Below are 55,631 nucleotides of genomic sequence, written 5' to 3'. Positions count from 1 at the left end.
TGCAGCGGCAGATCGAAGGGCCGGACATCGTCGGCAAGCGGGTTCTCGTGGTCGAGGACACCACCACCACTGGCAACTCACCGCTCACCGCTGTCGCCGCGCTCCGTGAAGCCGGGGCCACAGTCGTTGGCGTGGCGACGGTTGTCGACCGAGCCACCGGCGCCGACGACGTCATCGGCGCCGAAGGCCTCGAGTACCGCTCACTTCTCGGCCTGACCGACCTGGGGCTCTAGGCGACTTCGCATGTGCGCGGAAATACATAGAGGGCGGGCTGTTTCAAAATGACAATCGGGCCGAAAGATCGCGATTGTTGGCCGATCGGCGGAGAGTGATTTGAACCCTCAGACCGTCTCCGTCGATCTGAGACCGTTAGTTAGCGGTCCTCAGAACCGGATCGCTGCAAAACGGAACAGCCCGAGGGCTATGTATTTCCGCGCACATGCGCGAAGCGCCTACTGCAATTGCGCGACGACGATGAAGTTGTTCTCGGTCGGCTCGCCGTCCCGGACGTCGCAGTTGGCGAGAATGAGCCTGCCGGGCACCGCTCGTCGTAGCTCGTTCTCGCCCAGTAGCGACCCCTTGGGGAGCGGGCCGACGGACTCGACTATGTAGGTGAGAATTCCGTTGGCGGTGTCGAGTACGACCACGTCGCCGGGCTGAGTGACACCGAGGGCGCGAAAAGGGGCTTCCCGCTGCGAGTAGTTGTGTCCCACGACCACCACAGTCTGCTGCGCATCGGTTCCGGGGAGACCGCTCTCGGCCCACCATGCGGGCCGCTCGTCGACCGGATCGAGCACCTGGCCGCTCGCACCGCCGCGGAAGAGACCGTTGGGGTTGATCGTGCTGCTCATGTACGTCACTCCGTCCGCGGCCCGGAGCTCTATCCAGTTCGGTTGCGCCGCAGTGACGACGACGTCCGGCGGTGGGGCCACGGAGATCCGTGATTCCACCGCCGAGCGGTCCGGTGGTGCCGGTGTAGGTTCCTCGCTCGCACAACCCGATACCAGCAGGACCGTCGTCAGAGCAACGGCAAACCTATGCCGATGCATCTGTCGAGTTGCGACGGCGCAGGTACACCGTGGTGCCCACGGCGGCAGCGCCGACGACCCCAACGCCCAGCAGGATCACGGGCAGGTTGCTCGACCCGCTGTCGGCCGCTGCCGATGTCGCCGAGTCTCCCAGCGCGAGATCGACGGCCGGTAGCTCACCTGCATTGACGGTGACTCCGTCGTCGTTCTGGGTGAAGTAGTCCACCACGGTGAACGAACCGTCCTCGTTGGAAACGCCCACCAACTGCACGCCGGTCTCGTCCACGACGACGTTGTTGGCGTCGACCTCGGTGACGTCGACGTCCTCGCGAACGGCCTCACCGAGATTGATGGTGAGCGAGAACTTCGGTCCGCTCGCGGCCAGCTCGGCCGCGTTGTCCTTCAGTTCTTGCTCGGCTCCAGCTGCTGCGTCGGCGTCGGCCTGTGCGGCGTCGGCGCTGGCTTTGGCTCCGTCGGCAGTCACTGTTGCGGCGTCGGCCTCGGTCCGAGCCACGTCCGCAGCCGCGGTCAGTTCCTCGGCTCGTGCTGCTGCTGAGTCGGCGGCAGTCTGGGCGTCGACGGCTGCTGTTGCCGCGGCGTCCGCATCCGCTTGTGCCTGTGTCGCTTCCGCTCCGGCTGCCGTCGCAGCAGCAGTGGATTCGGTTGCTGCCGTTGCCTTCTCGGCTGCCTCGGTGGCGGCAGCATCTGCTGCGGTACGAGCCTCCTCGGCAGCGGCGGTCGCGGCTATTGCCGCTTCGGTGGACGAGGCTGCGGCAGCCTCGAGCTCGCCGGCCGTGGCCTCGGCGGTTGCGGCGATCCGCGCGGAGGTCTGTGCCTCGACGAAGGCCGACAGTGCACGTGCTGCAGTTGCAGCGGCGGCGCGAACCGCCTTGTTGATCTTCGCGGCGTTGAGTGTTTCGAATGCAGCGGGCAGTGCGTCGGCGGCTTCCCTCGCTGCCTGTGCCGCGGCGTCGGAATCAGCCTGGGCTGTTGCCGCTATCTCGGCCTTCGCTGTAGCGTCGGCGCGCGCTTGCGTGGCTGCCGTGACGGCCTCGGGGGAACCGCTGGCCTGAGCCTCGGCTTCGAGCTGGGTTGCGTTCTCGTCGGCGGTGGCCGCTGCCGCTGCGGCAGCCTCGGCTTCAGCCTGGGCTGCGGTGGCTGCCTCGTCGGCGGCGGCAGCCACCGCCTTTGCTTCGGTAGCCAGCCCGGCAGCGGCGAGGCTGTCGACCTTCGCCGTCTCCGCGGCCTGCTTCGCCTTGCTTGCCTCGAGCGTTGCCGCTGCCGCTTCGACCTCGGCGGCGTCCGCAGCGTCGTCGGATTCGGCGGCCTTGGCTACCGCTTCGTCGTAGCGTGCCTGCGCTGCCGACGCTTCCTCTGCAGCCGCCTTCGTTGCCGACTCGGCGTCGACGAGTTCCTGCTTCTCAGCGTCGGAGAGCTGCGGGACGATGTCGAGGTTGACCGTCACACTGCCGTCGGCGTTGACGACGACCCCGCCGGTCACCTGGGGGAGAGCTGCCTCTTATACACCTCTGACGCTGCCGACGATAAGGCCCGGGCCGGAATGGCAGCTTCGCCGCCCTCGGTCACCATCGGGTTGGGTGCGGTTATCTCGCCCTCGGCGCCGATCGCGCCACCGGCCTCGACGCCTGCGCCGTCGCCGGTGGGTCCTTCACCGTTCTCGGCGGGGCCGTCGCTCGGGGCGGTGGACTCGGTCGCCGGTTGTTGCTCGACAGAGGTACCGGACGGTGCTTCGTTGTCTTGCGCCAGAGCGGTACCGGGTCCTGCGACCGCGACGGAGAGCGCGATCGCGGCACCGGCTGCAGCCAGACGAGTCCGGCGAGATCTGGCTATCGACTTCTGTGACATGGAACTTTTGGCCCTTCGGTCGGTGGCGGCCGAAGCCGCCGACACCTCCGTCCCGATCCGGAAATGCACTTAGTGAGGCACACGTACTTGTGCTTCCAGGACCATAACGGACCGATAGGTCTCTCATGTTTTGCACAGCAAACATTTATGCAACTGTTACTGATGTTGCATATGTGGCATCTGTGACAAGTGGGACAACCCCACGGACGTCAGCTCAGGCTGTTCTCGTCCAAGAAGTTCTTGATCGCCCGGTCCCACTCGGCTTCGCGTTCGGCATCGAGTCGGAATCTCACGGCTGCGTACGTTCCCATCAAGAGGGTGCCGACGGCGAAAAAGCTGCCGAAACCGATGAAGGTCGTGGCGACGAGCACGTCGGTGCTCGTGATCGGCGGTAGTGAACGCTCACCGCTGTCGTCGACCCAGATCGCGATTTCGGTCCCGGCGGGCGTGCCGACTTCGGCGGTGACCTGCCCGTCGTGGTCACCTCGGAAGGTCCAGGTGGCGTCGACCGACGCGACGGTCTGCGCCCCGAACTCGGTCGGCGCGGCTGCGGCATCGGCCCGCGCCTCGGTGGTTGTGACTGCGGTGACAGAGTGTCGCGAGAGTTGCTGTTCCGCGACGCGATCCTGTTGGGCGGACATGGTGGACGCCGCGAGCCACACCGACAGCGGAAGCATGAGCGCCAGGAGCGTGAAGGTCATCGCGCGCACCCTCGACTGGATCCTGTCCGACCGACGAAGCAGAGGATTGCGGCTACGTTGGGCATCGACGTCGGACGACCCGGAGTGGTCTGTGTGCTTCCGGCGCATGGCGGTCCCAACCTGTCGTCTCCAGTGTCTATCCTTCCACGATGACAAGGTGCGGGGTCCACTTCAAGGAGAACGGGCGAGCATCACACTCGCTCGCCAGGTTCACCCCGAGGAGATGTGAATGAAGCGTTCGAACTGGTCCCGCCTGACGTTCACTGCCGCTGTCGCCGTCACCGTCGTTGGCGCCGTGACCGGAGCCGACAGAATGCACCGTCTGGCCAAGCCGCTGATGGTCCCCGCCCTCGCCGCAGGTGTGCCGCGGATGACACCTACCCTCGGTACCGCGCTCGCCGCGGCGACGATCGGCGATGTGCTGCTGATCGATCCGGACGACGACCGTCGGATCCTGCGCGGGGCCGCCGCGTTCGCCATCATGCAGGGTTGCTACAGCTCGATGCTGATCTCGCGTGGCGCGAGACCGACCGTTATCGAGGCGGTCCCCCGGTATGGGGGATGGGCGGTGGCCGCGACGCTGCTGGCGCGTCGTTCCGCGGCTGTTGCCCCCGGCCTGGCGGGATACGGGCTCACGCTTGCCACGATGGCCACGCTCGCGGCGGCTCCGGCTGCGGCACCTGATCGCGGAACTCGACGCAGGTTGGCGCTGGGCGGGATTCTCTTCACCGTCTCCGATGGGTTGATCGTGTGGCGAAGACTGTTCCTGCACGCGGATGCACCCCGGCGCTATGCGGAGGGAGCGATATTGGCGACCTACGCCGGAGCGCAGCTACTTCTCGTCGAAGGTCTGTCTCGGGAGCAGTAGGACGCGGTGGTGGTCCGCGGGGTCGACCAGAACCGGAACGATGGAGCCGGTGGCGAACCGCGCGGACTCCGATGGGGGAATCGTGTAGACGATGCGACCCGCAAAGGATTCCGCACCCGGAATGGTGAACTGCAGATGCAGCTCGGTCGAGTTCGCATCGATCCGCCGGGCATCCTCGATCGTCGCCCATCCTTCGACACCGTGGGCCTCGAGTCGGCGTTGCTCGGCGGTGCCCCGACCGGCGAACATCATCGCCAAGCCCAGCGCGCAACCGAAGCCGGCCACAAGCGCCGCAAGCTGATAGGGCAGTGTGCCTGGCGGCGTGCGGTCGCGGAGCCAGCCGATCCAGATCGCCAACACGACGATGTAGGCGACCGTGACGACAGCAACTGCACGAACAGTTCGATTGTGGTTCACCCGGTATCTCCTCGATGCGTGTCCAGAGTAGACCCAAATGTGATGCGGGTACTTACCGATATCCGCCGTAACGCCTATCCTGTCGTGGTGTCCTCACCTACTGTGTTCATCACCGGCGCCGCAGCCGGGATCGGACGATCAACTGCCCTGAAATTTGCTCGGTCGGGTTACCTCGTCGGTGCATACGATATCGACGAGACCGGACTCGCATCGTTGAGCAAGGCGATCACCGCCGCCGGTGGACGTGTCGTCACCGGAGTCCTCGACGTCACCGATCCGCAACAGTGGAAGCAACGTCTCGAGGAGTTCGACGCCGAGGCCGGCGGTCGACTCGACGTACTGGTCAATAACGCCGGAATCCTACGTGCGGGTCGTTTCGAAGAGATGCCGCTCGAGGTGCACAAGCTTCAGATCGACATCAACTTCAACGGCGTCGTCTACGGCACTCTGGCCGCGTTCCCCTACCTCAAGGCCACCAGCGGAGCCCAGGTGATCAATCTGTGTTCGGCGTCGGCGATCTACGGCCAACCCGAGCTCGTCACCTACGGCGCGACCAAGTTCGCAGTGCGCGGAGTCACCGAGGCCCTCGACCTCGAGTGGGCCGAGCACGACATCTCGGTCAAGGCCATGTGGCCGCTCTTCGTGCAAACCGCGATGACCGAGGGCGTGTCCACGGGCACCACCAACTCCCTCGGCATCCGGCTCACCGCTGACGACGTTTCCGAGGCCATCTTCAAAGCCACCAGGCCGTCGAAGCGGGTGCTGCACAAGGTGCACTTCCCGGTCGGTCTGCAGTCGAAGGCGCTGTCGTTGGGATCGAGATTCTCCCCCGCATGGCTCACCCGCGAGGTCAACCGGCGCCTCAGCCACAACTAGAAGCCCGCCCGACGCCGGATGCGGTGGATCGCCGGTAGGGTCGCTCGGTGATACGCGTCATCGGAAGTGGGGGTCGGGTTCGTGAATGTGAAGTCGAACAATGTTGTGCTGGTGGCGTCGGCGGTGGCGGCGGTGGCTCTCCTCGCGGGCTGCGGGGGTGAGTCGGGGGCGAATGTCTCCGCCGCCGCTGCCGCGCCGCAGTCGACCACCAGCATGACGACGACTACCCTTGCGCCGCCGCCGTCGATACCGGCGCCAGTTCTCACCACCGAGGACGTGCCGCCGCCCCTGCCGCAGGCGACCGAACCCGAGGTCGTCCCGGCGCCGCAGACCACATATGCCGCGCTGGACGCCGCGCACTACTTCAGTTCGCCCGACGGACGATTCCAATGTGGGATCGTGACGCTGGCCAGCCGAACCGAGGCTGGGTGCCAGGGAGTCACGACGCCGGTGCCGCCGCGCCCAGAGGAGTGCATGATCAACTGGGGCAACGGCATCCGCGTCACCAACAACGATGCCGCGCAGTTCATGTGCGCCGGAGGTGCGGTGTACACCTCCGGCGGCGACACCATCGATCCTCCGCTCGGGGTGGGCCAGCAGATTCAGGCCGACGGTTACACGTGCAAATCGACACCCGACGGAATAGCCTGCGCCAACGACTCGACCGGCCACGGTTTCCGGATCGCCCCGGACAGCAACGAGACATTTTGAGCGACGAGGCCGATAGCGCTGCGGGTCCGACGGAGTGGGGTGAGAATCCAAACGGCGTCGGCCCGTGGAGTGAGATGTTCGACGCGCCACGACCGACCGGACCGCAGTACGATCCCGAGCTGCTCGACGGCGGAGACCGTCGCAATGTGGTGGACGCCTATCGGTACTGGACCAGGGAAGCGATCGTTGCAGACATCGATACCCGCCGCCATCCGTTGCACGTGGCGATCGAGAACTTCGCCAACGACGCCAACATCGGCACCGTTGTCCGCACGGCCAACGCCTTTGCCGCGCAGGCAGTTCACATCGTCGGGCGAAAGAGATGGAACCGCCGAGGCGCGATGGTGACCGATCGGTACCAGCACATTCACCATCACGAATCCGTCGCCGACCTCCTCGACTACGCGAGCAGCGAGAACTTGACGGTCGTCGCCGTCGACAACACGCCCGGGTCGGTCCCCATCGAGACCGCCGTGCTGCCGCGGCGCTGCCTGCTGCTGTTCGGGCAGGAGGGACCGGGAGTCACCGAGGCCGCGCGGGCGGGCGCGTCGATGACTGTGTCCATCGCGCAATTCGGCTCGACCCGGAGCATCAATGCGGGGGTGGCCGCGGGAATCGCCATGCACTCGTGGGTTCGTCGCCATGCAGACATCTCCCAGGCCTGGAACTGACGGCAAGAGGTGTCGGAGCGAGATGGCAGTATCTGAAGACATGTCTCAGGTGTGGGCGCAGCGAGCGGATGCTGCGGAGGGAGCTGTCATGGCCCGTCATGTGCGCCGCTTGGTTGGCCTTCCCGGCACCGCCCTCGGCGTTGTGGCGTGGCCGCCGGTGCGTCGTGAACGGTTGTTTTTCCGGTGGCACTACTGGTGGCAAGCCCATCTCCTCGACTGCGCCGTCGACGCCGCCGAACGTGAACCGACCGCGAAGCGGCGACGGAGACTGGCCAAGATTTCACGCTCGCATCGCATTCGGAACATCACTGGGTGGACCAACAACTATTACGACGACATGGCCTGGCTCGGACTGGCGCTCGAACGTGCGCAACGCCTCCATTCACTCGATCACCGAAACGCTCTCCAAAGCATCGAGACCGAGCTGGTCGATGCCTGGGTGCCCAAGGCGGGCGGCGGAATTCCATGGCGCAAGGGCGATGACTTCTTCAATGCTCCCGCCAACGGTCCGGCTGCGATCCTGCTCGCCCGCACCGGACGTCTCTGGCGTGCGCAGGCCATGGCCGACTGGATCGACTCGACACTCGCGGATCCTGGAAGCGGGTTGATTCTCGACGGCATCCGGGGACGCTCAGGGGTGCTCGATCGCGCCGTGTACACCTACTGCCAGGGTGTCGTTCTGGGCCTCGAGACCGAACTCGCGGTGCACCTCGGCGACGTGCGGCACAACAAACGGGTCCACGCGCTCGTCGCCACCGTCGAGGCACGCTTGACCCGCGACCTCGTCGTCGTCGGGGGAGGCGGCGGTGACGGTGGTCTGTTCAATGGCATTCTTGCCCGCTATCTGGCGTTGGTGGCAACGACTCTCCCCGGCGACTCCGACGAGGACCGCGAGGCGCGCGAGATGGCTGCGTCGATCGTTCTCGCGTCCGCCGGAGCAGCTTGGCACAACCGCCTCGAAGTGGAGGATCATCCACTATTCGGTGCAGCGTGGGAGTCGCAGGCACGTCTACCCGGTCCGAGCCACAGTGTCGCCGCCTTCAGCGGTGGCACCGTTCGGTCCTCGGCAGTACCCGAGCGGGACCTATCGGTGCAGCTCGGTGGCTGGATGCTGATGGAGGCTGCCTGGTCCGTATCGAACGCGAGATCGAGGTAGGGCTATTCGAGGACTTCCTCGACCTCGATGACCTCGACAGGTCTGGCCATTTCTTTGCGGTACTGCCAGATTCCGGCGCCCGTACCGCCGACGAGGAGCACCACCATCGCGACGAGGACTGCCGGTAGCAGCCACGGCACCCTCTCGAGGAAGCTGCCGAAGTAAAACCCGGCCAGCAGCAGCACCGGCGCCCAGATGACGGCACCGAGTGTGCTGGCGATGGTGTAGCGGCGGTGGTTCATCTTCGCGGCGCCCGCAACGAGTGGGCACAGCGTGCGTACCCACGGAATCCAGCGCGCCACCAACACGGCCCAGAAACCGTACTTCTCGAGCAGCACATTCACCTTGTGCAGATTCGCGGTGTTGAGATACTTGCCGTTCTTGCGCGCAATGAGGGTCGACCCTGTGCGTTGCCCGATGACGTAGCCGACCTGATTGCCCGCAATTGCCGCAACCATTGCCCCTACCGACAGCGCCCAGATGTGGCCGGTGCCCGACGAGTGCGTGGCCATGACGATCCCCGCGGTGAGCAGCATGGAGTCGCCTGGCAGGAAAAGACCGATGATGACGGCGCATTCGATGAAGACGAACGTGACCACCACGAGCCACACAACCAATGGTCCAGCGGTCTGAAAGGGCCCGAATTGGCCCATCGAATGAATCACTGTTGCCGACTCTCGGGAATCAGGGGGTTTGATCCTGCTGTGCGTCGATGGCGTCAGTCGCCTCCGACAGCGGAGTCGTGCGGGCTTTGATCATGCGTTTTCCCACCTCGACGGCGATAGGAAGCACCGACAGCAGAACGATGCCGATGAAGATGTAGTCGACGTTGTCGCGGATGAATTGAATCTGGCCGAGCATGTAGCCCAGCATCGTCACGCCCGCTCCCCAGAGGACTCCACCGACGACATTGTAGGTGAGGAAGATCGAGTACTTCATCTTCGATGCGCCAGCGACGACGGGTGCGAAGGTACGAACTATGGGCACGAATCTCGCCAGCACGATCGTGATCGGGCCGTGCTTTTCGAAGAAGGCGTGGGATTCGTCTATGTATTTCTTCTTGAAGAAGCGTGCATCGTTCGACTTGAAGAGGGCGGCGCCGCCCTTGGTGCCGATGAAATACCCGACCTGATCACCGAGGATCGCCGCTATCGGAATCGTGATCAGTAGCACGCCGATGGGCGCGAACGGCGGAATCTCTTCAGACTTGGAGGCTGCGATGAGGCCGGCCGTGAACAGTAGTGAGTCGCCCGGGAGAAGTGGAAAGAGCAGCCCCGACTCGATGAAGACAACCAGCAGCAGCCCGACCAGCACCCAGGTGCCGAACGAGTTGAGCAAGTTCACCGGATCGAGAAACCCGGGCAGCAAAGCCAGGTTTGTCGTCACGGGGTCGGATGCGGCAAGGAGACTCACGGCGCCCACACTACCGCCCAATCCTGGGACAACCCGAACAGGAGACGTCCAAACTGGGGCGAGCGAATGGCCGATTTGTCACAGTCTGTCGCAATTGGGGGACGGGGAACCCCACGGGTACCGGCGACACGTAGCGCGATGGCTTGCCATACTGCTCTGGACAAACAAACGCTTCAGATGGAGGAATGCCGCCGTGCCGATCGCAACTCCCGAGGTCTACGCCGAGATGCTTGGCCGGGCCAAGGAACACAAATTCGCGTTCCCTGCTATCAACTGCGTTGGCTCGGAGTCCATCAACGCCGCCATCAAGGGCTTCGCCGACGCGAAGAGTGACGGCATCATTCAGTTCTCGACCGGCGGTGCCGAGTTCGGCTCCGGTCTGGGCATCAAGAGCATGGTGACGGGTGCGGTGGCGCTGGCCGAGTTCGCACACGTCGTCGCCGCCGAGTACGACGTCACGATCGCCCTGCACACCGACCATTGCCCCAAGGACAAGCTGGACACCTATGTACGTCCGCTTCTCGCGATCTCGCAGGCCCGCGTCGATGCAGGCCAGAATCCGCTTTTCCAGTCGCACATGTGGGACGGCTCTGCGGTACCGATCGACGAGAACCTCGAGATCGCCAAGGACCTGCTGGCCAAGGCTGCAGCGGCTCGGATCATCCTCGAGATCGAGATCGGTGTCGTCGGCGGCGAGGAGGACGGTGTCGAGGCGGAGATCAACGACAAGCTCTACACCTCCAACGAGGACTTCCTCAAGACCGTCGAGGCCCTGGGTGCAGGCGATGCCGGGTCGCGTTACCTGCTCGCGGCCACGTTCGGCAATGTGCACGGCGTCTACAAGCCGGGCAACGTCAAGCTCAAGCCGTCCGTGCTCGCCGACGGCCAGAAGGTCGCCAGCGAGAAGCTCGGGCTTGCTGCCGGATCCAAGCCGTTCGACTTCGTCTTCCACGGCGGATCGGGCTCGGCGAAGAGCGAGATCGAAGAAGCGCTCGAGTACGGCACTGTGAAGATGAATGTCGACACCGACACCCAGTACGCATTCAGTCGGCCGATCGCCGGGCACTTCTTCAGCAACTACGACGGCGTGCTCAAGATCGACGGCGAGGTGGGCAACAAGAAGGCCTACGACCCCCGCAGCTACCTCAAGAAGGCCGAGGCCGGGATGACGGCGCGTGTCATCGAGGCATGCAACGACCTGAAGTCGGCTGGACGCAGCGTTTCCGCAGGTTAGGCGCTACGCGCATGTGAGTGGAAATACATAGCGGGCTATGTATTTTCACTCACATGCGGCGGAGCCGCCTCAACAGACCTTCCACTCCTCATCGACCAACCGCAGGTCGAAGGTGCGCGGCGACTTCTCGCCTGGATTCGCCTCGGTATACGCCTCAACCTGGGCGATTGCGCTCTCGCCATTGATCTGCACGGCTTCCACTGCCTCGACGATCGGGATGTTTCCCTGCTCAACCGCAGCGCGATGGACCTCCGCGAAATCGGCGTCGGAAATTTCCCGGTAATAGGTTTGGAGATCCCCGCACGAAGACGTACGCAACGTCTCCAGATCCCCTGAGCTCAGCGCCTCGGTGAAGGACTCTATCGACGTCCTGATCTGATCCTGCGTCGTGTCCTCGGCGCGGTCGCCGGAAAGATAGACCAAGCCTGCGACACCCACGGCAGCGAAAACCATCAGAGCGGCGAGAACCCCGCCGAGCCAACGACGGCTGACCTTCCCCTGCTCGGGAGCGCCGACCCGCTGCGGTGACGCTGCTGAGGAGGCAGACTGCGAACGAGCTGCCTCGCCTCGCGCCGGAATGCGCTGGGGGCCGACGGGCTGCTTCGGCTTCGCCCCGCTGACAGGCTGTTTCGACGCCGAGTCCGGCTTGTCCTGCTTATCCGACACCCTTGTGCTCCCAACTGGACGAGACGTCCTGGTACAGCTCTGCGAAGCACCGAGCCTAACGGCAGGACCGAGGTCTCTCGTCGCACCCGTGCGTCGGTGTCGCGGCGCGCGGGCGACGGGGCACAATGGTCGACATGACATCTTTCGGAGACCTGCTCGGACCACAGCCGACGCTGCTGCCCGGTGACGAGGAAGCGGAGTCCGCGCTGCTGGATCACAAGGATCCAGCAGCGGTGGCTGCGGACTACCCGACTGCGTCCATTGCCTGGGCGTACTTGGCAGAGGCGGCGCTCGAGGCCGGTCGGACAATCACGGCGTACGCGTACGCCCGGACCGGATACCACCGGGGACTCGATCAGCTGCGTCGCAATGGATGGAAGGGATTCGGGCCGGTCCCGTACAGCCATGAGCCCAACCGAGGATTCCTCCGCTGCGTCGCCGTCCTCGCCAAAGCCGCGCGGGACATCGGGGAGAACGACGAGTACGCCCGATGCCTCGACCTCCTGGAAGACAGCGATCCCAAGGCTGCGGAAGCGCTCGGCCTCGGCTGATCGGTCTCTCGCGGAGGGGCTTCGCCCGACCGCCCGGCGTGGACGAGCACGTATGCGCGCCGGCCGCGCCCGTCTGCAACTGTCGTTGTTGCCGATCATTCAGTGTGCGCTCGCGGCCGGTGTCGCATGGTTCGTCGCCACCGATCTCGTCGGTCACGAGCGGCCGTTCTTCGCTCCGATTGCAGCGGTTGTCTCGCTCGGGGTGTCTCTGGGTGCCCGGACGCGTCGCTCGGCGGAGTTGGTGGCGGGCGTCACCGTGGGAATCGGCGTCGGCGACCTGATCATCTCCGCCATCGGCAGTGGGCCGTGGCAGATCGCGCTGGTCGTCGTGCTGGCGATGGCGACGGCGGTCTTTCTCGATGGTGGTCCGATCATCGCGATGCAGGCAGGTTCATCTGCTGTGCTCGTGGCAACGCTGATACCGCCGGGGGATTCGGGTGGCTTCGACCGCATGGTCGACGCTCTGATCGGCGGTCTCGTCGGGATCGCGATCGTCGCTCTGATCCCGACGCATCCGGTGTGGCGGGCTCGCAAGGACGCGGCGAACGTGATCGGAACGGCTTCGGAGGTGCTGCAGAAGGTCGCCGACGGGCTCGTCGCCAACGATCCCAAGCCGATCGAGGAGGCGCTGCGGAAAGCCCGTGCGACACAGTCCGATATCGACACGTTGCGGACCGATCTCAAGGGTGGCCACGAGATCGCCCGAATCTCGCCGTTGTACTGGGGTCACCGCAACCGCTTGGCGGGCTTGGCGAAGACTGCCGATCCCATCGACAACGCCATCCGAAATATCCGGGTACTCGCGCGTAGGTCGCTGACGCTGGTGCGTGACGACGAGATTCTCGATCCGCGATTGGTCGACGAAGTGGAGAAGCTGGCGCAGGCGATGGAGGTGCTGCGTCGCATGGTTCTCGCGGATCCGGGGGAGCAACCAGATGCGGCTGAGGCCGCCCGGGTGCTTCGGTCGGTAGCGTCCGGGGCCAAGGCGGAGTTGATCACCAACTCGGGGCTGTCGGCGACGGTGGTGCTCGCGCAGATTCGCTCCATCATCGTCGACCTGCTCCAGGTGGCGGGGTTGAAGAGGATCTCGGCGTTGGCGACGCTGCCGCCGACCGTCGAGAAGCCGAGTGTGGAACCGGACCTGTTCTGACCCCCTTCCATTGCACACATGCGCATGTACGCATATGGTGAAGCTCGGCATTCGACCGAACGAAGGGGAGTCATGGGCGCGGGGCACGGGCACAGTCATGGAATGACGGGTGCAGGCGGCGCGGCGCAGGCGTCGACCAAACGCATCCGCAACATGGTGATCGCGCTGGCGATACTCATCGCCTTCCTGGTGCTCGAAGCCACGGTGGCGTTGTGGATCAACTCGCTCGGCTTGCTTGCCGACGCCGGCCACATGCTCACCGACGTGCTCGGAATGTCGATGGGACTCATCGCGTTGCTGCTCGCCCGACGGGGGAGCGCCGCGGCTGCTCGCACGTTCGGATGGCATCGCGCCGAGGTGCTCACTGCCATCGCAAATGCCGTTCTGCTCCTCGGTATCGCGGCCTTCATCATGTACGAGGCGATCGACCGGATCGGCGACGCTCCGGACATCCCAGGTCTCGCGCTGATCCTCACCGCCACCGCGGGACTGCTCGCCAATCTCGTTGTCATCCTGCTCATTCGTGGCGACGCGAAGGACAGCATCGCAGTGCGCGGTGCTTACATGGAGGTGCTGGCCGACGCGGTCAGCAGCGTGGGAGTGCTCGTCGCCGGGATCGCGATGCTCGTTTTCGGCTGGACCTGGGCGGACATCGTCGTCGGCGTCCTGATCTCGCTGTGGGTCGTCCCCCGGGCGATCAAGCTCGCCGGATCGGCGCTGCGCATTCTCACGCAGGCCAGCCCTGATCATGTCGATGTCGAGGCTGTCCGCGCAGACCTCGCCGCCCTCCCCGGCGTGGTCGGTGTACACGACCTGCACATCTGGACGCTCACCACCGGAATGGACGTCGCGACAGTTCATCTCGAATGCGACGGAGCCGGCTCGGTACTGCTGGCACGGGCCAAGGCGGTGCTCGCCACCTACGGCCTCGATCACGCGACCGTTCAGGTGGAACCGACCGCTGAGGGGGCAACGTGCAGGGACGAGCTCACCTGGTGAATCGAGCGCGTTTGGCGCGGTACAGCTCCGCGTCCGCGCGGGCGAGGACATCGGAGATCGGCTCCTCGACGTCCGTCGACGTCGCCACCCCGATGCTCGCGTAGGGCAACGACGCGACGGTGGCGCGAACGAACTCGTCCACTTCCGCCGTCGACTGCTCGGTCAGAAGGGCGGCGAACTCGTCGCCGCCGACTCGTGCGATGACAGCGCCCTCTGGGGCCGATTGCGCCCAGGTCGCCGCCAACCCCACCAGCAACTCGTCCCCGGCGCGATGACCGTCGGTGTCGTTCACCGTCTTGAAATCGTCTACGTCGACGATCGCCACCGTCACCGGAACAGTCGACGCATCCTCACGTCGAGCGCGCAGGCCCGTGACCGCATCTGCGGTGGCGATCTCCCACCCGGCGCGGTTGAACACTCCTGTCAGCGGATCGGTGCACGACGCTGCGATCAGCGCTTTCGTGACGGTGCCGAACGTTTCCGCCGCTGCGAAGACAGCGACCGCGAAGATCAGGTAGGTGATCGGATAGACGGGCGCCGGTGACCGCAGCACCGCGAGCAGCACCAGCGCCACGAGGATCCCGACCAGGATGCGGGCATCGCGGTCGCGATGAAAGGCGCGGATGTACATCGCCAGAAACATCGCCGCGATCAGGCACGGGAATTGCGCTGCCGTGAGTACATGGAACGCCATCACAGCCGGCGTCGCCAGCATCGCTGCGGCCAACGCGACGCCGTGCCCGGCGGTCGTGCGGGGACGCATCCACAACATGAGGACACCGATGACACCCAGGCACAGCGCGATCACCCCGCCGGTGATGTCGGCAGTGACTCTGTCGCCGTGAGGCAGGACCGTCGCCACCACTCCTGCTCCGTACAGGAACGTCGTCGCACAAAGAAACTGCATCAGAAGCCGTGTTCTGAGCCCAGCGATACCGTGCACCGATCCCGGGTGCAGAACTTTGTCGAACAGGCGCATACGTTCACCCTTCCAGGGTTAGCCTTCCCTGTCCTCGCCAGGTCGGAGTGATCTTTCCGATGCTCACCTGGTGAAGGACTGCACCTGCGCCCCCGGCCGCCACAGTTCGATCTGCATGTGATCGTCGACGAGCGTCGTCAGCACGACTTCGGCGATGTCGAGATCGAACACGTGGTACGGGGTCAACTCGGGCGGAGCGGCGTCGAAAATCCGCTGTAGTTCGTCGGGATCGGTCAGCTCGACGGCAGTGCCGGAGAGCTTCGCGTCGCCGCCGTCCATGGTGTGGTGGCCAGGATTGCTGTGCAAGGCAAAGCGTGGATCGCGCTGCAGGTCAACGGCCTTGAGTGCGTTCGGCATCGAACCGAGCCGCAGCAGGCCGTTGTCGGTGAACTCCACCTCGGTACCGCTGACGCGGGGAGATCCATCCTTGCGAAGCGTTGCCAGCACGTGATGCTTGTGTGCTTTCAAGCGTGCAGCCACAGCCGCTGACATGGCGGGCGCCGCAGTAGCGAATTCTGTCCAGGTAGCCATGGAATCAGTATCGGCTTTCCTTCACCGGACCAGTAGCCATTCCCGATCGTGTCGGTAGAACGTCGACCGCTTGACCTCCCGATCGCCGGGAACTCCGTCGCGGACGAGGTGCGCGGCGACGGCGCCCAGTTGCATCGCCCGTCCTGCAGTCCATCGACGACCGAACAACGTGCGGCGTCCGGTCAGGCGCGCTTCGAGACCTGGCATCTCGGGCGTCGGCATCACCTCGACGCCCGTGGCGTTGCCACGGAACAACTGCGTGTCGTCCACGTACGCCTCGCCCTCGAGCGGCGCGCCGGAAGGGCCGTTCACGACGGCTCGGCCCACCACGGCCACACCCGCGTCGTCCCGAATGAGTGGTAGGGGTTTTGCGGTGCCGGTCATGGCGACTTTCGCGGCTCGTGAACCGGTCCCGGTCTTGTAGATGTGGCTTGCCGTGGTGGAGTGCTCGGGCACGAATGCGACCTCGATATGCAGGCGCTCGGTACGCATCAGGCGCGTCAGCAGTGCCGCGAGGGACGCGTCGTCACCCAGCACGATGACCCGCGGATCAGAGACGGTGCCGACGGTGGAGAACAGGGCATCGCATTCGTCGTTGGTCGGAACTGTGGAGGCGGGGGTGACCGGAACGTCCGTCAGTGAGATGGGTATCGGCGGGTTTCCGCATTGCAGGACGAACGGTGTCACTGGGCCGACCTCGGGTGCCGACTGCGTCGTTCATGCGTCTGTCTCACAGTGCTCCCCCATAGGTGCTTGCGGTCGTCACCACCGTAGCGCCATGACCGGTGCACTCTCCCCTCGGCTAGACTGACGCCCCGGCCTGCCTGAACGCCTGGCAGCAACCTGCGCCAGTTCATTGCACGAGAAGAAACACCAGGAGAGTACATGCCGGCGATAGTCCTGATCGGCGCCCAGTGGGGCGACGAGGGCAAAGGCAAAGCCACCGACTTGTTCGGGGAGCGACTGCAGTGGGTGGTTCGCTACCAGGGCGGCAACAACGCCGGCCACACGGTCGTACTTCCCAATGGAGACAAGTACGCACTGCACCTGATTCCTTCGGGCATCCTGACGCCCGGTGTGAAGAACGTCATCGGCAACGGTGTCGTCGTGGATCCGGGTGTGCTGCTGACCGAACTTGCGGGCCTCGAAGAACGTGATGTCGACACCTCGGGTCTGCTGCTCAGCGCCGATGCGCACCTGATCATGCCGTACCACGTAGCCATCGACAAGGTCACCGAGCGCTTCCTCGGGGCCAGGAAGATCGGCACCACCGGACGCGGTATCGGGCCTTGCTACCAGGACAAATTCGCTCGCGTGGGCGTCCGTGCCGCGGACGTGCTGGACGAGAAGATCCTGACTCAGAAGGTCGAGGCCGCTCTCGAGTTCAAGAACCAGGTGCTCTCCAAGATCTACAACCGCAAGGCCCTCGATCCGCAGCAGGTCGTCGACGAGGTGCTCGGCAATGCAGCCAAGTTCAAGCATCGCATCGCCGATACCCGGCTCGAGCTCAATCTCGCTCTCGAACGTGGCGAAACTGTGCTGCTGGAGGGCTCGCAGGGCACACTTCTCGACGTCGATCACGGCACGTATCCGTTCGTCACATCCTCGAACCCGACGGCAGGCGGTGCGGCTGTCGGTTCCGGTATCGGACCGAACAAGATCACGACGGTCCTCGGCATCCTCAAGGCCTACACGACGCGCGTCGGGTCGGGTCCGTTCCCGACGGAGCTGTTCGACAACTCCGGGGAGTATCTCGCCAAGCAGGGTGGTGAGGTCGGCGTGACGACCGGCCGCGCTCGTCGCACCGGATGGTTCGACGCCGTGATCGCCCGGTACGCGACCCGCGTCAACGGCATCACCGACTACTTCCTGACCAAGCTGGATGTGCTCTCGAGCCTCGACACCGTCCCGATCTGCGTGGCGTACGAGATCGACGGCGAGCGGCACGACGAAATGCCCATGACGCAGACCGGTTTTCATCACGCCAAACCCGTGTACGAAGAGATGCCCGGGTGGTGGGAGGACATCTCTGGCGCCCGCACCTTCGAAGATCTCCCACAGAACGCGCAGAACTACGTGCTGCGGCTCGAGGAGCTCGCGGGTGCCCACATATCGTGCATCGGCGTGGGCCCGGGACGCGACCAGACCATCGTGCGACGGGACATTCTCGGTCCCCAGTAGATAGCACAGCGTAGACAGCACAACGCCCCGAGGCTCGTATGCCTCGGGGCGTTGTGCTGCGTGGACCATCTCAGGGGCTGACTAGGGTCTTTTGGCACGTTACAGATGGCCAAAGGATGTCACTTTGGGTTGGTTAAAGTCCAGGTAAAAGAACTATTGGACTTTTACCCTGTTTTTGCTAACGGATTCCTTTCGCTTCCCGAAACAATGTGTGTCGCACTCAGTTGCGTTGGCCCACGAAAGCCACCCACTACCCGTCGGGTAGTTCACACCCGGCCCGGATATGCAGGGACGAATCCAAAGAGAAGAGATGCTCATGAACAAAGCAACCAAGGGCGCCGTCGCTGCAGGCGCGGCCGCGGTGCTACTACTCGGCGGATTGGGATCCCTCGCGCTGTGGCAGGACACCGAATCCGTCGGCGGCGGCGCGATCAATTCCGGCGAGCTGAACTTCGAGCCAACCGGTACGCCCGGCGTCTGGACCGATATTTCCGAGGGTGGATCGGTCGTTATCGGGGCCGACCCGTCCGGCTACCTGATCGTCCCCGGTGACATCCTGACCTACACCAACAGCTACACCGTCAACTCGGCGGGCGAGAATATCGAGGCCACAATCACGGCGGACTTCTCCCAGGTCACCGGCGACCCGGCTCTGGCTGCGGCGCTGAACACCACGGTGGCAGTCGACGGCGGTGCCGCCCTGCCGAACGGTTCTGCCCTGCCGAACGGTTCTGCGGTGGAGCTTCCGCTGACCTCGCCCACACAGACCATCGCGGTCACCGTCACCATCACGTTCGACCAGGCTACGACCGATCTGGTGGCGCAGAATGAGACCGTCAATTTGAATGCGTTCACCCTGACGCTCGACCAGGTTCGACCCACTCCGTAACTCGAAGTGGTAATCAGGCATGGTCGGTACTGGGCACTCGCAGCAGCGTCCGTCGTCGTGGTGGTCTACGGATCAGCACAGACGACGGGCGCGCTGTGGCGCGACGACGTAGCCGTCGCAGGCGGCACGCTCAACTCCGGCACGCTGGACATCAAGGTGGGTCCGGACGGCGCCGAGGTCGACGACTACGTGCTTGCGGCGCTCGGTTCGACGAACCTCGGCCCGAACGGCTCCTCGCAGGCCCCCCTATCGATCCGCAACGCGGGGGACGTTCCCTTCGACTATCGACTCCAGGGCTCGACGGTGACGGGTGCGGTGCCCCTCACCCTGACCGCCACCCTCGTGTCCACGGTGGGAGATTGTCCAGCAGTAGGTGCACCGACGGGCCCGGTGACCGTCCTTTACACCGGCAACGCGCAGGGCGCGCAGACCCTGGACACGAGAGCGCTTGCCCCCGGTGCCAACGAGGTGTGGTGCTTCCACGTCGCCGTTGGTGCCGATCCACCGCAGGACCAAACATCGACAGTGAGCTTTTCGTTCAGAGCGGACCAGGCATGAGCACCGACGACACCGACGTGATTCCCGTCGTCAAGGGTGACGAGGAGGACGAGCACACCGGTGCATGGTGGTGGATCAGTCGCATCGTGTCGTACACCCTGCTGGCTGCGATGCTGACCATTCTGGCAGCCACTGTCGTCATTCCGCGCGTGAGCGGTTCGACGCCCTACACCATTCTCACCAGTTCGATGAGGCCCACATATCCGCCCGGCACCCTGGTCGTCGTCAAACCAGCGGACCGCTCCGAGCTCACTGTCGGCACTCCCGTCACCTACCAGATTCGGTCCGGTGAACCCGAGGTCGTGACACACCGCATCGTCGCAACCCAATTCAGCGGCGATGGCATCACGACCTACATCACGCGCGGGGACAACAACGGGTCCGACGACGAGAACCCGGTTCGATACGGGCAGATCCGCGGGAAAGTCTGGTACTCGATTCCCTACCTGGGCTATGTCAACAACTGGCTCAACGGCGAACAACGTCGCATCACGGTCACCGTCATCGTCATCGGATTGGGCGCTTACGCGCTGTACATGTTCGTTGGCGCCGGCAACGACTACCGGAAGCAGCGTCGTGAGTCGCGGGCGCCATGAAGAGGAACACCGCAGTTCTTGTTATCGTCGCGCTCGTCGCGATCGTGACACTGGTACTCATCGGTGCCGGACCCTCGCGTCCGTCCCCGACCGTGAGCTTCAGCAGTGACGGTCTGACATGGTCTTCGAGTCTCCCGAATCCTTTGTTCGACAAAAGGATCAGGTGGGTGCCCGGCGACAGCCGAACCAGCACTTTCCACGTCTTCAACGAGACCGATCGAGGCGGGAACGTCCAGGTATTCGCCACGAGCTCGAACCCCGCCTTCGTCGAGGCTCTCGAGGTGACCATCGACCAGGCCCAGGTGAACGTTGCCTGCGCTTTCGTCGAGGTCCTGCCCCATGAGAAGAGGCGGATCGATACGACCGTCACCATGGCCGTGAACGCAGGCAACGACACTCAGAATTCCTCTGCGGATCTCGATTTCGTGGTGCAGTGGGACAACGAGAACGCGTGCTCGATCGGTGCCGGCCAGAACGACAATACGGAAGGAGTGCAGCCCTGATGGCGCGCCACAGTAGTGACGGTACGTTCGTGCCGAGGACAATGCTGCGCCGCATCGGGACCGCGCTCATCGGGGCCCGCGCCCGCGCCATCATGTCGATCGGCATCGTTCTCGGTCTCGGTGCTGTGGGAACGCTTGCCGCGTGGTCGGATACCTCCTCGGCAACCTCGGGCGCATTCACGACGGGGACAATCGACATCAAGGTGGGCGAGCCGGCGGTCGATAACAATCCGCCCATTTTCGCAACGACCTTGACCAAGACCGACATTCTTCCGGGCGAAACCGTGAGTGCACCCTTGCGGGTGACCAACAGTGGCACTGTGGGTTTCACCTACACGATCGCGGTTGCGACGAACAACGGCACACTCGGCGCCTTGCTGAACACCGCCGTGTATGCGGGTACTGCATGTACCGGAACTCCGCTCAGCACGATCACGGGCTTGACCGTCGCCACCCAGAATTTTCAATCCAACTCGGTTGCACTGTCCAGGCCGATCGGTGTCGGTGACCCGGCGGACAATCTTTGCTTCTCGGTGACCATGCCGAGCACCGCGACAGCCCCGGCGTCACCGATCACCGGAACAGTTACCTACTCACTCCTAGCGACGTCGGTGTAGTCATGTCGAACCACACATCTCCTACTGTCGCCCACACCAGGCACCGTCGTCGAAAGCTGGCGCGCGAAATCGCCCTCACCGCTGGGGCTCTCGCGGGTTTGCTCTGCGTGCTGATCGCCTTGGCGGCAATCATTTTCGGGATCACACCGCTCGTCTTCCGATCGGGATCGATGTCGCCGGCGATCGAGACCGGCGCCCTCGCCATCAGCAAGGAGACGCCCGCGACCGAGGTCGCGGTGGGCGACATAGTCAACGTCACCAACGCGTCAGGCGACGGGATCACCCACCGCGTCGTCGACATCGGCGCGGTCGGTACCGACAGTGTCCAGCTCATTCTCCAAGGCGACGCGAACACCGAAGCGGACGCCGAAACCTACATCGTCGACGAAGTCGGCCGCGTCGTGTTCAGCGTCCCGAAACTCGGATACGCGGTGACGTGGTTGAGCGGCCCGGTAGCCGTCTTCCTCGGTGGGGTGTTCGTCGGTGTCCTGATCATGATCGCCTGGCGACCCAGGGCTGACGAGGACCGAGACCGCGAGGACCGAGGTACGGACGAGCCTGGTGGGCGAGATTCCTCTGGTGGGCACAGCAAGGCCTCGCTCACGGCGATCCTCGCGATCGGGACGATCGGTGCACTGGGGCTCGCGGGGACCAACACGCCCACCACCCTGGCGGCATGGAACGACCCTGCGACCGCGACGAGCGGAACGTTCACCACTGGCCTGCCGCCGGTTCCGGTGCCGGGAGACCCGACGTGCGTGGACAGAGCGGGCACCCTCTTTGCGGGCGCCTATGTGACGATGTCGTGGGCGCCTCCGCCCGGAACGGGCTACACCTATCGATGGACGATCACTCGGCTCGGGACAAGCATGCCACCCCACACGGTGACGATTGCATCCGCTGATGTGCACAATGGAACCTGGTTCGAGACCCTGACCGGCACCTGGACCTTCACCGTACAAACGGTGTCCGGAACCTGGGTCTCGGCACCGAGCCGGGGTTTCACAGTGACGATGACCCTGACGACCTCGGTCTTCAACCTGTTTCCCGCCGCGCGTTGCGGAGCTCTGGCTCCTGCCTCGGCCCCGGTAGCGGCCCGACTCGCGCCGGAGGAACTGTCGAGCTCATCGACTACCTCGTCGACTACTTCATCGACTACCTCGTCGACGGCCACCGAGGCTCCGAGTAGCACACCAGCGCCATCGAGCACTTCGGCCGCACCCGCAACTACGACGGAGGTGCCAACGACCGAGCCATCCACGACTGAATCGCCTGCCGCACCGGCGCCGGAAGCGTTGCCTGACACGACAGAGGCCGCGCCTGCCGACTTGATCTCTCCGCAGACCTCACCCTCAGGGTCCTCGGTGGCGCAGGTCGTCGATGTCGGCGGTTCGCCGACCCTGCAAATCATCGACAGCGCGGGTGCCGTGCAGTACAGCGCTCCGATCACGTCGAGCCCGGAATACGGGTACGGCGTGGTGTGGGCCTCGGGGGACCAGCTCTGGCTCCTCGGGCCAGACCAGTTGGTGCGGCTGGACGAAGCAGGGTCGAGTTGGACGCGCACTGTCGTCGACGCTTCGGCGACCGACGAGATTCCGGCCGATATCGCGGCTTTGCTGAATTGAGGTCACGTTTGGGGCAATTATCATGAATTGTCGTGGCGGCAATCGCAGATTTGTGGACAATAGTGGTCACACAACGCGCCGAAAGGTCCTCCGATGACTGCTTCATACAACGGTCTCGAAGTATTCGGATATCAATTCGATCGCTTTGCTTACGAACATTCGTGGATCGGTGAGCAAGTCGGTGAATTCATGCTGGGTCCGGGTGGAGGCGGGATGCTCGAGTACCGTCGAGCCACAGTGTTCGCTCTACCGGACGGCGGCGCTCACGAGGTACACGGAGAGATCCTCGCCTGGTATCTAGGTCACGGTGGGCCGTACGGTGAGCTCGGCTATCCGATCAGCGACGAGAAGCCGACGCCCACCGGATACGGGCGTTACAACCTCTTCCAGCACGGCGCAATCGGGTGGATGCCCGAAAGTGGAGCATTCTTGATCGGACACGTCGCCGAGGGGGATGCCCCGGAAGGCGCCGCCGACGACTCTCGCCCCGTTTTGGTTGGTTGAAAAAATCCGCCGGTTCGGTATGTGACCTCATTGCGTAATTGATGTGTGCAAAATCTGCGTCGATCAGATCCCTTTCCTGCATTGACCTGATATCGGCAATCATGCAAGAAAAATTGCTTTAGTCATTTTGATAACGTTTTGGTGATTCTGGTTTGACCGGCGAAAAGTGCGCTTTACGCTCCGGTGGCCGGTTCGGTTGGCAACAGGTGCGACCGTGAATCATTCAAGCGAAAAGAGTCGGGCAATGACCGATCAACCACAGAATCTCAACAGACGACGCAAGGTTCGAGCTCTGCTCGCCGGAGGGCTGGTGCTCGGCATCGGAGCGGCCATCACTCTCGCCGCCTGGACCGACAATGTCTTCGGAAACTCCGACTTCGCTACGGGCGACGACGCCTGGAACATCCAGGCAGACTTCACACCTGCCGGGGTCGGAACATGGATCGAAGCCGATGTATCACCCGGTGAACCCTTCACCTTCCCCGCCACGAGACTGGACCTCACACCGGGAGACACCGTGTACGCGCCGGTTGCGCTTCGGCTCGAGCCCGGTCAGACGTTGGACGCCGCAGTCACGCTGAACGGCGCCACCGGTGGTACGACCGATCCGGCACTGACCGCAGCGTTGCGCTACACGGTGACCCAGGGCGGCACCTCGGCAGACTGCACCGCGGGAACGCCGGGTCCGACAGCACTTGTCACCGATGCGCTGCTCACCACAGGTAGCGTCGCCAACGCGATCACCCTCGACGCCGACGCGACACCGGTCGATCTGTGCTTCGCAGTGACGCTTCCAGCGGGCTCGCCGAACACATTGTCCGGACTCGCAACGGGTCAGGTCGTGTGGGAATTCGTCGGCACCTCGGTCACGCCTTAGCGCATGGCATCGGTACGCCAACGCCAGAGAAGGGCGCTGGCAGCGGGGGGAACCGTTCTCGGCATCGGAGCGGTACTCGTCGCTGCCGGCTGGACCGACACAGTGCTGGGCAGCACCGAATTCGCGACCGGTTCGCAGTTCGGAATCGAATCCAGCGTCGACGGCGGTTCCATGTGGTCCTCACACCCCATCGGGGCACCCAACCCGCTGGATTTTACGACAACAGCCACTGGAATGATCCCCGGGAGTGTAGTTTTCGCACCCGTCGAGTTGCGGACGGAGCCCGGATCGGCCGCAGCTTCGGTGACATTACAGGGCGCGACGTTCTCGGGATCTGGGGTCGGGAGTCTCTCCGTTGCGCTTCGGTACCGCGTGGTGCGCGAGTCCGCCAGCTGTGATGCTGCAGCGTTCACCGGCAGTCCGAACTACGTGGTGGGTAGCGGTGGACCGGTGTCGTTGGACACCTCCGCACCGGTCGCCTTCTCGCTGCCTGCAGGGGCCGGCCCCACCCTTGCCGGGCCGGCGGTGCCACTGTGCTTCGAGATCAGTCTTCCTGCAACGCAAGAGAATTGGACCGACGCGACTCTGCAGAGCAAATCGCTCGTCGCCAACTGGCCCTTCGAGGGCACGTCCTAGAACCGAGATGGGAACAATGACTCCCGAGACGAATCACACGAAGCAGCCGCGACGCTCCTGGTGGGGCATCGCGGGCGATGTCTTCCTCAACACACTCGCCGTCGGCGGGATCATCTGTATTGCCCTCGTCGCGTGCGCGTTCGTCTTCAACATCACGCTCATCATGTTCAAGACCGGCTCGATGTCGCCGGCGATTCCCGCGGGTTCGCTCGCCGTGGTGCGTGCTGTTCCGGCGGACTCCGTCGTGGTCGGCGATGTGGTCACCGTCGATCGCGAGGGAACGCTACCGGTGACCCATCGAGTCGTTGCGACGGAGTCGATCGAGGAATCCGGGATCACAGTGCTCGAGCTCAAGGGCGACGCCAACGCACAGGCGGACCCTGGTTTGTACCAGGTCGCCGAGGTGCGCAAGGTTCTGTGGTCGATGCCTGGTCTGGCGCGCGTGATCGTCTACTTCTCCAACCCCTACGTCCTGGGGCTGATCACGTTGTCCATGGCAGGTCTCGTGGTTGCGGTCTTCTGGCCACGCGAAGAGAAGGGAAGCGACAGCCTGGAAGAATCGCAGACGCGCTCATGAACCTCGATCGTCGGTGGCCGATCCTGATGCTGACGCTGCTGGTGTTCGCTGCACTGGTCCCCGGGCGACTCCTGGTGTCCGAGACCGAGGCCGCATGGACCGATTCCGAGTATGTCGCCGGCACCGTCGGTTCCGGTACGTGGGAGAACAGCGGCTATGCACGTTCGATATCGGGCCGGTTGTCCGGGGTCAGCGGCATCTCCATTGGGCTTCTGGGTAATCCGCTGCCCTGGAACGGCATGCAGTCTCTACGAAGCGACGCGAACATCGGCACCTCGCGGTCGACGAGTGCGGGCCCGTATCAGACTGGGAATCTGCTGGCGGTTAACGGCCTTGCATTCGAATCCTCGGCCACGGGACCACTGGCGCCGTCTGCACCGATCACCGGGTCGTCGTGTGCGCAATTTCTCTCGAGTGGAACTCCGGACCACTGCGCGCCGGTTAACCCTCTTTCTTCTGCCGAGTCGGCACTGACTGCTGCGCGCCTTCGTATCTCGATTCTGGGTGTGCTCGGTCTCGGAGCATTCAATGTGGACGTCATCACCGTGACCCCAGCTCGGCAACTGACTGCATCGGTCGTGTGTGATCCGATTGCCGGAACGAGTTCGGCGACTCCTCCAGCATCGGCAGATGGATTGGTGCAGATAGGAACCAGGACGTTCGCCGTGCCCGCTGCCGGTGGTGTCACGCCGATCTCGTTCACCGAGAACAATGGTCGGGCTCGCTTCGATCTGACCCTGTCTAGTTCCGTTTCCGCGGCCGGTGCACCCGAGGGCTTCTCCAAGCTGACGCTGAGTGGGACCGCAACTGCGTTGGGTCTGTTGGGACCGGTTTTGGAACTCGGCTTCACGTTGAACCTGGTATCGGCCGAATGCGGTCCAGGATCTCCCGCCGCGCTGCCTTTGGCCGCTGTCGTCTCCGCCAGGACATTCGACCAGCCGACGGAGGAAGAACTGACCGAAGCTCAGACGGCCGAGGTAGAGACGACTCCTGAGCCCACATCAACCACTGAACCCACATCAACGACCGAGCCCACAACAACGACCGAGCCCACAACAACCACTGAGCCCACAACAACCACTGAGCCCACATCAACGACCGAGCCCATCGAACCCCCACCGACCACCGACTCTCCACCCCCTACGACATTGTTCACTGGACCAGCCGAGGGAAATGTCGAGTCCATGACATTCGAGGATGGCCTCGTGTGCGCAGTGCCGGAGGACGCGGACTACGCGGGCACAATCGATCTCACGTGCAGTGACGGTTCGTCGATCAGCGCGACCGGTTCGGCACTGAGCCCGGATGCGGTTGCGGCTGCGACCGTCGACGGAGTGTGGATGCCCGTTCTGACGCCGGGTGGGATCGCTGAGCCGGTCTCGGTGGCGTCGCGGGGGTGAGTGTTTGCGGGTGAGTGCGTGCGGGAGTGCACACAAATCGACCTCGGAGGGCCGGATGTGCCTGTGCAGCCATACCTGTGTGCAACCAAGCACGGCGCTCCCGCAAAGCAAGTCCACTGAGTCGAAACTGGATTTGGTCAAGCGTGCCAGTGGTCCGGATAATGAAGTCCATGGCTACTCGGGTACTCAATGCGTCGTCGCTGGCACGCGATCTGGGACGCTGGCAGCCGGAGGTCGAGGATGCGTCCGGTCGGCGTCGAACGTCCAGGCCGACGTACCGAGCGCTCGCCGACGGGATTCGCCTGCTCATTCACGACGGTCGAATTCCGCTGGGGGTGGGCTTGCCGAGCGAGCGTGATCTGTCGGCGGCTCTGGATCTCAGCCGGACCACCATCACCTCCTCGTATGCGGTGCTGCGTGAAGAGGGCTATCTGATCAGCAAGCAGGGTGCACGGAGCACTGTCGCGCTGCCGACGAAGGCCGAAGCCAACCGGCCCGCCGTGCAATCGCGCAACACCAGTGGCCCGATCATCGACATGAGCCACGCCGCGATGGCCGCCCCCACCGAGGCGATGATGGCGGCGTACCAGTCTGCGATGCACGCGCTGCCGGCGTACCTGTCCAATCACGGCGTGGAACCCGTCGGCATCGCGGTGCTACGTGAAGCCGTCGCGCGACGCTTCGTCGAACGTGGCTTGCCGACGACGGCCGACCAGATCATGGTCACCTCCGGCGCCCAGCAGGCCCTGCGGCTGCTGCTCGGCACGCTCATCTCACCGGGCGATCGCGTTCTCATCGACCACCCGACGTACCCCAACGCGCTCGAGGCGCTCCGGCGGATCGGCGCGCGGCCGGTGCCGGTGCCGATCCGCCCGGTCGGCGACCCCTGGGATCTCGACGGAATCCGGAGCGCGGCACGGCAGACGGCATCGAAAGTTGCCTACATGATCCCCGACTTCCACAATCCCACCGGACGATGCCTCGACGACGGTGGACGCAGCGAACTGGCGAGGATCGCGCGGGAGACCTCGATGACGATGATCGTCGACGAGACCATGGTGGATCTGTGGCTCGACGCGCCGCCACCGCCCCCGGTCGCGTCGTACGGGCGAGTGTCCGGCACCGATATCGTGACTATCGGGTCGGCGTCCAAGTCGTACTGGGGTGGTCTGCGGATCGGCTGGATACGCGCCAATCCGGCGCTGATCAGCCGTCTTGCCGGTTCGCGAGCGGGGCACGATCTGGGAACCTCGGTGATGGATCAGCTTGCCGCAGGCTTCCTGCTCGAGGACGCCGACGCGATCCTCGACACCAGGCGCGACGAGCTACGTGAGCGCCGTGACGTACTGGAAAGCGCTTTGGCGCAGCATCTTCCGGACTGGACGTATCGTCGGTCGACCGGCGGCATGTCCTTGTGGCTGCAGCTTCCGGCTCCGGTGTCGAGCGCACTGGCCGCTACCGCACCGACGTTCGGGGCAGTGCTCGCCGCGGGTCCGCGCTTCGGCGTCGAAGGTGCTTTCGAGCGGTTTCTCCGTATGCCCTACACCCGAGAGCCCGCCGAGTTGACCGCGGCGGTCGCAGCGACGGCGGGTGCGTACCAGGCGCTCGCACCGAACACCGACGCCGAGCAACCCGCCCTGGTCTTCTGACGTTGTGAGTGGAAATGCATAGCCCGCTATGCATTTCCACTCACGTGCGGCGGAGCCGCCTCTAGCGCCAGAGCGACTCGGCGTCCGCTGCGGTCGACGGCGGTGCGGTGGGTGTTCCGTTGGCCGTACGCGAGAATCGCGGCGCCGGGCGGTGCTGGGTGACCCCGCCGACCTCGATGAGGGTGCCGCGCTCCTTCAGGTGCACCTGCTCGGGTGCCTCGGCGAAGGTCAGTACCGGCGAGACGCAGGCATCCGTGCCGTCGAAGATGGCCGCCCACTCGTCGCGCGTCTTGGTCTTGAACGTGGTGGTGAACAGCTCACGCATCTCGGGCCAGCGTTCGCGTTCGCCCTGGCCGGGAGTGGTTGCGGGGTCGAGTTCGAGGAGTCGGAGCAACTCGGCGAAGAACTGGGGTTCGAGTGCGCCGACCGCCATGTACTTGCCGTCGGCGCTTTCGTAGGTGTCGTAGTAGGGCCAGCCGGTGTCGAGCATGTTGACACCACGCTCGTCCGACCAGGCGCCGACGCCGCGCATGCCCCAGATCATGTGCGAGAGCGCCGCCGTGCCATCGACCATGGCGGCGTCCACTACCTGACCCTCACCGGAGGTCTGACGCTCGAACAGCGCGGCGAGGATGCCGAAGACAAGGAACATCGAACCGCCACCGAAGTCGCCGACCATGTTCAACGGGGGTACCGGTCGCTCGCCTTGGCGTCCGATGGCGTGCAGAACACCCGTCACCGAGATGTAGTTGATGTCGTGGCCCGCGGCCGACGCCCATGGCCCTTCCTGGCCCCAGCCGGTCATGCGCCCGTAGACGAGTCGTGGATTACGAGCCAGCGCGTCCCCGGGTCCGAGGCCGAGACGCTCGGTGACGCCGGGCCGGAATCCCTCGATGAGAACATCGGCGCGCTCGATGAGCCCGAGCACCTTCTCGATGTCCGTCGGGTCCTTCAGGTTGGCCTCGACGATGGTGCGGCTGCGCAGCTGCTGGTCGTGCGGAGAGATCTGACCGGCACGCTGAACGCGGACCACATCGGCGCCGAGATCGGCCAGCAGTAGCGCTGCGTGCGGACCGGGTCCGATGCCCGCTAGTTCGACGACGCGCAGTCCTGTCAGTGGTCCACCGCTACTAGACACGTTTCCTCGTTCCGGTCAGGCCGACTTCGATGAGATCGGGTTGTGAATCGAGGTTAACTTGCGGAGGGGAGCGGGCATGACGGGGGCATGGATAATGAGCGGGTGAGCGCAGCAACGGAACCAGCACGCATCGGTACACCACTGACCCCGGGGGCTACGCGAGTGATGCTGCTCGGCGCCGGCGAGTTGGGCAAGGAAGTGATAATCGCCTTCCAACGGCTCGGCGTCGAGGTGATCGCAGTCGATCGCTACGACAACGCCCCTGGCCACCAGGTCGCCCATCATGCGTTCACCATCGATATGAGCGACCCGGAGCAGCTTCTGGCGCTGATCGACGCGCAGCAACCCGATTTCGTCGTGCCGGAGATCGAGGCCATCGCCACCGACGCGCTCGCGGAGGTCGAGCAGAGGGGTCGGACCGTCGTCATTCCGACGGCGCGTGCGACGCAGTTGACGATGAACCGAGAGGGAATCCGACGGCTCGCCGCCGAAGAGTTGGGCCTACCCACGTCGCCGTATGCCTTCGCTGAATCGTTGATCGAGGTGGAGAACGCCCTCGGCGCCATCGGCTTCCCTGCCGTCATCAAGCCGGTGATGTCGTCCTCGGGCAAGGGTCAGTCGGTTGTCCGCGGCCCCGAGGACGTCTCCGCTGCGTGGGACTACGCGCTGACGGGTGGGCGTGTGGACCTGGGCCGCGTCATCGTCGAGGGGTTCGTCGACTTCGATTACGAGATAACACTTCTCACCGTTCGATCTGCCTCCGGGACCGAGTTCTGCGAGCCCGTCGGACACCGTCAGGAATCCGGGGACTATGTGGAATCGTGGCAGCCGCAACCGATGTCGGATGCCGCTCTCGCTGCCGCGCAGGCAGTCGCCGAGAAGATCACCACCGCACTCGGTGGCCGAGGGCTGTTCGGCGTCGAACTGTTCGTCAAAGGCGATGACGTCTACTTCTCCGAGGTCAGCCCACGCCCCCACGACACCGGTCTGGTCACGCTACGGACGCAACGCTTCTCGGAGTTCGAATTGCACGCCCGCGCCATCCTCGGTCTGCCAGTGGACACCACACTGATCTCGCCCGGAGCGTCCGCGGTGATCTACGGCGGACTCGACGCGGAAGGCATTGCCTACGAAGGCGTTGCCGACGCGCTGGCGGTACCGGAGACAGACCTACGGTTGTTCGGCAAGCCGACGAGCTTTGTGCGTCGACGGATGGGGGTGGCGGTGTCGACGGCGAAGGACATCGAGACCGCCCGCGCTCGCGCGACCGAGGCCGCGAGCAGAGTCCGTCCCGTCACGTGAGTGTGCTGGGCGAGGTTCTCGTCGCGCTGGCCATTCTTGTCGGCCTCGTCGGGATCGTGGTGCCGATCCTGCCCGGCACCATCCTCGTTCTCGGGGCGATCGGTGTGTGGGCGTTTCTCACCGGCGGCTCCGTCGCCTGGGGGACATTCGCGATCGCGGCCGTGCTGCTCGTGCTCAGCGGTGTCGTCAAGTACACCTGGCCGGGCCGTCGGATGAAGGACGCCGGAGTCCCGACGCGCTCCCTCGTCATCGGCGGGCTCGTCGGCATCGTCGGGTTCTTCGTGATTCCGATTATCGGGTTGTTCATCGGCTTCATCGGCGGCACGTACGTCGCCGAACTGCCCCGGCATCGCGCAAATCATGCTGCGGCGTGGCGGTCGACAGTGCACGCCACCAAGGCAGTCGGACTGTCGATCCTGGTGGAGTTACTCGGCGCGCTGCTGGCGAGTGGGGTGTGGCTGGGGGCCGCGCTCTTCCTCAGGTGACGCGATACCAGGCGCGGGCATTGCCGTCGAGCACTGCGGGCAGATCCCCGCCGACCGCTTCGGCGACCAGGTCGAGATCGGATTCCTGGAACGGACGGGGAGAGCGAGTACCGGGCAGGTCGGTTCCGAACATGAGCGCCGACGGATTGACCGCGTGAATGTGCTTCATGGTCGCGACGATGTCCATGTCCACCCGGCCGAAGCCGGAAGCTTTGACCCTCGCTCCGCGGTCGACCAGGTCGAGTAGGTAAGACAAGCCCTGCGAGGACATCCCGAGGTGATCGACGCTCACGGCGGGCAACCTGCACAGAATCGGTTCGAGCGAGAGCAGCATCGACGCCTCGACGTACAGTTCCGCGTGCCACCCGACCAGATCGTGCACTCGCCGGGCCAAGAAGGTGAGCATCTGCACGTCGGTGGCGCCGCGCATGAGATTGAGGCGGATCGCCCGGACACCCGCCTGGTCGAGGCCGATTATGTCCTCGTCGGATACTGCCGGATCGAGTTGCGTGACACCGACCCATCCGTGCCCCAAGGTCTGCAGTGCGGACAGGAGGAAGTCCTGGTCGGTGGTGTGGAAGGACGCGCTGATGATGGCCCCTCCGGTGATGCCGAGCCCATCGGTGTCGCGTTCGTAGTCGGCAATCGTGTACGGCTCCGGCTGGTATCCCTGGTTCTCCACGAGCGTGAACCTCGGATCGAGGATGTACCGATGGGCGTCGAACACGCCCACAGTTTGCCAGCTGCGCGGTTTCGGCACCTCGGGGCCCTGTCCGATGTTTGAATGCGAAGCATGAAACCCGACGTCACCGTCGTACTCGACGGATACACATATTTCGAATGTCCACGCTGGCACGACGGCCGAATCTGGGTGTCGGACTTCTACAGTCACCGAGTCATCTCGGCGCAGGCAGACGGATCGGACGTCCGCGTCGAAGCCGAGATCCCGCAGCAACCGTCGGGACTCGGGTGGCTGCCGGACGGCCGACTGCTGGTGGTGTCGATGCGCGATCACACCATCCTCCGCCGCGAGGACGACGGCTCGCTCGTCGTGCATGCAGACCTGTCCGCCCACGTGAAGGCCAACCTCAACGACATGCTCGTCGACGACCGTGGGCGCGCGTACGTCGGCAACTTCGGCTTCGATCTGATGAACATGGCGACGCCCGATACCGCCGACCTGATTCGGGTCGATCCGGACGGTTCTGTGCGAGTGGTGGCCGAGGATCTGTACTTCCCGAACGGCATGGCTTTCACCGGCGACGGTGAGCTTCTGGTCGACGAAACGGTAGGCAACCGCATCAGCGCTTTCGCGGTGCGTCCCGACGGATCACTGGGGGAGCGGCGTGATTGGGCGAAGTTCGCCGAACTGCCCGATATGAGCGATATGGCAACGGCGCTCGGTCAGCTCGTGGTCGCGGCCGACGGCTGCTGCATCGATACCGATGGATCGCTGTGGGTGGCCGACGCCCTGGGCCAGCGAATCGTGCACGTCGAACCGGGCAAGGGCATCGTCGATCAGCTGGAGTTCGACACCGGTGTGTTCGCCTGCGGATTGGGTGGTGACGACGGACGCACCTTGTTCGTCTGCGCTGCGCCCGATTTCAACGAACACCAGCGCAAGGTCGAGACCGAGGGAAAACTGCTGGCTGTGCGCGTGTAGGCGCTACGCGCATGTGAGTGGTTTTACATAGCCCGCTATGTAAAACCACTCACATGCAGCGGAGCTGCCTAGGCCTTGTCCGGCTCCGACGCCTTGAGCATGTCGTGGCGTTCGACGACCTTGACGCGTTCGCGGCCTTCGGGTTCACCGAGGGAGCGTTCGTGGGCGTCGAGGCGGTACCAGCCGTCCCAGGTGGTGAAGGGGACCTGCTTGCCTTCGAGAAAGTCCGTGACAGCCTGCTCGGCGGGTTCAGCGGCGCCTTCGAAGGTCGGTGCGTCCTCGAGGAGGCAGGCGACGGTTTCGTTGGCGTCACCCTTGGTGTGACCGATGAGGCCGACAGGTCCGCGCTTGATCCAGCCGGTGACGTAGGTGCCCGGCACGTGCGCACCGTTTTCCTGCACGCGTCCGGCTTCGTTGGGGATGGTGCCGGCTTGTTCGTCGAAGGGGAGTTGGCTGATGTTCTGGGAGAGATAGCCGACGGCGCGGTAGACGGCTTGGACGTCCCAGGTGTTGTAGTTGCCGGTGCCCTTGACGTTGCCGGTGCCGTCGAGTTCGGTGCGTTCGGTGCGTAGGCCCGTGACTTTGCCGTCCTCGCCGAGGATTTCGGTGGGGGATTCGAAGAAGTGAAGGAAGAGTTTGTGGGGGCGGTTGCCGGCGTCGCGAATGGCCCAGTCCTGCAAAGTGTTGGCGACCATATCGACCTGCTTGGAGCTGCGACGGGCCTGCTCTGAGCCCTCGTCGTAGTCGATGTCCTCGGGGGCGACGATGACTTCGATGTTGGGTGAATGGTCGAGTTCGCGCAGTTCGAGGGGGGTGAACTTGGCCTGTGCCGGTCCGCGGCGACCGAAGACGTGGACTTCGGTGGCCTTGTTGGTCTTGAGGCCCTCGTAGACGTTGGCGGGGATCTCGGTGGGGAGCAGTTCGTCGCCGGTCTTGGCCAGCACGCGGGCGACGTCGAGCGCGACGTTGCCGACGCCGAGGACGGCGACCTTCTCGGCGTCGAGTGGCCAGGTGCGGGGAACGTCGGGGTGACCGTCGTACCAGGAGACGAAGTCGGCTGCGCCGTAGCTGCCATCGAGGTCGATGCCAGGGATGTTCAGTGCGCGGTCGGCGTTTGCACCGGTGGAGAAGATGACGGCGTCGTAGAAGCGGCGGAGATCATCCAAGGTGATGTCGGTGCCGTAGTCGATGTTGCCGAGGAGGCGGACCTGCGGCTTGTCGAGGACCTTGTGCAGGGCGGTGATGATGCCCTTGATGCGGGGGTGGTCGGGGGCAACGCCGTAGCGGATGAGACCGAAGGGCGCAGGCATGCGTTCGAAGAGGTCGATGCTCACGTCTGTGTCGGACTTCATGAGGGCGTCGGCGGCATAGATGCCGGCTGGTCCGGCGCCGACGATGGCAACGCGGAGAGGACGAGTCTGGTCAGTCATGTGCAGCGAACTACCTTCGTCGATGGCAAGTGCGGACACCCCAGCATAAATTAAGTGTTACCTGATCTGGGCTGGCGGGCCAATGTTGACTCTAGTGCCCGTGGTGCCCTGCCGACCCGAGACCGTCAACCCCGGCGAGCGGCGCCTCGGGGACGGGAGGGAAGATTGCACCCATGGCGTCGTGGCGGGAGCGAAGAGAGCAGTGGATCGAAAGCCGTGAGGAAGCGCAGAACAACGCTTCCGCAGCGGCTGCCGAAGCAGGGGAGCGACGCCCGGCCACCGCGTGGCCGTTCCTGATCGCCGTCGCAATCGTCGTGCTGGTGCTCGGCGCTGTCGTCATAGCGTCGAGGGTTTCGCCCGCGGAGAACAACGTCACCCAGGCTCAACTTCTGACGGACAGCATCTCCGATTTCGTCCGAGCGCAGAACGAGGGCGACGCTGATCTACTGCGCCGGGCCACTTGCGAGGCGCAGGTGGCGCGGTTGATACCGGGCAGCGACGCCGATTACTCCTCGGCGCGGGCGGACGAGGTGGCCGAGAACGGGAAAATGGAAGTCGACGGTGTGCCGACCGGCTACGAGGTGAACGGTGACCGCGGTCTCGTCACGGTTACCACGAGATTCGACGAGACCGACGCGACGTCGACCGAACAATGGCGATTCGTTCGCGTCGACGAGAACTGGCTGGTGTGCAATGTCTGAGTTGTCGATATTGCCGGGTGTGGAAGGCTGAAGCAGTGACTTACGCAGGTGACATAACGCCGCAGGCGGCGTGGGAGCTTCTCCGCGACGATCCCGACGCGGTTCTGGTGGACGTGCGCACCCACGCGGAATGGCAGTACGTGGGCGTGCCGGACACGTCGTCGCTCGAGCGCCCTACTCATCTGATCGAGTGGGTCCGCTACCCGGATGGCGCCAGAAACAACAACTTCGTCGACCAGTTGAAAGCGGCGGGCGTCGACGGCCACCGCCCAGTGGTGTTCCTGTGCCGTTCCGGGCAACGGTCCATCGGTGCCGCCGAAGCTGCCACGGCCGCCGGAATCGGGCCGTCGTACAACGTTCTCGACGGGTTCGAAGGTGCGACGGACGCCGACGGTCACCGCGGCGCTGTCGGCTGGCGGGCGGTCGGCTTGCCCTGGAGGCAGTCATGACCGAGAAGAAACTTCCGCATGGCGGGGGCTTTTCGAAGCCGCTGCCCGAGGGCGTCGGTCAGGGAACGCTCGGGGTTCGCGGTGGGCTCATGCGTTCCGGTTTCGACGAGAACGCCGAGGCGTTGTATCTGTCGTCCGGGTTCGTCTACGAGAGCGCCGGGGCCGCTGAGCAGGCGTTCACCGGTGAGATCGACCACTTCGTCTATTCCCGCTACGGCAATCCGACGGTCAAGATGTTCGAGGAGCGGTTGCGGCTGATCGAGGGCGCGGAGGCGTGCTTCGGCACCTCCAGCGGTATGTCCGCCGTCTTCACGGCGCTCGGTGCGCTACTGAAGTCCGGCGACCGTCTGGTGGCCGCGCGCAGCCTGTTCGGTTCGTGCTTCGTCGTGTGCAACGAAATCCTCCCCAGGTGGGGCGTCGAAACCGTTTTCGTCGACGGCGAGGACAACGCGCAGTGGGAGGAAGCGCTGTCGGTTCCCACCACTGCGGTCTTCTTCGAGACGCCGTCGAACCCGATGCAGTCCCTCGTCGATGTCGAGCGCGTCTCCGAGTTGGCCCACGCTGCGGGTGCGACGGTGGTGCTGGACAACGTGTTCGCGACGCCGCTGCTGCAGCGCAGCCTCGCACTCGGCGCGGACGTCGTGGTGTATTCCGGTACCAAGCACATCGACGGTCAGGGCCGGGTGCTCGGTGGCGCAATTCTGGGCTCCCGTGAGTACATCGATGGTCCGGTTCAGACACTGATGCGCCACACCGGTCCTGCGCTCAGTCCGTTCAATGCGTGGACGCTGCTCAAGGGCCTCGAGACGATGCCCGTACGAGTTCGGCACGCGACGGCGTCGGCGCTGGAGATCGCGACATTCCTCGAGCAGCACCCCGGGGTGTCCTGGGTGCGTTACCCGTACTTGGCCTCACATCCGCAGCACGAGTTGGCGAGGAAGCAGATGAAGGGCGGCGGAACCGTCGTCACCTTCGCGTTGGAAGCATCGGAGGGTGAGGGCAAGAAGCGAGCCTTCGAGCTGCTCGACGCCCTGCGCATCATCGACATCTCCAACAATCTGGGCGACGCCAAGTCCCTCATCACCCACCCGGCCACCACCACACACCGCGCCATGGGACCGGAAGGCCGTGCAGCGGTAGGGCTCTCCGACAGCGTGGTGCGCATTTCGGTCGGCCTGGAAGACACCGAGGACCTCATCGCGGATCTGGTTCAAGCGCTGGGATAGCCGAACGCGGCGAGGATGGTGCCGAACTTCGCTGTCGTCTCGGCGAGTTCTGCGTCGGGGTCGGAGGCCTCGACGATGCCCCCGCCCGCTGTGGCGAGGCCCGTGCGGCCATCGGCGGCAAGTTCGATTCCGCGTATCGCCACCATCCATTCGCCGTCACCGCTCTGATCGGTCCACCCGACCGCCCCTGCGTAGAAACCCCGAGGCCCCTCGATCCGGGCGATCGCGTCCATGGCGGCGCGCCTGGGCACGCCCGCTACCGCCGGGGTCGGGTGCACGGCGAGTGCGAGGTCCAGCGCAGTGATGGCGGGGTCGCGGAGTTCACCGGTGATCGGAGAGCTGAGGTGCCACAGCTGCGGAGTGCTACTGAGCTGCGGGATGTCTGGCACGTCGATTCTGTTGCACATGGGCCCCAGCGCAGACCGGATCTCGTCGACGACGAAGCGGTGCTCGGCCTGATCCTTCGCGCTGGCCGCCAGTCGGTCGGCGATGGCGGCGTCCTCGGCCGGATCGTCACTGCGCGCTGCGGTTCCGGCAAAGGGATGGCAGGACACCGTTGTGCCGCGTTTTCGGATCAGCAGTTCCGGGCTCGAGCCGACGAGGAACTTCCCGTCGTAGTCGGGCCCGGCGGCGGACAGGTCTGCTGCGTAACCGTTGCCGAGGGGGTCGGTGCGCACCAGTTTTTCGAGTAGAGACAGGGGATCGATGGTCGAGTCTGCGTCGAGGCGCAGTGACCGCGCGAGCACGACCTTCTGCGCGTCACCGCGCCGAAGCGAGGAGACGAGCGCCCGCACCCGCTCCACATGCACCGCGCCAGCAGGTATCCGATCACCGATCCGCACCTGAGGCAGCGGCGGTAGAGACAGATCGGGCTGCCATGGCCCGTCGGACCCACGCAGTTCGACGGGCCGCCACAACGCAATCGGGTCGGTCACGTCGAAGGGCAGAGCGCCGACGACGACTCCGCCGGCCCGGACTGCGGCAACGGCGTCGGGGAGCGAGCGATATCTGCATTCGACGCCGCGCCCCTCGATGCTGTACCCGGCACGCGAAAGTACGAACGACGGGCGGTCCACCGGAAAAGCTCGTGGCATCAGAAAGGCGACTGGGTGCGCCCGACGAGGTCGGCGACGGAATTGATCACCTTCGTCGCCCGATACGGGTAGTTCTCGACGGACTCGATCGTGGAGATGCCGGTCAGCACGAGGATGGTCTGCAGGCCCGCTTCCAGTCCGGACAACACGTCGGTGTCCATGCGATCACCGATCATCAGGGTGCTCTCGGAATGGCCGCCGATCGCTCGCAGCGCCGACCGCATCATCAGTGCATTGGGTTTGCCGACGTAGTACGGCTCTTTCCCGGTGGCCTTGGTGATGAGCGCTGCGACCGAGCCGGTGGCGGGAAGCGAACCCTCGCGTGAGGGTCCGGTGGCATCGGGATTGGTCGCGATGAAGCGCGCACCTTTTTCGACGAGGCGGATGGCGGTGGTGATCGCCTCGAACGAATAGGTCCGTGTTTCGCCCAGCACCACGTAGTCGGGATTCGAATCGGTCAACGTGTAGCCGATGTCGTGCAAGGCCGTCGTGAGACCCGATTCGCCGACGACGTAGGCGCTGCCGCCGGGACGCTGGTTGCCCAGGAAGTTGGCAGTCGCCAGTGCAGAGGTCCAGATCGACTTCTCGGGAATGTTGAGGCCGGTCCAGGCCAGCCGAGCGCGCAGATCGCGTGGGGTCCGAATGGAGTTGTTGGTCAGCACGATGAACGGCGTGTCGTTTTCCTGGAGCTCGGCGAGAAACACGTCGGCCCCGGGTATGAGGTGGTCCTCATGCACCAGGACGCCATCCATGTCCATCAAGTAGGTCCACTGCTGCGGTTCGTCCGGTGAGCTCACGCCACCATTGTGCGCTACGCGAGCTCTCGCCGGTCGTGCACCGGTGAGAGCTCACGTAGCGGGAACATCCGATCTGCCGGATCCGTTGAGCAGCTCATGACACGAGTAGCGGTGGCAACAGCTTTCGGAGGTCCCGAGGTACTACGCATCATCGACCGAGAGGTGGGCAGTCCCGGGGCCGGTCAGGTCCTCGTCGATGTCCGAGCCATCGGCGTCAATCCCTTCGACTACAAGGTGTACAGCGGATCCTTCGGGACGGACGAATCCACCCTTCCGCTGTCGTTGGGCAGCGAAGCAAGTGGCGTCGTCACCGCGGTCGGCCCGTCGGCAACGGGGCCGGGTGGCCCGATTTCGGTGGGGGACGAGGTCATCGTCTCGGGTGTCAAAGGTGCCTACGCCGAGGAACTGCTGGTATCGGCAGATTCGGTCGTGCCGAAGCCTTCTGATCTGACATGGGAGGCTGCCGCCGGCCTGTTCGCGGCCGCTGGAACTGCGTTCGACGTCCTTGCCGTGACACAGGTGAGCGCCGGTGACACAGTGCTCGTGCACGGCGCTGCGGGTGGCGTCGGGTCCATCGTCGTGCAACTTGCCCGTGCTCGAGGCGCCCACGTCATCGGCACCGCGCGGGCGATCAATCACGACGCGCTTCGCGCGTACGGCGCCGAGCCGGTCGAATACGGTGACGGTCTGCTCGAGCGGGTACGCGCCCTCGCAACGGAAGGTGTCGACGCCGCGATAGACACAGCGGGCACTGACGAAGCCGTCGACGTCTCGCTCGAATTGGTACCGAACAAGGCGCGAATCGTGACGATCGTGGCATTCGGCCGCGCGGAGGCCGACGGCTTCCTGTCGGTCGGTGGGAACGCCGAGAGCGGTGTCCGTCGCAGGAATGCGCGATTGGAGCTGGTGAAGGCCGCCGGCGCGGGCGATTTCACCGTGCCGATCGCCAAGACGTTCCCGCTCGACGAGGTCGCGCAAGCACACCAGGAGCTGCAGTCCCAGCACCCGCGTGGCAAGTTCATCCTGCTGCCCTGAGATGTGGGCAACGGTGCATCATGGTGGAGTGACAGACGATCCTTCCACTCGCCCGGACGAGCGGTTCACCCTCGCCAGCGAAAGAACCTTCCTCGCATGGATGCGAACTTCGCTGGGTCTACTGGCCGCCGGCGTGGCGGTTCTGCATCTGGTGCCCGACTTCAGTACCGGCTGGGTCAGGACGACGCTCGGACTGATCCTGATACTGATGGCCGCATCGGCATCGATGATCGGGTTGCGTCGGTGGCTTCAGGTGCGAACGGCGCTCCAATCAGGCGCTCCGATGCCCGAGGCGAAGGAGCTGTGGCTTTTCGCGGTCGGCATCGGCGGTATGGCGGTACTGGCCGCGGTCGTGACGGTGCTGGGTATCGAGTGAGAGGTCCGGTGCAGATGCGTGCCGGGCTCGAGTGCACAATCGAAGCAACAGTGACTTTCAACGAGGGAGTAGCGCGTGGCACAGGCTCTGAAGCTCGGGTACAAGGCGTCGGCTGAGCAGTTCGGTCCGCGTGAACTCGTCGAACTCGGCGTACTCGCCGAACAACACGGCATGGATTCGGCGACGGTCAGCGATCACTTCCAGCCATGGCGCCACGAGGGTGGGCACGCGCCGTTCTCGCTGGCCTGGATGACGGCCGTCGGCGAGCGTACGGAGAACATCCAGCTCGGCACCTCGGTGATGACACCGACCTTCCGCTACAACCCGGCAGTCATCGCGCAGGCCTTCGCAACCATGGGCTGCCTGTACCCCGGACGGATCATGCTCGGCGTCGGCACCGGTGAGGCACTCAACGAAATCGCCACCGGATACAGCGGCGAATGGCCCGACTTCAAGGAGCGGTTCGCCCGTCTGCGCGAGTCGGTGCGGTTGATGCGTGAGCTGTGGCTCGGGGACCGCGTCGATTTCGAGGGCGAGTACTACACCACCAAGGGCGCATCGATCTACGACGTTCCCGACGGCGGCATCCCCGTCTACATCGCGGCCGGCGGTCCCGTCGTCGCGCGCTACGCGGGGCGGGCCGGTGACGGATTCATCTGCACCTCGGGCAAGGGGATGGAGCTCTACACCGACAAACTCCTGCCCGCCGTCGAAGAGGGGGCAGGCAAGGCCGAACGCGACTCCGGCGAGATCGACAAGATGATCGAAATCAAGATCTCCTACGACACCGATCCAGAACTCGCGTTGGAGAACTGCCGCTTCTGGGCCCCGCTGTCACTGACGCCGGAGCAGAAGCACTCCATCGAAGACCCGATCGAGATGGAGAAGGCCGCCGACGAACTCCCGATCGAACAGGTCGCCAAGCGCTGGATCGTCGCCTCGGATCCCGACGAGGCCGTCGAGAAGGTCAAGCAGTACACCGATGCGGGCCTGAACCACCTCGTCTTCCACGCCCCCGGCCACGACCAGCGGCGGTTCCTCGAACTGTTCCAGCGCGACCTCGAGCCGAGGCTCCGCAAGCTGGGCTGATCCCGCCCCGCCGGTACCCCGCCTCGCAACGGTTAGACGGTTGCAATGGCCCATTCATGCCGGAAGCGGGATGCCGGAAGCGGGATGCCGGAAGCGGGATGCCGGAAGCGGGATGCCGGAAGCGGGATGCGGCGAAGAGGATGCAAAAGGCCCGGCTCAGTCCGCGGACAAGGCGAACATTCGCATGTCGCGGTCGGTTCGGTTCTTGTACTCGCCGTACACGCGCACCATTTCGTTGAAGGCGTCGTAGATTCGGACCTTCTCGGCGCCGGTCACCGGGGTCGCGGTGACGGGAATCTTTCTGCCCCCGATGGCGACGGTGGCGCGCGGTTCGGCGAGCAGATTCGATGTCCACGCTGGATGATGCTGCTGCCCGAAGTTGCTGCCGACTACGTAGAGCCGATCGTTCTCGCGGTAGTACAGCAACGGGGATGTCCGCGGCTGGCCGGATTTGCGGCCGGTCGTGGTGAGCAGTATTACGGGCGCCGCGATGGGCCCGAGGACGGTGAAGCGTCCGTTCGAACGTTCGAGGAGCTTGCGGTCGATGCCTGCCAGGTTGCGGATCACCCAAGATCCGGGTTTCGTCGCTGCGAATGCGATGGCGGGTTTACGGATGAAGCTGGATTCGCTGCCCCAGCGGACGTCGGGAAACGGTGATTCGGCCATGGTTGTAGCTGACTCCAGCGCATCACTGTCTGTCAACATCGAACCGCTACGCTGACGGGCATGGCCGAGCCAGCATCGAGCATCTACATCGCCTCTCCAGAAGGCGACACCGGAAAATCGACCATCGCTCTCGGGGTGCTGCAGATGTTGTGCGCCTCTGCCGCCCGGGTCGGCGTCTTCCGGCCCATCGCGCGGTCCTCGACGGAGACGGACTACATCCTCGAACTTCTCATCGATCACACGACGGCGGATCTGTCCTACGAACAATCACTCGGTGTCTCCTACGAGGCGGTGCATGCCGATCCCGACGCCGCGCTCGGCGAGATCGTCTCTCGCTTCCACGACGTCGCGTCGCAGTGCGATGCGGTGGTCATCGTCGGCAGCGACTACACCGATGTCGGCAGTCCGAGCGAACTGGGCTTCAACGCGCGCATCGCGGCGAGCCTGGGAGCACCGGTGCTTCTGGCGCTGCGCGGGGCGGACAGAACTGCCGACGAGGTCCTCCAGTTGGCGCAGCTGAGTCTGTCCGAGCTGCACAACTATCATGCGCACCTCGCTGCTATCGTCGCCAATCGGTGTGATCCGGAGGCCCTGGACGAGATCACCGCTGCGCTGGAACCATTGGGTGTACCCGCTTGGAGCCTGCCGGAGATCCCGCTGCTCATGGCCCCGACGATGGCCGAGTTGCTCGAGGCGGTCCACGGCAAGCTCTACAGCGGTGACGTGGAACTGATGCAGCGAGAGGCCCAGCGCGTCATGGTCGGTGGCATGACCGCCGAGCACATTCTCGAACGGCTCACCGAGGGCGTCGTCGTCATCGTGCCGGCGGATCGGTCGGATGTTCTGCTGGCACTCGTCAACGCCCATGAGGCCGAGGGCTTTCCCTCTCTGGCAGGGATCGTCATGAACGGCGGCATCGAACCGCATCCGGCAATTGCTCGCCTCGTCGCCGGACTGGGTCCGAGGTTGCCGATCCTGACCACCGAGCTGGGCACCTTCGACACCGCCTCGGCTGCGGCGAAGGCGCGCGGGCGGGTGGCGGTGGGTTCGCAGCGCAAGGTCGACACTGCCCTGAGCCTGATGGAGCAACGCGTCGACGCCCGGACACTCCTCGATCGACTCGAACTGGAAATTCCCTCGATCACCACTCCGCAGATGTTCGAGTACCAGCTCATTCATCGTGCTCGCGCCGACCGCAAGCACATCGTGCTCCCCGAGGGCGGCGACGACAGAATCCTCCGCGCCGCGGGTCGCCTGTTGCAACGACAGGTGGCGCAGTTGACCATCCTCGGCGAGGAAGGCCCGATCCGCAGGCGTGCAGCCGAACTCGGAGTCGACCTCGACGGGGCGCAGGTGCTCGACCCCAAGACCTCGGACTATGCCGAGGAGTTCGCGGCCGAGTACACCGAGATTCGCAAGCACAAGGGCATGCGCATCGAGCGGGCCCGCGAGGTCATGTCCGACATCTCGTATTTCGGAACCATGATGGTGCACAAGGGCATCGCCGACGGCATGGTGTCCGGCGCCGCGCACACCACGGCGCACACCATTCGCCCGTCCTTCGAGATCATCAAGACAGCAGATGGCGTCAACACCGTCTCGAGCATCTTCCTGATGTGTCTGTCGGATCGAGTTCTCGCCTACGGGGACTGTGCGATAGTGCCCGACCCCACGGCCGAGCAGCTCGCAGACATCGCGATCTCCTCGGCGGCCACGTCGGCGCAGTTCGGGATCGAGCCACGCGTGGCAATGCTGTCCTACTCCACCGGGGATTCCGGTTCCGGCGTGGACGTCGACAAGGTCCGCGAGGCGACCCGGCTGGTACGGGAGCGCAGCCCGGAATTATTGGTGGACGGGCCTATTCAGTACGACGCGGCGATCGAGCCGTCGGTGGCGAAGTCGAAGCTGCCCGACTCCGTCGTCGCCGGACGCGCGACAGTGTTCATTTTTCCGGACCTGAACACGGGCAACAACACGTACAAGGCGGTCCAACGGAGCGCTGGTGCGGTGGCCGTCGGCCCGGTCCTGCAGGGCTTGCGGAAACCCGTCAACGACCTCTCCCGTGGTGCGCTGGTGGAGGACATCGTCAATACCGTTGCCATCACCGCCATCCAAGCGCAGGGCATCGCGAAATGAGTGTGCTGGTAGTCAATTCGGGGTCGTCGTCGGTCAAGTTCGAGCTGGTCGATCCCGATTCCGGTGACTCGATCGCCGCCGGACTGGTCGAGCAGATCGGTGAACTGCAGGGCCGCGTCGTGCTCGACTACCGCGGTGAGACCATCGAGAAGCGTCGGGAGATCGCCGACCACGCCGTCGGTCTGGCGGTGGCCTTCGAGATACTCGCGGGCGCTGGAGTCGAACTCGGCGCCGATGTCACTGCGGTCGGCCATCGCGTCGTACACGGCGGTGACGTCTTTCACGAGCCGACGCTGATCGACGAGAACGTGCTGCAGCAGATATCGGATCTCAGTTCACTTGCACCGTTGCACAACCCGCCGAATGTGCTCGGTATCGAGGTCGCCCGCCGACAGCTGCCGAATGTGCCGCATGTCGCGGTGTTCGATACGGCGTTCTTCCACTCGCTGCCCGCGGCCGCATCGACCTACGCCATCGACCGCGAGATCGCGAAGAAGCACCACATCCGCCGGTACGGCTTCCACGGCACCTCGCATCAGTACGTCTCGCTGCGGGCCGCCGAGTTCCTGGGTCGCGAGGATCTGAATCTGATTGTGCTGCACCTGGGCAACGGGGCGTCTGCGTCAGCGATCGAAAGCGGAACCCCGATCGACACCTCGATGGGGCTGACACCGCTCGAAGGTCTCGTCATGGGTACGCGCTGTGGAGATATCGACCCCGGTGTCGTCATGCACTTGCGCCGCAGCGCCGACATGGATGTCGACGCGATCGACGAGCTCCTCAACCGGCGGTCGGGCCTCGCGGGCCTCGCCGGGGTCAACGACTTCCGCGAGCTGGGCAAGCGTATCGACGACGGCGACGCCGACGCGATCCTCGCGTACGAGGTCTACATCCATCGCCTCCGCAAGTACATCGGTGCCTACATGCTCGCGCTCGGAAGACTCGATGCCATCATCTTCACCGCCGGGGTCGGTGAGAACGCCGCCGGGGTTCGGGCGGACGCGCTCGCGAATCTTCGAGGTTTCGGCATCGAGATCGACCCGGAGCGAAATATGATGCGCAGCAAGGATGCTCGCGTCGTATCGGCGGAGGGTTCGGCGGTGACCGTTCTCGTGATTCCCACCAACGAGGAACTCGCCATCGCGCGTGCAGCGCAGAAGCTGGCTAGAACAACGACTGGGGTCTGATCGCGTTCGCCAGATCGACCAGCGTGTAGCGATGCGCTCGGTCGGTGGCGTTGCGGGCGAGTGCACGCAGGCCCGTCTCGGTCCCGGTCCGCAGGCCGTGTTCGGTGAACGGTACGCCCAGGATCGGTTCGCGTTCGGCCTCGACCGCGTGGCCGGAACGAACCCAGTCCATCGCCATCGCCAATACCAGCGTGCGCATCTGCAGAGCTCTCGGTTCCCGTCGCGGCAACATCGCGACACGCCTCGCGGCCTCTCGGAAGTCTGACTCCTCGAGATCGGGTGCCGGCCGGTCCATCAGTAGCGTGAGCACACTCGTCATGCGTGCGACGGCATAGTGCCGCGAACTGATCGGAACCTGATCCAGGACGGCTACGGCCCCGGCGGGGTCGCTGCGATACATCATCTGACGGGCCAGGCCGAACGCGGAGCTGACGACGGCGCGGTTGGTCCGCCAGACCGATCGATAATACGTCTCGGCGCACACACGCCATTTCTCGTGTTCCTCGGCCGAGGGGAGAATGCCCTCGGTGATCAACTCGGCGCTGGCAGCGAGCGCGATCTTCGGTGCCAACTCGCCGGGGAGGGCGTCGAGTACCTTCTCGAAATGCTTCGAGGCGGCGACGAATTCGTTTCTCGAGAGGTCGAGAAGGCCGGCGTACCACTCGACCCGCCACGGATCCGGACCGTCGGTCTGCACCTGCGCGAGCACCGACTCGGCCGTACCGAAATCGCTCAGGTCGATGTGTGCCTTGACCTCCGCCAGGGTGATCTCGAGGCCACCGGAGGAACCGTCGGCGAACCGTTCGATCCCGTTGCGTCGCGCGTGCGCCAGAGAATCGAGCGTCTGCTGCGGCTCGCTGTGTACTGCAGCGGCGAGCAGTGGCGCACTCGGATCGAGGGGATCGACCAACGGGACCGGCAACGCGGCAACCACGTCGCGAGCGTTGATCCGGTCGCCGCGCACCTTGCCGTCGACGTACGTGTCGGTTCGCCCGACCGATTCCTCGGTGCCGAAGGTGGTTCGCGGTGGACTGAACGCCGTCGACAGGCCAGGCCGCTCGGTGCCCGTTTGCAGCGCCAGGATCTCGCGGAGCACACCTGTCGCCTGGCTGGCGAGAATCTCCGCCGACGCGAAGCGCTGCGTGGGGTCGAGGTTGGTGGCGCGCACGAGCAGTCGGTGGAACGACGGGTACTTCCGCAGCACCTCGTGATCGTCCGGGGACGGAATGCCCGGCGCGTACTTGCCCTTGGTCGAGGGCATGTCGAGCGTCAGAACAGCCAGGGTACGGCCCGCGGTATAGATGTCCGACGCCACCGTCGGGCCGGTCTCGACGATCTCGGGAGCCTGGTAACCGGCTGTGCCGTAAAGGAATCCGTAGTCCTCCACCACTGCGACCGCACCGAGATCGATCAGCTTGATCTGATCGTCGGTCACCATGATGTTCTCCGGCTTCAGATCGTTGTAGACCAGACCGATGGAATGCAGATATGCCAGCGCGGGTAGGACTTCGAGCACGTACGCGATGGCCTGCTCCGCGGGCATGCGGCTCCCGTCGGGGCGAGCGGACAGAATATCGCGCAGCGAGCGGCCACCGACGTACTCCATCACGATGAAACCGATCTTGGTTCCATCGGCGCGTGACTGCTCGACGAAGTTGTAGATCTTCACCACACCCGGATGCGCCACCTCGGCGAGGAACTGACGCTCCGCGACCGCGACAGCATGCGCCTCGTCGTCGCCGAAATGCAGCAGTCCCTTGAGCACCACCCAGCGGTCGCTGACGTTGCGGTCGATAGCGAGATAGATCCAGCCGAGGCCGCCGTGAGCGATACATCCCTGCACCTCGTACTGACCGGCCACCAGGTCGCCGCGCTCGAGCAGGGGAGAGAAATCGTACAGCGATCCGCAGTGCGGGCATGTGCCCGAAGGCTGATCCGGTTGGCCGTCATCGCTGCGACCGACGGGCGAATTGCATTTCCAGCAGAATCGCTTCCGCTGCGGCACCGCCGGATCGGACATCACCGCGGTAGCCGGATCGACCGGGTCCACTCTGGGGATCTCGACGAGGCCTCCGCCGAGCCGTCGCTTGGTGCTCGTGCGACGCGATCGATCCGACCGCGTGCGTCCCGACGTGCGCGTTGAGCGAACCGGCGACGGGGCGGTGGCCTGGGTGCGGTCGGAGGGCTCGGTGCGTTCGGTGGCCTGGGTGCGTTCGGTGGCCTGGGTGCGTTCGGATGCCTGGGTTCGCTGGGATGCCTCGGTCCGAGCTGCCGGCGCGGTGGCGGGGCCGGTGGGGGTTTCCGGATCTCGGATGCTCATCTGTGCCGCTCCCGTCAGTCCACGTACTGCGGTGACGGAGGGCCGGGAGAGCTACCCATGACGGCAAGCCAGCGGTTGTAGGACCTGTTCCAGGTGCCGTCGGCGCGGATGCGCTCGAGGGTGCCGTTGACGAACCGAACCAGATCGTCGCTGTCTTTCGCGATGCCGACGCCGTAGGGCTCGGGGCTCAGACTTTCACCGACGATCTCCAGGTAGGGGTCCTGGGCAGCGAGACCGGCGAGGATGGTGTCGTCGGTGCTGATGGCGTCGACCTGTCGTTGCTGCAGCAGCACCAGACAATCCGACCACATCGCCGCCGTGAGGATCTGTGCAGTCGGCACGATGCGCTGCAGCCGGCGAAGCGAGGTGGTGCCGTCGACCGCGCACACGCGACGATTGGCCAGATCCGCAACGCCTCTGACCCCGGACCCGCGGACCGCCAGAACTCGATGCTGCGCTTGGAAATACACCGTCGAGAACGACACTTCCTCCTTGCGGGCGCACGTGATGGTCATGGTCTTGACCACCACATCCACCGTCGACTCCTGCAGTGCTTCGATGCGCTCGGCGGAGGTGAGGATGCGGAAGTCCACGCGGTCCGGATCGCCGAAGAGATCGCGTGAGATCTCGCGGGCGATGTCGACGTCGAAACCCACGAGTTTGCCCGTCATCGGATCGCGAAAGCTGAACAGGTTGCTGCCGGTGTCGAGGCCGACCGTCAGACGTCCGCGCTCGCGAATCGCGTCGACCGTCGGAGTGGGCGGCGCATCCTCGGGCGCAATTCCGGCCGGCGTCGGGCGCAGACTCGCGGTCGGCCGCTCGCACTGGACTTCCGGGGAATCCGCCGCCGGTGCGGTGGTCACCGGACCGGCCCCGTCTGGAAGAGGAGGTTCGATGTAGCTGCGGTCCGGTTCCGGTGGCAGCGCCTCGGGGGAAACACAACCGGCGACGAGAACGCCGACGAGTACGAGGAGAACAAGCGACAGCAGACGGTTCACAGGTACTCACGCAACCTCGGTATGAGTCCGACGATCACTGCCCCCGCGGCGGTGATGGTCAGAATGACTGCACCCGAATCCAATCCGGTCAACGCCGTCTTGGCGAGCTGGACGTTGGCACGTAGGTCTGTTCGGGCCTGATCGATGCCGTCGGCGAGCATGTTGTCCAACGTCCTGAACTGGACGCCCGAATCGGCGATACCGCTACCGGTGGCAATGGTGACTGCGGTGTTGAAATCGCCGATGGCCAATGCGTCTTCCACGCGGTCGTGCGCGTCTTCCCACATGGTCAGCACATCGGTCATCGCATTGTTGCCGTCGAGCACCTCCCGCAGACTCTGCGTGTTGGCCTCGAATTCGAGGTTGTATTCGCGCGTATCTCCGCGCCGAACCAGGTTGAGGGTCTCGTCGGATCGAGCCTGCTGCGCGAGAATGAAGCCGGTGGTCAGATTCTGAAGCGGTGCGACGCCCTTGTTCAACGCTCGATCGGTGGCCGTCGCCGAGATCAGCCCGGCCACGAGCATCCAGCCGAGCAGAATCGTGATCAGCCCTGTGGCGGTCAGGAAGCCCAGATTCAGAGTGCGATGGGTGCGTCGGGACAGATACACCTGGGCGAGAACGAGCAGCACCAGCGTCAACACGATCAGGGCGATCGAGAAGACCGGGGGATGGACGAACCGTTCCTGATCGGCCGACACCCGCGCTGCCTGCTCCTGGTAGAGCCCTTCGGCGCGGGGCAGCAGTGAGGTCTGCATCAGTGTCGACGCCTCACCCAGGTACGAGGACGCCACAGGGTTGCCGCTGCGGTTGTTCGAACGCGCGGTCTCGATCAATCCGGTGTAGACCGGCAACGCCGCGCCGATCTCCGTCAGCGCGACGAGGGCTCCGTCGTCCGCTTCGCCGAGACCCCCGGATGCGCGGATCAGCTCACTGCCTGCCTCGCCGATGGCCTGGGTGTACCTGTCACGGACTTCCTGCGGTTCGAGACCGCCCGAGATGAACGCAGTCGACGCGGCAGCGTCGGCCACCGACAGGGAACCGTAGAGATTCTGGGCGGAGTTGGCGAACGGTTCGGTCTGCACGAGAAGCGTGTCGAGCGTTTCGGCGCGATCGGCGAGGGCCACCGAGGTCACCACACCGGCGACCACCGAGACCACCGCCAGCAGGGCCCCGAGCAGGATCATGCGAGCAGGAGTCGAACGTGCCACGCGGCGCAGTTCTTCGCGGCGCGGGTCACGCTCCGAAGCCGTAGCTGCCGTCGTGGGAGGGACGGCAGCAGTTGGTGTAGTGCCGACCACGTTCACAGGTGCGAGCATATAAGTTCTCTCGGGCCGCACGTACGTGGAACGCCGCTCTCGTGTGGTTCACCTATGGTGGTCGGTATGCGCGGCGATGGTGACGGGTGGGTAGTCGGGGAGAACGGCACACGGCACTGGGGCAAACACGGCGCAGCCGGTCTACTCCTCCGCGCGCCTGCCCCTGATGGTGGGCCGACGGTATTGCTGCAGCACCGGGCGCTGTGGAGTCACCAGGGCGGCACCTGGGCGTTGCCGGGCGGGGCCCGCGACTCGCACGAGAGCAGCGCACACGCCGCAGTTCGGGAGGCACACGAGGAGGCCGGGATCGGCCTCGAACACCTGCGGGTGCGAGGTGAGATGATCACCTCGCGCGTCGAGAGCGGATGGTCCTACACCACGGTCTTCGCCGACGCCGAAGTGCAGCTCGATACGATCCCCAACGGCGAAAGCGTCGAACTGCGCTGGGTTCCCGAGGACATGGTCGATCAGCTGCCCCTGCATCCGGGGTTCGCCGCGAGCTGGCCGACGCTGCGCACCGAGACGTTGCGTGTGCTGCTGGACACCGCCAATGTGCTGGGCTCGCGGCCCGACGGGTGGTGGCGCGATCGAAGCGGTGCCACCGCAGCCCTGCTGTCCTCACTCGCCGCGGCGTTGCCCCGGACCGTCGAACTACCCGGCGGCGGTTTCGGATGGCTACCGCAAGTGGAAGCAGTGCTGGAAGGCGAGGCGCGAAATGCCCGATTCGAGGACGGCCGCGTGCCGGTGATCCATGCGTCGGGCAGTGGAGACGACGAACTTGCGCGACGGGCACACGACGGCGGCACCCTCACCGCCCTCGTCACCGCCGACCGTGGCCTACAGCAGCGACTGCCGACCGACGTTCGGGTACTGTCGCCGTCCACAGTGCTGAGCTGGCTCGGTTAGCGTCGCGGGCGCAGCATCTCGGCCAACTCGCGCGCTGCGGCCTGCGGATCACGGGCCTGCGTGATGGCCCTGACCACGACGATTCGATCGGCACCCGCCGCGAGCACCTCGTCGACATTGCTCGCATCGATACCCCCGATGGCGAACCACGGCCGCGTCGGCGCGGCCTCGGCCGTGCTGCGCAGCAGGTCGAGCCCGGCGGCGGTCCGATTGGGTTTGGTGGGCGTCGCCCAAACCGGACCCGTCGCAAAGTAGTCGACCCCATCTTCGATGGCCGCAAGACTCGCCTGGTTGCGGTTCTGTGTCGAACGGCCGATGACCACGTCCGGGCCGAGGATCCTGCGGGCGTAGTGAACAGGAAGGTCGCCCTGCCCGAGATGCAGCACATCAGCGTTCGACGCCAAGGCCAGGTCCGCTCGGTCGTTGACGGCCAACAGCGCACCGTGCCGTCGCGTCGCCGCCGACAGGACAGCCAGCGCGGCGAGCTCGTCCTTGGCTTCGAGCGGACCGAACTGGCGCTCGCCTGCCGAATTCTTGTCGCGGAGCTGGATGATGTCGACGCCACCGGAGAGGGCAGCCTCGGCGAAATGGGCCAGATCGCCGTGCTCGCGCCGGGCGTCGGTGCACAGATACAACCGAGCCGACGCCAGACGTTCGCGTGCCGACTCGTTACGTGAGCTCTGAGTGGGTTGCACGCTGCAAACGGTAGTCTGTCGGGGAGTTCATGAATACACGGGAGTCCTGGGGTTCGCGGGGCTGAGAGTGGACGCGTTACGTCCTTACCGTCAACACCTGAACCGGATCATGCCGGCGCAGGGAGTGAGGTGGTGTGTAGATGTTGCCGACATTGGCGGTAGTCGGAGGCGGTGTGATCGGGCTCGCCGTGGCCGTACGTGCCGCACGTGAGGGTTGGTCGGTACGGCTCTACGATCCTGCGCTCGGATCCGGCGCGTCATGGGTGGCCGGCGGGATGCTTGCCCCACTGTCCGAGGCATGGCCGGGTGAGCATCGACTGCTCGCGCTCGGCGCGCACTCACTGGAGCGGTGGCCGGAGTTCGGGCGCTCGCTCGGCACAAACGTGTTCACCGCGAGCGGGTCGCTCACCGTCGCACTGGACGCCGCAGACGCGGCCGATCTTCGCACCATCGCCGAATTTCTGGGGCAGCAGGGGTTTTCGGTCGAGATGCTCTCGCGGGCGCAGATACGGGAGCTCGAGCCTTCGCTGGCGCAGAACATACGCCTCGCCATCCACGCGCCCACCGAACTGGCCGTCGACAATCGTGCGTTGGTGACGGCGCTGCGCGAGGCGGCATCGCAGGTGGAGTTCCTCGCCGAGGAAGTGACCGATCTCGAGGCCATCAACGCCGATCAGATCGTGGTCGCTGCCGGCGCGAACACCGCCTCGCTGCTGGCGGGGATGCCGGTTCGAGCGGTCAAAGGCGAAATTCTGCGGCTGCGTCGCCGACCCAGCGCACCGCCGCCGCCGACCCGCACTGTCCGGGGCAGCGTCCACGGCCGACCGATCTACCTCGTCCCGCGTGGCGACGGGTTGGTCGTCGGCGCGACACAGCACGAAACAGGTCGAGACACGCAGGTCACCGTCGCGGGTGTCCGAGATCTGATCGCCGACGCGGAACGTTTGATGCCCAGCATCGGCGAATACGAACTGCACGAGTGCTCGGCCGGGCTCCGACCCGCCAGTCCCGACGGACTGCCCGTCATCGGCAGGATCTCCGATCGGGTCATCGTCGCCTCCGGGCACGGACGCAACGGAATCCTGTTGACACCCATCACCGCAGACGCGGTATCGGCACTCCTCGCCGGCGACGTACTCCCCGAAGCAAAAGCCGCCGACCCTTCGAGATTCGAGAAAGTTGCACACCCATGATCACAGTGAACGGTGAAGACCACGTTCTCCCCGGCGACCTGACGATGCGCCAGTTGCTCGAACACCTGTCGATGCCGGAGAAGGGTATAGCCGTCGCCGTCGACGGAACAGTCCTGCCGAAAAGCCGGTGGGACCTCACCACCGTCGAAAAGGGCTCGAAAATCGAGATACTGACGGCGGTGCAGGGTGGTTGAACATGGTCATTCCGCAGGCTCCACTCCCGCCGTGGTTGAGTCACTGAGGATCGCTGACCGCACCTTCACCTCCCGGCTCATCATGGGCACCGGGGGAGCGGCGAACCTGGCGGTGCTCGAAGAAGCCCTGCTCGCCTCGGGGACAGAGCTGACCACCGTGGCGATGCGGCGCGTGGACTCGGCCGGGGGAACCGGTGTGCTCGATCTGCTCCGCAAGCTGAACATCGCGCCGCTGCCCAATACGGCGGGATGTCGCGGTGCGGCGGAAGCGGTGCTGACCGCGCAACTCGGGCGCGAGGCGCTCGACACCGACTGGGTCAAGCTCGAGGTCATCGCCGACGAGCGGACCCTGCTACCCGACGCCATCGAACTCGTTTCGGCCGCAGAGCAACTGGTGGACGACGGCTTCAAGGTGCTGCCGTACACGACGGACGACCCGGTGCTGGCGAAACGACTCGAGGACATCGGCTGCGTGGCCGTCATGCCGCTCGGTGCTCCTATCGGAACGGGTCTGGGCATCTGTAACCCGCACAACATCGAGATGATCGTAGAGGCAGCAGGGGTGCCGGTGATCCTCGACGCCGGCATCGGGACCGCGAGCGATGCAGCACTGGCCATGGAACTGGGATGCGACGCGGTGTTGCTCGCAACCGCCGTGACCCGTGCCAAGGATCCCGCCCTGATGGCGTCGGCGATGCGTCATGCGGTATCGGCGGGCTTCGAGGCACGTCGGGCCGGGCGGATTCCGAAGCGATTCTGGGCGCAGGCCAGCTCGCCGGAGGCGCCGTAGCCGCATGTGCGTGGAAATACATGACAGGACACGTATTTCCACTCACCTAGGGGTCGGGTCATCCCAAAGGATGACTCAGGTCGCGACTCGCGGGCGATGTGCGCAACCCCTGCCATAGGGGACAGTGAGCACCATGATCGAAGTAAAGGGACTGACTAAACAGTTCGGTGCCACGAAGGCGGTCGAGGACCTCACCTTCACGGTAAAACCGGGCATAGTGACGGGCTTCCTCGGACCCAACGGTGCGGGCAAGTCGACGACCATGCGGATGATCCTCGGATTGGACCGCCCCACCAGCGGTACAGCATTGATCGAGGGCAAGCCGTACAACCAACTCAAGCAGCCACTGCGTACCGTCGGAGCACTCCTCGACGCCAAGTGGGTGCACCCCAACCGTTCGGCGAAGGCACATCTCGAGTGGATGGCCGCCTCCAACGACATCCCGAAATCGCGTGTCGACGAGGTTCTGCGGCTGGTCGGCCTGACCGATGTCGCGAAGAAGAATGCCGGCGGGTTCTCCCTCGGCATGTCGCAGCGTCTCGGATTGGCCGGTGCCCTGCTGGGCGATCCGAAGGTGTTGCTGTTCGACGAGCCCGTCAACGGCCTCGACCCCGAGGGTATCGTCTGGATCCGAAAGTTCATGCAGCGGTTGGCAGCTGAGGGTCGTACCGTTCTTGTCTCGAGCCACCTGCTGTCCGAGATGGCGCAGACGGCCGAACACCTCGTCGTCATCGGGCGAGGAAAGCTCATCTCCGATTCGTCGGTGCAGGAGTTCATCGATCACGCGTCGGAGGCATCGGTGCGGGTCCGTGGTCCGCAGCTCGACGCGCTCCGCAGCGCCCTGACCTCCGCCGGACTCACCGTCCGAGAGCCGGGAATCACCGAGGAGCTCCAGCCGACCCTGGTGGTCACCAACTCCACGACCGATGCGATCGGCGAGATTGCGGGTAGAGCAGGTCTCGTGCTTCACGAATTGTCCTCGCAAAGAGGATCTTTGGAGGAAGCATTCATGAAGCTCACCGGTGACGACGTTCAGTACCACGGCGCAGGCGCCGAGACAATGGGAGGTGCACTCTAGTGGGTGTCCTGACAGCAGAACGCATCAAGATCACCTCCACGAAATCACCGTGGTGGTGCACCATCGCCGTGATCGTGCTCGGGCTGGGCCTGGCAGCGATCGTCGGCTTCACCTCCAAGTTGGGCCTCGATTCCTACAAGGACGAACTCGCACAGGGAAATACGCCGAACTTCGAGCCCTTCATTCCGTCCGCCTTCGAGGCAATAGGCGCAGGTGTCGGCGGCTTCGGAGTCATGGTTCTCATGATCCTGGCGGCCCTGACTGTCACCAGTGAGTACCGGTTCGGAGTCATCCGGACGACCTTCCAGGCGATTCCGAATCGCAGCTCCGTGCTGATCGCAAAGGCCTTGCTGGTCGGTGTATTCGGCTTCGTTCTCTCCTTCATCCTGGCGATCGGCGCCCTGTACCTGTCGCGAGCACTCGCCGGCGACGAAGCGGGCGCGCTGCTCAGCTTCGATGTCGACGGCACGTGGCGTGTCGTCTACGGCACCGCGATCCTGGCCTTCCTGCAGATCGTCGTCGCAGTGGGCGTCGGTGCGCTGCTCCGGCAGTCGGCAGGCGCTATCGCGCTACTGTTGCTGTGGCCGTTGGTTATCGAGAGCCTGTTCGCGCTCTTCGGTTCGTTCGGCCGAGCAGTCCAACCGTTCCTTCCCTGGATGAACGCCGGATACTTCCTCGGTCAGGACGGCGGGGTCGACTTCCACTGGGGTCCCATCGGTGGTCTGATCTACTTCATCGTCTTCACCGCGATCGTGTTCGGGGCCGCACTGCTGGTCACCAATCGCCGCGACGCGTGAGCTGTACTGCGGTTAGACATCCCAGGGCCGTAATTTGTCAAGCGGCGGTGGGTTGTTGTTCCGTTCGGTGTGCCCAGGCGATGTGTTCGTCGTATTTGGTGCGGTGTCGTAGGCAGCCGTGCAGTAGTCCGACGAGTCGGT

General features: G+C 64.9%; 61 protein-coding genes and 1 riboswitch (1 of these 62 running past the window's edge). Of the genes, 40 read left to right on the top strand and 21 right to left on the bottom strand.

What is annotated here, in order from left to right; all coding sequences use genetic code 11:
* A protein-coding gene (gene pyrE, locus J1M86_RS05980; RefSeq protein ID WP_075838393.1) for an orotate phosphoribosyltransferase crosses the window boundary here: on the top strand, positions 1-233 show its 3' portion. It extends 307 nt beyond the left edge of the window; 233 of the gene's 540 nt are visible here — the last part of the coding sequence; its start codon lies beyond the left edge, outside the window; the stop codon is at positions 231-233.
* 219 nt (positions 234-452) lie between these two features.
* Here pyrE and J1M86_RS05975 read toward each other — a convergent pair whose 3' ends face one another.
* The 4 genes from J1M86_RS05975 to J1M86_RS05965 all read right to left on the bottom strand — a co-directional run bounded on the left by J1M86_RS05975 (position 453) and on the right by J1M86_RS05965 (position 3,595).
* A complete protein-coding gene (locus J1M86_RS05975) occupies positions 453-950 on the bottom strand; it encodes a class F sortase (RefSeq protein WP_300465787.1) in 498 nt (165 codons plus the stop codon).
* A gap of 85 nt (positions 951-1,035) precedes the next feature.
* Positions 1,036-2,529 (bottom strand): hypothetical protein, encoded by a 1,494-nt coding sequence (locus J1M86_RS05970; protein WP_241259691.1) that lies wholly within the window; start codon positions 2,527-2,529, stop codon positions 1,036-1,038.
* Positions 2,526-2,894 carry a hypothetical protein gene (locus J1M86_RS26235; RefSeq protein WP_241259690.1) on the bottom strand — a complete coding sequence of 123 codons (369 nt, stop codon included), beginning with the start codon at positions 2,892-2,894 and terminating at the stop codon, positions 2,526-2,528. Before J1M86_RS26235 ends, J1M86_RS05970 begins: the two co-directional genes overlap by 4 nt.
* A 209-nt stretch (positions 2,895-3,103) precedes the next feature.
* Complete coding sequence (locus J1M86_RS05965; RefSeq protein WP_241259689.1) at positions 3,104-3,595, bottom strand: hypothetical protein; 492 nt, start codon at positions 3,593-3,595, stop codon at positions 3,104-3,106.
* A gap of 229 nt (positions 3,596-3,824) precedes the next feature.
* Here J1M86_RS05965 and J1M86_RS05960 point away from each other — a divergent pair, with 229 nt between their 5' ends.
* On the top strand, positions 3,825-4,463 hold the full coding sequence (locus tag J1M86_RS05960) for a lysoplasmalogenase (protein ID WP_206509202.1): 639 nt from the start codon (positions 3,825-3,827) through the stop codon (positions 4,461-4,463).
* On the opposite strand, the gene J1M86_RS05955 is transcribed toward J1M86_RS05960, so the two are convergent.
* Entirely contained in the window at positions 4,428-4,880 is a 453-nt protein-coding gene (locus J1M86_RS05955; RefSeq protein WP_075838389.1) for a hypothetical protein, read from the bottom strand. The two genes, J1M86_RS05960 and J1M86_RS05955, sit on opposite strands and share 36 nt — an antisense overlap.
* 42 nt (positions 4,881-4,922) lie before the next feature.
* Between J1M86_RS05955 and J1M86_RS05950 the strand changes: the two genes are divergently transcribed.
* The 4 genes from J1M86_RS05950 to J1M86_RS05935 all read left to right on the top strand — a co-directional run bounded on the left by J1M86_RS05950 (position 4,923) and on the right by J1M86_RS05935 (position 8,294).
* Entirely contained in the window at positions 4,923-5,756 is an 834-nt protein-coding gene (locus J1M86_RS05950) for an SDR family oxidoreductase (protein ID WP_206509221.1), read from the top strand.
* Between the two features lie 81 nt (positions 5,757-5,837).
* Positions 5,838-6,467, top strand: a complete 630-nt coding sequence (locus tag J1M86_RS05945) for a DUF6636 domain-containing protein (protein WP_206509201.1) — start codon at positions 5,838-5,840, stop codon at positions 6,465-6,467.
* A complete protein-coding gene (locus tag J1M86_RS05940; RefSeq protein ID WP_075838423.1) occupies positions 6,461-7,138 on the top strand; it encodes an RNA methyltransferase in 678 nt (225 codons plus the stop codon). Before J1M86_RS05945 ends, J1M86_RS05940 begins: the two co-directional genes overlap by 7 nt.
* A 40-nt stretch (positions 7,139-7,178) precedes the next feature.
* Positions 7,179-8,294, top strand: a complete 1,116-nt coding sequence (locus J1M86_RS05935; RefSeq protein ID WP_075838385.1) for a glycoside hydrolase family 76 protein — start codon at positions 7,179-7,181, stop codon at positions 8,292-8,294.
* A gap of 2 nt (positions 8,295-8,296) precedes the next feature.
* Here J1M86_RS05935 and J1M86_RS05930 read toward each other — a convergent pair whose 3' ends face one another.
* Together J1M86_RS05930 and J1M86_RS05925 are read right to left on the bottom strand one after the other, a co-directional pair.
* Positions 8,297-8,947, bottom strand: coding sequence for a DedA family protein (locus tag J1M86_RS05930; protein ID WP_075838422.1), 651 nt, complete (start codon positions 8,945-8,947; stop codon positions 8,297-8,299).
* A 31-nt stretch (positions 8,948-8,978) separates the two neighbouring features.
* Positions 8,979-9,707, bottom strand: a complete 729-nt coding sequence (locus J1M86_RS05925) for a VTT domain-containing protein (RefSeq protein ID WP_075838421.1) — start codon at positions 9,705-9,707, stop codon at positions 8,979-8,981.
* Positions 9,708-9,900: 193 nt separating this feature from the next.
* On the opposite strand from J1M86_RS05925, the gene fbaA reads away from it, so the two are divergent.
* On the top strand, positions 9,901-10,941 hold the full coding sequence (gene fbaA, locus J1M86_RS05920; RefSeq protein WP_206509200.1) for a class II fructose-bisphosphate aldolase: 1,041 nt from the start codon (positions 9,901-9,903) through the stop codon (positions 10,939-10,941).
* A gap of 69 nt (positions 10,942-11,010) precedes the next feature.
* Here the strand turns inward: fbaA and J1M86_RS05915 are convergent, their stop codons facing one another.
* Positions 11,011-11,607 carry a hypothetical protein gene (locus J1M86_RS05915; RefSeq protein WP_230555051.1) on the bottom strand — a complete coding sequence of 199 codons (597 nt, stop codon included), beginning with the start codon at positions 11,605-11,607 and terminating at the stop codon, positions 11,011-11,013.
* A 134-nt stretch (positions 11,608-11,741) separates the two neighbouring features.
* On the opposite strand from J1M86_RS05915, the gene J1M86_RS05910 reads away from it, so the two are divergent.
* The 3 genes from J1M86_RS05910 (at position 11,742) to J1M86_RS05900 (ending at position 14,307) form a co-directional block, all read left to right on the top strand.
* Positions 11,742-12,158, top strand: coding sequence for a DUF3151 domain-containing protein (locus tag J1M86_RS05910; RefSeq protein WP_075838420.1), 417 nt, complete (start codon positions 11,742-11,744; stop codon positions 12,156-12,158).
* A gap of 52 nt (positions 12,159-12,210) precedes the next feature.
* Positions 12,211-13,308 (top strand): aromatic acid exporter family protein, encoded by a 1,098-nt coding sequence (locus J1M86_RS05905; RefSeq protein ID WP_206509198.1) that lies wholly within the window; start codon positions 12,211-12,213, stop codon positions 13,306-13,308.
* Positions 13,309-13,380: 72 nt separating this feature from the next.
* The gene (locus tag J1M86_RS05900) at positions 13,381-14,307 is read left to right on the top strand and encodes a cation diffusion facilitator family transporter (protein WP_075838384.1); all 927 of its coding nucleotides are present in this window, start codon (positions 13,381-13,383) and stop codon (positions 14,305-14,307) included.
* Here the strand turns inward: J1M86_RS05900 and J1M86_RS05895 are convergent.
* The 3 genes from J1M86_RS05895 to J1M86_RS05885 all read right to left on the bottom strand — a co-directional run bounded on the left by J1M86_RS05895 (position 14,297) and on the right by J1M86_RS05885 (position 16,504).
* Complete coding sequence (locus J1M86_RS05895) at positions 14,297-15,286, bottom strand: GGDEF domain-containing protein (protein ID WP_206509197.1); 990 nt, start codon at positions 15,284-15,286, stop codon at positions 14,297-14,299. The two genes, J1M86_RS05900 and J1M86_RS05895, sit on opposite strands and share 11 nt — an antisense overlap.
* A gap of 63 nt (positions 15,287-15,349) precedes the next feature.
* The gene (locus J1M86_RS05890; RefSeq protein ID WP_206509196.1) at positions 15,350-15,817 is read right to left on the bottom strand and encodes a pyridoxamine 5'-phosphate oxidase family protein; all 468 of its coding nucleotides are present in this window, start codon (positions 15,815-15,817) and stop codon (positions 15,350-15,352) included.
* A 21-nt stretch (positions 15,818-15,838) separates the two neighbouring features.
* On the bottom strand, positions 15,839-16,504 hold the full coding sequence (locus J1M86_RS05885; RefSeq protein ID WP_206509195.1) for a hypothetical protein: 666 nt from the start codon (positions 16,502-16,504) through the stop codon (positions 15,839-15,841).
* Positions 16,505-16,702: 198 nt separating this feature from the next.
* Here J1M86_RS05885 and J1M86_RS05880 point away from each other — a divergent pair, with 198 nt between their 5' ends.
* The 13 genes from J1M86_RS05880 to J1M86_RS05820 all read left to right on the top strand — a co-directional run bounded on the left by J1M86_RS05880 (position 16,703) and on the right by J1M86_RS05820 (position 28,429).
* Entirely contained in the window at positions 16,703-17,998 is a 1,296-nt protein-coding gene (locus tag J1M86_RS05880) for an adenylosuccinate synthase (RefSeq protein ID WP_075838380.1), read from the top strand.
* 316 nt (positions 17,999-18,314) lie between these two features.
* Positions 18,315-18,887 (top strand): alternate-type signal peptide domain-containing protein, encoded by a 573-nt coding sequence (locus J1M86_RS05875; RefSeq protein WP_206509194.1) that lies wholly within the window; start codon positions 18,315-18,317, stop codon positions 18,885-18,887.
* 6 nt (positions 18,888-18,893) lie between these two features.
* Positions 18,894-19,445, top strand: a complete 552-nt coding sequence (locus tag J1M86_RS05870; protein WP_075838379.1) for a hypothetical protein — start codon at positions 18,894-18,896, stop codon at positions 19,443-19,445.
* Positions 19,442-20,041, top strand: a complete 600-nt coding sequence (locus J1M86_RS05865) for a signal peptidase I (RefSeq protein WP_206509193.1) — start codon at positions 19,442-19,444, stop codon at positions 20,039-20,041. The genes J1M86_RS05870 and J1M86_RS05865 overlap by 4 nt, the downstream gene beginning before the upstream one ends.
* Complete coding sequence (locus J1M86_RS05860; RefSeq protein WP_206509192.1) at positions 20,038-20,544, top strand: hypothetical protein; 507 nt, start codon at positions 20,038-20,040, stop codon at positions 20,542-20,544. Before J1M86_RS05865 ends, J1M86_RS05860 begins: the two co-directional genes overlap by 4 nt.
* Positions 20,544-21,161 (top strand): SipW-dependent-type signal peptide-containing protein, encoded by a 618-nt coding sequence (locus J1M86_RS05855; RefSeq protein ID WP_241259686.1) that lies wholly within the window; start codon positions 20,544-20,546, stop codon positions 21,159-21,161. Before J1M86_RS05860 ends, J1M86_RS05855 begins: the two co-directional genes overlap by 1 nt.
* Before the next feature lie 2 nt (positions 21,162-21,163).
* Positions 21,164-22,786: a signal peptidase I gene (locus J1M86_RS05850; protein ID WP_206509191.1), complete on the top strand. Its 1,623-nt coding sequence runs from the start codon at positions 21,164-21,166 to the stop codon at positions 22,784-22,786.
* Between the two features lie 93 nt (positions 22,787-22,879).
* Positions 22,880-23,290 carry an LGFP repeat-containing protein gene (locus J1M86_RS05845; RefSeq protein ID WP_206509190.1) on the top strand — a complete coding sequence of 137 codons (411 nt, stop codon included), beginning with the start codon at positions 22,880-22,882 and terminating at the stop codon, positions 23,288-23,290.
* 244 nt (positions 23,291-23,534) lie between these two features.
* Positions 23,535-24,167, top strand: coding sequence for a SipW-dependent-type signal peptide-containing protein (locus tag J1M86_RS05840; protein WP_206509189.1), 633 nt, complete (start codon positions 23,535-23,537; stop codon positions 24,165-24,167).
* A gap of 3 nt (positions 24,168-24,170) precedes the next feature.
* Complete coding sequence (locus J1M86_RS05835) at positions 24,171-24,803, top strand: hypothetical protein (RefSeq protein ID WP_206509188.1); 633 nt, start codon at positions 24,171-24,173, stop codon at positions 24,801-24,803.
* 16 nt (positions 24,804-24,819) lie between these two features.
* The gene (locus J1M86_RS05830; protein ID WP_241259685.1) at positions 24,820-25,380 is read left to right on the top strand and encodes a signal peptidase I; all 561 of its coding nucleotides are present in this window, start codon (positions 24,820-24,822) and stop codon (positions 25,378-25,380) included.
* Positions 25,377-26,780, top strand: coding sequence for a hypothetical protein (locus tag J1M86_RS05825; protein WP_206509187.1), 1,404 nt, complete (start codon positions 25,377-25,379; stop codon positions 26,778-26,780). Before J1M86_RS05830 ends, J1M86_RS05825 begins: the two co-directional genes overlap by 4 nt.
* 170 nt (positions 26,781-26,950) lie before the next feature.
* Positions 26,951-28,429, top strand: coding sequence for a PLP-dependent aminotransferase family protein (locus J1M86_RS05820; protein ID WP_075838418.1), 1,479 nt, complete (start codon positions 26,951-26,953; stop codon positions 28,427-28,429).
* Between the two features lie 61 nt (positions 28,430-28,490).
* On the opposite strand, the gene J1M86_RS05815 is transcribed toward J1M86_RS05820, so the two are convergent.
* Positions 28,491-29,567 carry a CaiB/BaiF CoA-transferase family protein gene (locus tag J1M86_RS05815; RefSeq protein ID WP_206509186.1) on the bottom strand — a complete coding sequence of 359 codons (1,077 nt, stop codon included), beginning with the start codon at positions 29,565-29,567 and terminating at the stop codon, positions 28,491-28,493.
* Positions 29,568-29,669: 102 nt separating this feature from the next.
* On the opposite strand from J1M86_RS05815, the gene purT reads away from it, so the two are divergent.
* Both purT and J1M86_RS05805 read left to right on the top strand, forming a co-directional pair.
* Entirely contained in the window at positions 29,670-30,869 is a 1,200-nt protein-coding gene (purT, locus tag J1M86_RS05810) for a formate-dependent phosphoribosylglycinamide formyltransferase (RefSeq protein ID WP_269418338.1), read from the top strand.
* The gene (locus tag J1M86_RS05805) at positions 30,866-31,354 is read left to right on the top strand and encodes a DUF456 domain-containing protein (protein WP_206509184.1); all 489 of its coding nucleotides are present in this window, start codon (positions 30,866-30,868) and stop codon (positions 31,352-31,354) included. Before purT ends, J1M86_RS05805 begins: the two co-directional genes overlap by 4 nt.
* On the opposite strand, the gene J1M86_RS05800 is transcribed toward J1M86_RS05805, so the two are convergent.
* A complete protein-coding gene (locus J1M86_RS05800) occupies positions 31,347-32,081 on the bottom strand; it encodes an amidohydrolase (RefSeq protein WP_206509183.1) in 735 nt (244 codons plus the stop codon). The two genes, J1M86_RS05805 and J1M86_RS05800, sit on opposite strands and share 8 nt — an antisense overlap.
* Positions 32,082-32,138: 57 nt before the next feature.
* Between J1M86_RS05800 and J1M86_RS05795 the strand changes: the two genes are divergently transcribed.
* On the top strand, positions 32,139-33,017 hold the full coding sequence (locus J1M86_RS05795; protein ID WP_206509182.1) for an SMP-30/gluconolactonase/LRE family protein: 879 nt from the start codon (positions 32,139-32,141) through the stop codon (positions 33,015-33,017).
* Positions 33,018-33,085: 68 nt separating this feature from the next.
* Here J1M86_RS05795 and J1M86_RS05790 read toward each other — a convergent pair whose 3' ends face one another.
* Positions 33,086-34,447: an FAD-dependent oxidoreductase gene (locus J1M86_RS05790; protein ID WP_206509181.1), complete on the bottom strand. Its 1,362-nt coding sequence runs from the start codon at positions 34,445-34,447 to the stop codon at positions 33,086-33,088.
* Between the two features lie 173 nt (positions 34,448-34,620).
* Between J1M86_RS05790 and J1M86_RS05785 the strand changes: the two genes are divergently transcribed.
* From J1M86_RS05785 to J1M86_RS05775, 3 genes are read left to right on the top strand one after another with little or no spacing between them, the layout of a single operon-like run.
* Positions 34,621-35,148, top strand: coding sequence for a hypothetical protein (locus J1M86_RS05785; protein ID WP_206509180.1), 528 nt, complete (start codon positions 34,621-34,623; stop codon positions 35,146-35,148).
* A gap of 35 nt (positions 35,149-35,183) precedes the next feature.
* The gene (locus J1M86_RS05780) at positions 35,184-35,597 is read left to right on the top strand and encodes a rhodanese-like domain-containing protein (RefSeq protein ID WP_206509179.1); all 414 of its coding nucleotides are present in this window, start codon (positions 35,184-35,186) and stop codon (positions 35,595-35,597) included.
* On the top strand, positions 35,594-36,823 hold the full coding sequence (locus tag J1M86_RS05775) for an O-succinylhomoserine sulfhydrylase (RefSeq protein WP_206509178.1): 1,230 nt from the start codon (positions 35,594-35,596) through the stop codon (positions 36,821-36,823). Before J1M86_RS05780 ends, J1M86_RS05775 begins: the two co-directional genes overlap by 4 nt.
* On the opposite strand, the gene J1M86_RS05770 is transcribed toward J1M86_RS05775, so the two are convergent.
* The gene (locus J1M86_RS05770; RefSeq protein WP_307786538.1) at positions 36,808-37,899 is read right to left on the bottom strand and encodes an isochorismate synthase; all 1,092 of its coding nucleotides are present in this window, start codon (positions 37,897-37,899) and stop codon (positions 36,808-36,810) included. The two genes, J1M86_RS05775 and J1M86_RS05770, sit on opposite strands and share 16 nt — an antisense overlap.
* Positions 37,900-37,916: 17 nt before the next feature.
* Entirely contained in the window at positions 37,917-38,675 is a 759-nt protein-coding gene (locus tag J1M86_RS05765; RefSeq protein WP_206509218.1) for an HAD-IIA family hydrolase, read from the bottom strand.
* Positions 38,676-38,810: 135 nt separating this feature from the next.
* Between J1M86_RS05765 and J1M86_RS05760 the strand changes: the two genes are divergently transcribed.
* The 3 genes from J1M86_RS05760 to fgd all read left to right on the top strand — a co-directional run bounded on the left by J1M86_RS05760 (position 38,811) and on the right by fgd (position 41,214).
* Entirely contained in the window at positions 38,811-39,749 is a 939-nt protein-coding gene (locus J1M86_RS05760) for an NADP-dependent oxidoreductase (RefSeq protein ID WP_206509176.1), read from the top strand.
* A 1-nt stretch (position 39,750) separates the two neighbouring features.
* Positions 39,751-40,125, top strand: a complete 375-nt coding sequence (locus J1M86_RS05755) for a YidH family protein (protein ID WP_075838363.1) — start codon at positions 39,751-39,753, stop codon at positions 40,123-40,125.
* Positions 40,126-40,200: 75 nt separating this feature from the next.
* On the top strand, positions 40,201-41,214 hold the full coding sequence (gene fgd / locus J1M86_RS05750) for a glucose-6-phosphate dehydrogenase (coenzyme-F420) (protein WP_206509175.1): 1,014 nt from the start codon (positions 40,201-40,203) through the stop codon (positions 41,212-41,214).
* A 156-nt stretch (positions 41,215-41,370) separates the two neighbouring features.
* Here the strand turns inward: fgd and J1M86_RS05745 are convergent, their stop codons facing one another.
* The gene (locus J1M86_RS05745) at positions 41,371-41,880 is read right to left on the bottom strand and encodes a nitroreductase/quinone reductase family protein (RefSeq protein ID WP_075838416.1); all 510 of its coding nucleotides are present in this window, start codon (positions 41,878-41,880) and stop codon (positions 41,371-41,373) included.
* A 60-nt stretch (positions 41,881-41,940) separates the two neighbouring features.
* Here J1M86_RS05745 and pta point away from each other — a divergent pair, with 60 nt between their 5' ends.
* Positions 41,941-44,016 (top strand): phosphate acetyltransferase, encoded by a 2,076-nt coding sequence (gene pta / locus J1M86_RS05740; RefSeq protein WP_206509174.1) that lies wholly within the window; start codon positions 41,941-41,943, stop codon positions 44,014-44,016.
* The gene (locus J1M86_RS05735; protein ID WP_206509173.1) at positions 44,013-45,203 is read left to right on the top strand and encodes an acetate kinase; all 1,191 of its coding nucleotides are present in this window, start codon (positions 44,013-44,015) and stop codon (positions 45,201-45,203) included. The genes pta and J1M86_RS05735 overlap by 4 nt, the downstream gene beginning before the upstream one ends.
* On the opposite strand, the gene J1M86_RS05730 is transcribed toward J1M86_RS05735, so the two are convergent.
* From J1M86_RS05730 to J1M86_RS05720, 3 genes are read right to left on the bottom strand one after another with little or no spacing between them, the layout of a single operon-like run.
* Positions 45,181-47,523 carry a serine/threonine-protein kinase gene (locus J1M86_RS05730; protein WP_206509172.1) on the bottom strand — a complete coding sequence of 781 codons (2,343 nt, stop codon included), beginning with the start codon at positions 47,521-47,523 and terminating at the stop codon, positions 45,181-45,183. The genes J1M86_RS05735 and J1M86_RS05730 overlap by 23 nt on opposite strands.
* Positions 47,524-47,537: 14 nt before the next feature.
* On the bottom strand, positions 47,538-48,521 hold the full coding sequence (locus J1M86_RS05725) for a glutamate ABC transporter substrate-binding protein (RefSeq protein WP_206509171.1): 984 nt from the start codon (positions 48,519-48,521) through the stop codon (positions 47,538-47,540).
* Positions 48,518-49,825: a hypothetical protein gene (locus tag J1M86_RS05720; RefSeq protein ID WP_206509170.1), complete on the bottom strand. Its 1,308-nt coding sequence runs from the start codon at positions 49,823-49,825 to the stop codon at positions 48,518-48,520. Before J1M86_RS05720 ends, J1M86_RS05725 begins: the two co-directional genes overlap by 4 nt.
* A gap of 78 nt (positions 49,826-49,903) precedes the next feature.
* On the opposite strand from J1M86_RS05720, the gene J1M86_RS05715 reads away from it, so the two are divergent.
* Positions 49,904-50,743, top strand: a complete 840-nt coding sequence (locus J1M86_RS05715) for an NUDIX hydrolase (protein WP_075838415.1) — start codon at positions 49,904-49,906, stop codon at positions 50,741-50,743.
* Here the strand turns inward: J1M86_RS05715 and thiE are convergent.
* Positions 50,740-51,438, bottom strand: coding sequence for a thiamine phosphate synthase (gene thiE, locus J1M86_RS05710; RefSeq protein ID WP_206509169.1), 699 nt, complete (start codon positions 51,436-51,438; stop codon positions 50,740-50,742). The two genes, J1M86_RS05715 and thiE, sit on opposite strands and share 4 nt — an antisense overlap.
* 27 nt (positions 51,439-51,465) lie before the next feature.
* Positions 51,466-51,579, top strand: a riboswitch (TPP riboswitch).
* Here thiE and thiO point away from each other — a divergent pair.
* The 5 genes from thiO (at position 51,579) to J1M86_RS05685 (ending at position 55,490) form a co-directional block, all read left to right on the top strand.
* Entirely contained in the window at positions 51,579-52,631 is a 1,053-nt protein-coding gene (gene thiO / locus J1M86_RS05705) for a glycine oxidase ThiO (RefSeq protein ID WP_206509168.1), read from the top strand. (Overlaps the previous riboswitch by 1 nt.)
* Positions 52,628-52,825, top strand: coding sequence for a sulfur carrier protein ThiS (thiS, locus tag J1M86_RS05700; protein WP_075838359.1), 198 nt, complete (start codon positions 52,628-52,630; stop codon positions 52,823-52,825). Before thiO ends, thiS begins: the two co-directional genes overlap by 4 nt.
* Before the next feature lie 31 nt (positions 52,826-52,856).
* Entirely contained in the window at positions 52,857-53,615 is a 759-nt protein-coding gene (locus tag J1M86_RS05695; protein ID WP_075838414.1) for a thiazole synthase, read from the top strand.
* Positions 53,616-53,748: 133 nt separating this feature from the next.
* The gene (locus tag J1M86_RS05690; protein WP_075838413.1) at positions 53,749-54,693 is read left to right on the top strand and encodes an ABC transporter ATP-binding protein; all 945 of its coding nucleotides are present in this window, start codon (positions 53,749-53,751) and stop codon (positions 54,691-54,693) included.
* Positions 54,693-55,490, top strand: a complete 798-nt coding sequence (locus tag J1M86_RS05685; RefSeq protein WP_075838358.1) for an ABC transporter permease — start codon at positions 54,693-54,695, stop codon at positions 55,488-55,490. The genes J1M86_RS05690 and J1M86_RS05685 overlap by 1 nt, the downstream gene beginning before the upstream one ends.
* Positions 55,491-55,631: the final 141 nt, after the last annotated feature.

Origin of the sequence: Rhodococcus sp. KRD197 (assembly GCF_017168235.1) — a bacterium.
Taxonomy (GTDB): Bacteria; Actinomycetota; Actinomycetes; order Mycobacteriales; family Mycobacteriaceae; genus Rhodococcoides.
Note: the sequence above shows the minus strand (reverse complement) of the source record. Positions and strands in the feature narration are given on the sequence as shown.

Bases quoted from the DNA above. Each gene is read 5' to 3' on its own strand.
- J1M86_RS05935 (WP_075838385.1), top strand. From the start codon at position 7,179: ATGTCTCAGGTGTGGGCGCAGCGAGCGGATGCTGCGGAGGGAGCTGTC.
- J1M86_RS05825 (WP_206509187.1), top strand. From the start codon at position 25,377: ATGAACCTCGATCGTCGGTGGCCGATCCTGATGCTGACGCTGCTGGTG.
- J1M86_RS05835 (WP_206509188.1), top strand. From the start codon at position 24,171: ATGGCATCGGTACGCCAACGCCAGAGAAGGGCGCTGGCAGCGGGGGGA.
- J1M86_RS05795 (WP_206509182.1), top strand. From the start codon at position 32,139: ATGCGAAGCATGAAACCCGACGTCACCGTCGTACTCGACGGATACACA.
- J1M86_RS05855 (WP_241259686.1), top strand. From the start codon at position 20,544: ATGGCGCGCCACAGTAGTGACGGTACGTTCGTGCCGAGGACAATGCTG.
- pta (WP_206509174.1), top strand. From the start codon at position 41,941: ATGGCCGAGCCAGCATCGAGCATCTACATCGCCTCTCCAGAAGGCGAC.
- J1M86_RS05865 (WP_206509193.1), top strand. From the start codon at position 19,442: ATGAGCACCGACGACACCGACGTGATTCCCGTCGTCAAGGGTGACGAG.
- J1M86_RS05690 (WP_075838413.1), top strand. From the start codon at position 53,749: ATGATCGAAGTAAAGGGACTGACTAAACAGTTCGGTGCCACGAAGGCG.
- J1M86_RS05950 (WP_206509221.1), top strand. From the start codon at position 4,923: ATGCGGGTACTTACCGATATCCGCCGTAACGCCTATCCTGTCGTGGTG.
- J1M86_RS26235 (WP_241259690.1), bottom strand. From the start codon at position 2,894: ATGTCACAGAAGTCGATAGCCAGATCTCGCCGGACTCGTCTGGCTGCA.
- J1M86_RS05860 (WP_206509192.1), top strand. From the start codon at position 20,038: ATGAAGAGGAACACCGCAGTTCTTGTTATCGTCGCGCTCGTCGCGATC.
- J1M86_RS05745 (WP_075838416.1), bottom strand. From the start codon at position 41,880: ATGGCCGAATCACCGTTTCCCGACGTCCGCTGGGGCAGCGAATCCAGC.
- J1M86_RS05830 (WP_241259685.1), top strand. From the start codon at position 24,820: ATGACTCCCGAGACGAATCACACGAAGCAGCCGCGACGCTCCTGGTGG.
- thiS (WP_075838359.1), top strand. From the start codon at position 52,628: ATGATCACAGTGAACGGTGAAGACCACGTTCTCCCCGGCGACCTGACG.
- J1M86_RS05820 (WP_075838418.1), top strand. From the start codon at position 26,951: ATGGCTACTCGGGTACTCAATGCGTCGTCGCTGGCACGCGATCTGGGA.
- J1M86_RS05960 (WP_206509202.1), top strand. From the start codon at position 3,825: ATGAAGCGTTCGAACTGGTCCCGCCTGACGTTCACTGCCGCTGTCGCC.
- J1M86_RS05730 (WP_206509172.1), bottom strand. From the start codon at position 47,523: ATGAGCATCCGAGATCCGGAAACCCCCACCGGCCCCGCCACCGCGCCG.
- J1M86_RS05715 (WP_075838415.1), top strand. From the start codon at position 49,904: ATGCGCGGCGATGGTGACGGGTGGGTAGTCGGGGAGAACGGCACACGG.
- J1M86_RS05845 (WP_206509190.1), top strand. From the start codon at position 22,880: ATGACTGCTTCATACAACGGTCTCGAAGTATTCGGATATCAATTCGAT.
- J1M86_RS05895 (WP_206509197.1), bottom strand. From the start codon at position 15,286: ATGCGCCTGTTCGACAAAGTTCTGCACCCGGGATCGGTGCACGGTATC.
- J1M86_RS05735 (WP_206509173.1), top strand. From the start codon at position 44,013: ATGAGTGTGCTGGTAGTCAATTCGGGGTCGTCGTCGGTCAAGTTCGAG.
- thiO (WP_206509168.1), top strand. From the start codon at position 51,579: ATGTTGCCGACATTGGCGGTAGTCGGAGGCGGTGTGATCGGGCTCGCC.
- J1M86_RS05890 (WP_206509196.1), bottom strand. From the start codon at position 15,817: ATGGCTACCTGGACAGAATTCGCTACTGCGGCGCCCGCCATGTCAGCG.
- J1M86_RS05880 (WP_075838380.1), top strand. From the start codon at position 16,703: ATGCCGGCGATAGTCCTGATCGGCGCCCAGTGGGGCGACGAGGGCAAA.
- J1M86_RS05930 (WP_075838422.1), bottom strand. From the start codon at position 8,947: ATGGGCCAATTCGGGCCCTTTCAGACCGCTGGACCATTGGTTGTGTGG.
- J1M86_RS05755 (WP_075838363.1), top strand. From the start codon at position 39,751: ATGTGGGCAACGGTGCATCATGGTGGAGTGACAGACGATCCTTCCACT.
- J1M86_RS05850 (WP_206509191.1), top strand. From the start codon at position 21,164: ATGTCGAACCACACATCTCCTACTGTCGCCCACACCAGGCACCGTCGT.
- J1M86_RS05765 (WP_206509218.1), bottom strand. From the start codon at position 38,675: ATGGACATGGATGGCGTCCTGGTGCATGAGGACCACCTCATACCCGGG.
- J1M86_RS05840 (WP_206509189.1), top strand. From the start codon at position 23,535: ATGACCGATCAACCACAGAATCTCAACAGACGACGCAAGGTTCGAGCT.
- J1M86_RS05900 (WP_075838384.1), top strand. From the start codon at position 13,381: ATGGGCGCGGGGCACGGGCACAGTCATGGAATGACGGGTGCAGGCGGC.
- J1M86_RS05790 (WP_206509181.1), bottom strand. From the start codon at position 34,447: ATGACTGACCAGACTCGTCCTCTCCGCGTTGCCATCGTCGGCGCCGGA.
- J1M86_RS05910 (WP_075838420.1), top strand. From the start codon at position 11,742: ATGACATCTTTCGGAGACCTGCTCGGACCACAGCCGACGCTGCTGCCC.
- J1M86_RS05760 (WP_206509176.1), top strand. From the start codon at position 38,811: ATGACACGAGTAGCGGTGGCAACAGCTTTCGGAGGTCCCGAGGTACTA.
- J1M86_RS05965 (WP_241259689.1), bottom strand. From the start codon at position 3,595: ATGACCTTCACGCTCCTGGCGCTCATGCTTCCGCTGTCGGTGTGGCTC.
- J1M86_RS05785 (WP_206509180.1), top strand. From the start codon at position 34,621: ATGGCGTCGTGGCGGGAGCGAAGAGAGCAGTGGATCGAAAGCCGTGAG.
- J1M86_RS05875 (WP_206509194.1), top strand. From the start codon at position 18,315: ATGAACAAAGCAACCAAGGGCGCCGTCGCTGCAGGCGCGGCCGCGGTG.
- J1M86_RS05905 (WP_206509198.1), top strand. From the start codon at position 12,211: ATGCGCGCCGGCCGCGCCCGTCTGCAACTGTCGTTGTTGCCGATCATT.
- J1M86_RS05775 (WP_206509178.1), top strand. From the start codon at position 35,594: ATGACCGAGAAGAAACTTCCGCATGGCGGGGGCTTTTCGAAGCCGCTG.